We start from the raw sequence: 56,118 nt of genomic DNA on the forward strand, positions 1-56,118 counted from the left end.
TACCTGACCGGCAGCGAGGATGTCTACGGGCCCAACGAGGGCGCGGCCACGGTGTCCACGGTCACCGCGCCGGACTTTGCCGAGCGCTGCCCCAACGTCGATCGGCTGCTGCAGAACCTGACCTTCAGCGCCGCCCAGGAAAGCCAGCTGATGGTGCCGATCATGCAGCGCCAATCTCCCCGGGAAGTGGCGCGGCAATGGCTGCGTGAACACCCCGAGGACCTGCAGCGCTGGCTGGCCGGGGTCACCAGCTTCGACGGTGGTGACGGCGTGGCGGCAGTCAAGGCCGGGTTGTAGCAGCAGCCAGACAGCGCGCCCGGATGGGTGTGCATGCCCCCTGTGAACCGCTCTCGCGGATGCCGCCCGGGCCAGCGTCAGGCTGAGCACGCCCGGTCGGCATCTTCCCTTTCCAACCTGCGGAATCCTTGATGAACCACTACCCCCTGTCCCCGCAACTGGCCGCCTTCGTCGAACGGACCCTGAGCCATAACGGCCCCGACGGTAGCCTCAACGGCCTGCGCGACAGCTATCGGCGCATGTGCCGGGACTTCACTCCGGCGCGGCCCGCCGGCCTTGTCGTGCAGGACCTGCAACTGGCCGGGGTGGCGCTGCGGCTCTATCAACCCGAGCAACCCGCCCCGGAGTCCGGTTGGCCCTGGTTGCTGTACCTGCACGGGGGCGGCTGGGTGCTGGGCGGCCTGGATTCCCATGATTTCATCTGCACGCACCTGGCCGGGGAGCTCAATCTGCTGGTGATCGCCGTGGATTACCGGTTGGCACCGGAGCATCCATTCCCCGCGGCCTTCGACGACTGCCTGGCGGTGTGGCGGGCCCTGGAACAGGGCGCGCTGCCCCTGCCGCTGGATGCCCGACGCAGGGCGGTGATGGGCGACAGCGCCGGAGGCAACCTGGCCGCCGCCCTGTGCCTGGCCCTGCGCGATGCCGGCCAGGCGCTGCCGGCAGCACAGGTGCTGGTCTACCCGGGGCTGGGCGGCGCCGCCAACCTGCCCTCCCGCAGCCATTGCGCCGATGCCCCCTTGCTCAGCAGCAGCGACCTGGACTGTTTCCAGGCCCTGTACCTGCCCGGTCCCGATCAGCGCTCGGCCTACGCGCGGCCCTTGCTGGCAAAGGATTTCAGTGGCCTGCCGGCGGCCTTGATCGCCCTGGCGCAGTTCGACCCGCTGCGCGATGACGGTGAGTGCTATCACCAGCAGTTGCTGGCCGCTGCCGTGCCCAGCCAGCTCTACCCCGGCCTCGGCCTGGTGCACGGCTGCCTGCGGGCCAGGGGCCTGGCCGCGGAAGTCGATGACCTGTATGGGATCCTGCAGGACTACCTGCGCCAGGCCCTGGCGCTGCCTTGAGCCCTACCGTCGGTCAGGCAGCCGGGGATCTGAAGCGGATTTATCGACCTTGCACCCTTGACGGCAGAATGGCTTTTGCGGTTTCCTGAAACCGGTTTCAGCCCATCTCGACAGGACTGAAACAATAATTCCAAGAATAAGGTCGTCGCCCGTGAATCAATTTTCCGCCGCCCAGCGCAACCGCGTCACCATGCTCGACGTCGCTCGACACGCCGGAGTCTCCAAGGCCAGTGTGTCGCGCTTTATCGGCGAAGACCGGGCCCTGCTCTCCGATGCCATCGCCCTGCGCATCGAGCAGGCAATCGCCACACTGGACTACCGTCCGAACCAGATGGCCCGCGGCCTGAAACGCGGGCGCACGCGCCTGATCGGCATGCTGGTGGCCGATATCCGCAACCCCTATTCAATTGCCGTGATGCACGGCGTGGAAACCGCCTGTCGCCAGCACGGCTACAGCCTGGTGGTGTGCAACACCGACCGCGACGACCAGCAGGAAGCCCGGCACCTGGCCAACCTGCGGGCCTACAACATCGAAGGGTTGATCGTGAACACCCTGGGCCACCACCTGGAACAACTGCTGGAACTGCAGCAGGAAATGCCCATGGTGCTGGTGGACCGCAAGCTGGACGGCCTGCAGGCCGACCTGGTGGGCCTGGACAACCCGGCGGCGGTGCGCAGTGCCATCGAGCACCTGGAGCAACAGGGCTACCGCGACCTGCTGCTGGTCAGCGAACCCCATGACGGCACCAGTTCGCGGCTTGAACGCCACGCCAGCTTCCAGGCCGAGATCGCCCGGCGCCCGACCCTGCACGGCCAGTGGCTGGCAACCGGCGAGGCGCTGGTGGCCGGCCTGCAATCCTTTCTCGCCGCCCCGGGCCACGGCCCCAAGGCGCTGTTCTGCGCCAATGGCGTGGCTGCCCTGGCCGCGACTCGGGCCCTGCGTGAACTGGGCTGCCCCCTGTTCGACGACCTTGGCCTGATCGCCCTCGACGACCTCGACTGGTACCCCCTGGTAGGCAGCGGCATCAGCGCCTTGGCCCAACCCACCGAAGCCATCGGCGCCAGCGCCTTCGAGTGCCTGCTCAAGCGCCTGCGCGGCGACACCGGACCGGCACGAGGAGTGGATTTTGCGGCGCAATTGATCGTACGCGGCTCCACCCGTTCCCTGTCGCCGCCAGCGCCGGGCCTGCAACCTCGTTGATCGGCTGCGCGGCCTGGAGCAGCGCTTGTACCCAGTAGCAAGGCCCCTCGGAGACGTTGTTGCGAAACCGTTGCCGGGTAGCCCTGAATAAAAATGAAACCGGTTTCAGAGGTCTGAAGCATGCATCAATCACCCGTTTCCATCAGTCTGTCCAGCTACGGCGCCGACCTGGTGCGCCAATACGGCCAGGGGCACTTCATTGCCCTGGTGGCGGCCGCCGGCGCGTCCTGCATCGAATGGCGCGAAGAGTTGCTCGGCAACGAACTACCCGCCGAACTGGCCCGCGAGGCGCAGCAGCATGGCCTGGCAAGCGTGTTTTCCTCGCCCCTGGAACTGTGGCAGGCAGGCCGCTGCGAGCCCAACCCCGAGCTGTCCGCCACCCTGCAACGGGCCCGTGAGTTCGGCGCCAAACGCCTCAAGGTGTCCCTCGGCCACTTTACCGAACACCACGACCTGCGCAGCCTGGCCAGCTTGCTGTTCCGCCAGCCCCTGGGCCTGCTGGTGGAGAACGACCAGACCGCCCATGGCGGACGCATCGAGCCGTTCCAGCGTTTTTTCAGCGCCGTGGAGCCCCTCAACCTGCCCCTGGGCATGACTTTCGACATCGGCAACTGGCAATGGCAGGAGCAATCGGCGGTGAATGCCGCGCGCCTGCTGGGCCGCCACGTGACCTACGTGCACTGCAAGGCGGTGCGCCTGCGGGTCGACGGCAAGCTGGTGGCCATACCGCCCAGCGCTCCGGACCTGCACCAGTGGGAACAACTGCTGCGGCACATGACTCAAGGTATTACCCGGGCCGTGGAATACCCGCTGCAAGGCGACGACCTGGTACAGATCAGCGCCGAGCACGTCAGCCTGCTGGCCCGCCTCGGCCAGTCGCGCCTGGAGAATGCAGATGCCTGATATCGATATTCTGTCCTTCGGTGAAACCATGGCGATGTTCGTTGCCGAACACGGCGGCGACCTGGCCCGGGTCGAGCACTTTCACAAGCGCATCGCCGGGGCCGACAGCAACGTCGCCATCGGCCTGGCGCGGCTGGGCTTCAAGGTGGCCTGGCTGAGCCGGGTGGGCAATGACTCCCTGGGGCGCTTCGTGCTCGACACCCTGCAGGCCGAGGGCCTGGACTGCCGCTTTGTGCGCTGCGACCCGCTGCACCCCACCGGCTTCCAGCTCAAGTCCCGGGAAGACACCGGCGACGATCCCCGGGTCGAATACTTTCGCCGCGGCTCGGCGGCCAGCCACCTGGCCATCGGCGATGTCGCCCCGGCCCTGCTCCAGGCCCGCCACCTGCACGCCACGGGCATTCCCCCTGCACTCTCGGCGTCGACCCGGGAGCTCTCCGGCTACCTGATGCAGAGCCAGCGTGACGCCGGGCGCAGCGTGTCCTTCGACCCCAACCTGCGCCCTGGCCTGTGGACCAGCGAAGCGCTGATGATCCGCGAGATCAACCGCCTGGCGGCCCTGGCCCACTGGGTGCTGCCGGGCCTGGGCGAAGGCCGCCTGCTGACCGGCCGTGACGACCCGGCGGACATCGCCGCCTTCTACCTCGACCAGGGCGCCGAGGCCGTGGTGATCAAGCTCGGCGCCCACGGCGCCTACTACCGCACCCAGCTGGATGCCGGCTTCGTCGACGGCGTGAGCGTGGCCCAGGTGGTGGACACCGTGGGTGCCGGCGACGCCTTCGCCGTGGGCCTGATCAGTGCCCTGCTGGAGAGCCGCAGCGTGGTCGAGGCGGTGCAGCGCGCCAACTGGGTCGGCAGCCGCGCGGTACAGAGCCGCGGCGACATGGAAGGCCTGCCGTTGCGCCACGAACTACCGGAGCACAGCCCCCCCCTGAAAACCGCCAACGCCCTGTAGGAGCTGACTTGCCAGCGAAGGCGTCCACCAGGGCGATGCAAGGCTAAAGCCCTGTTCGCCGGCAAGCCGGCTCCTACACAACAGCAACGCGCACCACCGTAGGAGCTGGCTTGCCAGCGAAGGCGTCCACCAGGGCGATGCAAGGCTAAAGGCCCTGTTCGCCGGCAAGCCGGCTCCTACACAACAGCAATGCGCACAACCGTAGGAGCTGGCTTGCCAGCGAAGGCGTCCACCAGGGCGATGCGAGGCTCAAGGCACTGTTCGCCGGCAAGCCGGCTCCTACACAACAGCAACGCGCACCACCGTAGGAGCTGGCTTGCCAGCGAAGGCGCCCGCCAGAGCGGCACAAGGCTCAAGGCCCTGTTCGCCGGCAAGCCGGCTCCTACACAACAGCAACGCACACCACCGTAGGAGCTGGCTTGCCAGCGAAGGCGCCCGCCAGGGCGATGCAAGGCTAAAGCCCTGTTCGCCGGCAAGCCGGCTCCTACGGAAAACGAACACCAAGAACCACCTGTTGCGACAAAAACAACAAGCTCAGGAGAACTTTCATGGACACGCTCAAACTCGCCGCCCGCCGCTGGTGGTACATCATGCCCATCGTCTTCATCACCTACAGCCTGGCCTACCTGGACCGTGCCAATTACGGCTTTGCCGCCGCCTCGGGGATGGCCGACGACCTGCAGATCACCCCCGGCCTGTCGTCGTTGCTGGGGGCGCTGTTCTTTCTCGGGTATTTCTTCTTCCAGGTGCCAGGGGCGATCTACGCGCAAAAACGCAGCGTGAAGAAGCTGATCTTCGTCAGCCTGATCCTCTGGGGCGGCCTGGCCACCCTCACCGGCATCGTCGCCAATGCCTACATGCTGATCGCCATCCGCTTCATGCTCGGGGTGGTGGAAGCGGCGGTGATGCCGGCCATGCTGGTGTACCTGTGCCACTGGTTCACCCGCGCCGAACGCTCCCGGGCCAACACCTTCCTGATCCTCGGCAACCCGGTGACCATGCTCTGGATGTCGGTGGTCTCCGGCTACCTGGTGGAACACTTCAGCTGGCGCTGGATGTTCATCATCGAAGGCCTGCCGGCGGTGATCTGGGCCTTTATCTGGTGGCGCCTGGCCGATGACCGGCCAAGCCAGGCCCAATGGCTCAGCGCCCAGGAGAAACAGGACCTGGAAAGCGCCCTGGCCGCCGAGCAGCAAGGCATCAAGGCGGTGAAGAACTACGCCGAGGCCTTTCGCTCGCCCAAGGTGATCCTCCTGGCGCTGCAGTTCTTCTGCTGGAGCATCGGGGTCTACGGCTTCGTGCTGTGGCTGCCGTCGATCCTCAAGCACGGCGCGCAGATGGACATGGTCGAGGCTGGCTGGCTGTCGGCCCTGCCCTACCTGGCGGCAGTGATCGCCATGCTCGCAGTGTCATGGGGCTCGGACCGCACCCAGCAACGCAAGCGCTTCGTCTGGCCGCCGCTGTTGGTCGCCGCCATCGCCTTCTACGGCTCCTACCTGCTGGGGGCCGAGCATTTCTGGTGGTCCTACGGCCTGCTGGTGCTGGCCGGAGCCTGCATGTACGCGCCCTACGGGCCGTTCTTCGCCATCGTCCCGGAGATTCTCCCGGCCAACGTCGCCGGCGGCGCCATGGCGCTGATCAACAGCATGGGCGCCCTGGGCTCCTTCGGCGGCTCCTACCTGGTGGGCTACCTGAACAGCGCCACCGGGTCCCCCGGGGCCTCCTACCTGCTGATGAGCGCGGCCCTGCTGCTCTCGGTACTGCTCACCCTGCTGCTCAAGCCCGGCGCCAACGCGCCCCGGGCCAAGGCCTTGGCGGCGCGTCGCCGCCTGCTGCACTCATGAATTGCCACGGAGCATAACCCGATGAAAAAACACCTGGTGCTGTACAAAAAACTCTCCCCCGAACTGATGACCCGGCTGCACGAGCACACCGACCTCACCCTGATCGAAGACCTCGGCCCGGCCGGCCTCAAGACCCTGCGCCAGGCCCTGCCCAAGGCCCAGGGCCTGCTGGGAGCAAGCCTGCGCCTGGACGCCGAACTGCTGGACCTGGCGCCCCGGCTGGAGGCCGTGGCCAGTGTCTCGGTGGGGGTCGACAACTACGACATCGACTACCTGACCCGGCGCGGCATCCTTCTCAGCAATACCCCGGACGTGCTCACCGAAACCACCGCCGACACCGGTTTCGCGCTGATCCTGGCCACCGCCCGGCGGGTGGTGGAACTGGCCAACATGGTTCGCGCCGGGCAGTGGCACCGCAACATCGGCCCGTTGCACTTCGGCAGCGACGTACACGGCAAGACCCTGGGCATCATCGGCATGGGGCGCATCGGCGAAGCCCTGGCCCAGCGTGGCCACGCCGGCTTCGGCATGCCGGTGATCTACCACAGCAACAGCCCGAAACCTGCGGTGGAACAGCGCTTCAATGCCCGCTACCGCAGCCTCGAACAGTTGCTGCAAGAGGCCGACTTCATCTGCCTGACCCTGCCCCTGACCGCACAAACCCAGGGCCTGATCGGCCCTCGGGAATTTGCCCTGATGCGCCCGCAGAGCATCTTCATCAACATCTCCCGGGGCAAGGTAGTGGACGAAGCGGCGCTGATCCAGGCCCTGCAGCAGCAGCGGATTCGCGCTGCCGGGCTGGACGTGTTTGAACGTGAGCCCCTGGACCATCATTCACCGCTGCTGCAGTTGCCCAATGTGGTGGCCACCCCGCATATCGGCTCAGCCACCCATGAAACCCGCAAGGCCATGGCTCGCTGCGCAGTGGACAACCTGCTGGCGGCCCTGGCCGGCGAGCGGCCGGCCAACCTGGTCAATGAGGAGGCCTGGCAATCGCGCCGGGCCAGGGCTTGAACGACCCCTCCGGGTGAAGGCCCGGGCGGCCGCAACCCGTCGTGTTCGCAGCCGCCAGTGAATGCCCTCCAGGGGCGCGGGTAGCCGACAGCCCCCTCCTGCCAGGGCGAAACCTGGCTGAAGCCGCGGCTGCCCGGCCCTTTCAGGAGCCTTCGAGCAGTTGCCCAGTGCAACGGACAATGCGCCGGCAGGCGTCGGCCAGGTGCTCGCAGTCCAGCACCAGGGCGATGCGGATATGCCCCGCAACGCTGGGGCCGAAGGCTTCTCCGGCGAGCACCGAGACGCCATGTTCCTCCAGCAACCGCTCGGCGAAGGCCTGGGCCGCCAGGCCGGTCTGGCGCACATCGACCATGACGAACATGCCGCCATCGGGCAGCACCGGCCGCAGCCCCGGGCATTCATCGAGCATCGCGCACACCAGGTCGCGGCGCCGACGGTACTCCTCACGCATCAGCACCAGTTCCGGCAAGTCGCTGGACAAGGCCACCACCGCGGCGTTCTGCACGAAGTCCGGCAACCCATAGAGCATGCACAGGGCCAGGTTGCTCAGGTGCCCGGCGAGCACGGTCGGGGCAATCACCCAGCCGACCCGCCAGCCACTCATGGCATGGGACTTGGACAGGCTGTTGATGGTCGCCGTGCGCCCGCCCATCCGCGGCAGGCTGGCGGGGCTCAGGTGCTGGCCCTCGTACAGCAGGTCGCAATAGACCTCGTCGGAGATCAGCCACAGGTCATGCTCCAGGCACAGCCGTGCCAGGGCCTGCCAGTCATCGAGCGACAGGCTGGCGCCCGAAGGGTTGTTGGGGCTGTTGATCAGCATGGCCCGGGTGCGGCCAGTGATCCGCGCGGCCACTTCCTTGGGATCAACGCGAAAGCCCTGATCGGCACGCACCGGGACCGGCACCACCTTGGCCCCGCAGGCCCCGAACACACCTTCATACGTGACGTACATCGGCTCGGCCACCAGCACCTCGTCCCCGGGATCGAGCAGGCACTGGGCCACCGAAAACACCGCGCATTGCGCCCCGGGCAGGACCACCACGTGCTCGGCATCCACCACCTGGCCACAGCGCTGGTGATGGCAACGGGCAATGCAACTGCGCAAGGCCAGGTTGCCGCGCACTTCGGAATAGTGGGTATCACCGGCCAGCAGGCTGTCGATGGCCGCCTGGACCACAGGTGTCGGGGTGTCGAAGTCCGGGTCGCCGATGGTCAGCAGCAGCACGTCCCGGCCCTGCTCGCGCAAGGCCAGGGCCCGGTAGTGGATGTTCCAGGCGGCGGAGCCTTCGCCGGCAATCCTTTGGGTCAGGGCTGAATAGCGCATCGCTTTCTCCTTGCAGAAGACGCCACTTTCCCAACCCTAGGTGCTGAACCAGCGCTCGTCGAGCGCCGCTCGGCGCGGCTGTCCCCCCTCGCGGCGGGTGGGGCCGAGGCACTCGGTCAAACGCCCGTGCCTGGCTCCACCCGACGGGCTCAGATCACGAAACGCGCAACCATGGCGTTCAGGTCCACTGCCAGGCGCGACAGTTCATGGCTGGCGGCGCTGGTCTGGTTGGCCCCGGCCGCCGACTGGGTGGCCAGGTCGCGGATGTTCACCAGGTTGCGGTCCACCTCGCGCGATACCTGGGCCTGCTCTTCCGAGGCGCTGGCGATCACCAGGTTGCGCTCGTTGATCTGGTTGATCGACTCGGCGATCTGCTCCAGGGCCACACCGGCGGCGCGGGCCAGTTCCAGGGTGTTCTGAGTGCGCTGATTGCTCTGCTGCATCGAATCCACCGCTTCACCGGTACCGTTCTGGATACCGGCCACCATCTTCTCGATTTCCTGGGTCGACTGGGCGGTGCGATGGGCCAGGGCCCGCACCTCGTCCGCCACCACCGCGAAGCCGCGCCCGGCCTCGCCGGCCCGGGCCGCCTCGATGGCCGCGTTCAGAGCCAGCAGGTTGGTCTGCTCGGCAATCGCGCGGATCACGTCCAGCACCTTGCCGATGTCCCGGCCCTGGGTCGCCAGGCCTTCGATCATCACCGAGGTAGCCTGCACGTCGTGGGTCATGGTCTGGATCGCCTCGACGGTCTCCACCACCCGGTCGCGGCCGGCGCGGGCCGCCTGGGTCGACTGATGAGAGGCTTCGGAAGTGGACACCGCGTTGCGGGCCACCTCCTCCACCGCTGCGGTCATTTCATTGACCGCGGTGGCCGCCTGTTCGATTTCGTTGTTCTGCTGCTGCAGGCCCCGAGAGGCTTCCTCGGTCACCGCGCTGAGTTCCTCCGAGGCCGAGGCCAGCTGAGTCGCCGAACCGGCGATCTGCTCGATGGTCCGGCGCAGGCTGGCCTGCATGTCGGCCAGGGCTCGCAACAGGCGCGCCGGTTCATCCTGGCCCTCGACCTCGATCGCCTGGCGCAGGTCGCCGCCGGCAATCACCTCGGCGGCGTTCAGCGCCCGGTTCAGCGGGGTGACGATGCTGCGGGTCAGCAGCAGCGCGAGGACGACGGTCAGCAGCGCGGCAATCAGCGCCACGATGACGATTCCGCCAATCGCACTGCTGTAGTGCTCGCCGGCGGCCTTGGAAGCGCTCCTGGCGTCGGCGGCGTTGATCGCGATCAAGCGGTTCAACTGCTCACCCATCTGGTCGGTGCCGTCCTTGATCCGGGTGTTGATCAACTGGCGCAGCTCATCCAGCTTGTCCTGGCGCGACAGTTCGAGCATCTCCTTCTGGGCTTGCAGGTAGTTGTCCAGGGTTGCGGCAAAGCTGCGGTACAGCGCCGCCTCTTCCGGCCCCGCCGGCAGCGCCGCGTAACTGGCCTGGGCCTGTCGGGCCTGGTCCACCAGCACGCCGATGCGTGTCTGGGCTTCCTGGAGGCCCGCCGGTTCACGGTTCACCAGCACGCGAAAGGACAGGATCCGCAGGCGCAGGACGCTCTCGGTGAGGTTGCCGAGAAAACCGACACTGGGCAGCTGGTTGCTTTCCATGTCGATGGAGGCCTCGCGGATGATCGACATGCGGTTGACCGCAAACACACCCAGCACGACCACCAGCAACGCGATGAAGGCAAAACCGAGGAAGGCTCGAGGAGCAATATTCAGGTTACGCAAAGACATAGGGCGACTCTCGGAAGAGAACAGGCGACGAGCATCCATGCCAGTGATCCGTCAGGCGTGCCAGAGGCCACGCCAGCGGTGGGCACCGGGGCGATCCAAGTCTCCGGGCCTGTCAGGAATATCGGCCGAAGCGGCGCTTTCATAGGGCTGGACGGTGAAAATATTTCTAAATATGACCCGGGTTTCGCGGTGGCTGCACAGGAACGCGAAGTGAATCGATTAAGCCAGCAAACGCCAGCAGCCGCCGCCTGCTCACCGCGCCTCGAAGGCGCCAGCGCCCCCATGAAAAGTGCAAGTCATTCACCGAAAAAGCCATTTTGTCGCACCCCGCGCCTGCCCATCATGGCTCCAGTCGATAAAAACAACGCCGAGACTGGATATGAAACCTGAAGACTTTCGTGCCGCAACCAACCGCCCCCTGACTGGCGCCGAATACCTGGCCAGCCTGCGCGACGACCGTGAAATCTACATCTATGGCGACCGGGTCAAGGACGTCACCACCCACCCGGCCTTCCGCAACTCCGCAGCCTCCATGGCCCGCCTGTACGACGCCCTGCACGACCCGGCCACCAAGGAGCAATTGTGCTGGGACACCGACACCGGCAACGGCGGCTACACCCACAAGTTCTTCCGTTCGGCCAGAAGCCCCGATGAGCTGCGCCAGCAGCGCGACGCCATCGCCGACTGGTCGCGCCTGACCTACGGCTGGATGGGCCGCAGCCCCGACTACAAGGCCGCTTTCGGCAGCGTGCTGGGGGCCAACCCGGAGTTCTACGGCCAGTTCGCCGATAACGCCCGCACCTGGTACAAGCGCATCCAGGAAGCCTGCCTGTACCTCAACCACGCCATCGTCAACCCGCCGATCGACCGCGACAAACCGGTGGACCAGGTCAAGGACGTGTTCATCTCGGTGGACGAGGAAGTCGAAGGCGGGATCATCGTCAGCGGCGCCAAGGTGGTGGCCACCAACTCGGCCCTGACCCACTACAACTTCGTCGGCCAGGGCTCGGCGCAGCTGCTGGGGGACAACACCGACTTCGCCCTGATGTTCATCGCGCCGATGAATACCCGGGGCATGAAGCTGATCTGCCGCCCCTCCTACGAACTGCAGGCCGGCATGACCGGTTCGCCCTTCGACTACCCGCTGTCCAGCCGCTTCGACGAGAACGACGCGATCCTGATCATGGACAAGGTGTTCATCCCCTGGGAGAACGTGCTGATCTACCGCGACTTCGAGCGCTGCCGCCAGTGGTTCCCCCAGGGCGGGTTCGGCCGGCTGTTCCCGATGCAGGGCTGCACCCGCCTGGCGGTGAAGCTCGACTTCATCACCGGGCTGCTGGTCAAGGCCCTGCAGTGCACCGGCTCCCTGGAGTTTCGCGGGGTCCAGGCCCAGGTCGGCGAAGTGGTGGCCTGGCGCAACCTGTTCTGGTCCCTGACCGACGCCATGCACGGCAATGCCAGTGAGTGGATGAACGGCGTGTACCTGCCCAGTACCCAGGCGCTGCAGGCCTATCGGGTGCTGGCGCCCCAGGCCTACACCGACATCAAGAAGATCATCGAGCAGGTGGTGGCCAGCGGCCTGATCTACCTGCCCTCCGGTTCACGGGACCTCAAGGACCCGGTGCTCAACCAGTACCTGAGTACCTACTGCCGCGGTTCGGGGGGCATGGGCCATGAAGAGCGGATCAAGATCCTCAAGCTGCTGTGGGATGCCATCGGCACCGAGTTCGGCGGCCGCCACGAGCTGTACGAGATCAACTACGCCGGCAGCCAGGACGAAATCCGCATGCAGTGCCTGCGCCACGCCCAGGGCAGCGGCTCGATGAAGGCCATGACCGACCTGGTGGACAAATGCCTTGGCGACTACGACCTCGACGGCTGGACCGTGCCGCACCTGAGCAACCCGGACGACATCAACATGCTGGACCGTATCCGCCAGTAGCCACTGGCGCCCTGTAGGAGCTGGCTTGCCAGCGAAGGCGCCCGCCAGAGCAACACAAGGCTCAAGGCCCTCTTCGCCGGCAAGCCGGCTCCTACAGAAAAGGCCAAGGCCCACACATCGTCGTAGGAGCTGGCTTGCCAGCGAAGGCGCCCGCCAGAGCAACACAAGGCTCAAGGCCCTCTTCGCCGGCAAGCCGGCTCCTACAGAAAAGGCCAATGCCCACACGTCGTCGTAGGAGCTGGCTTGCCAGCGAAGGCGCCCACCAGAGCAACACAAGGCTCAAGGCCCTCTTCGCCGGCAAGCCGGCTCCTACAGAAAAGGCCAAGGCCCACACGTCGTCGTAGGAGCTGGCTTGCCAGCGAAGGCGCCCGCCAGAGCAACACAAGGCTCAAGGCCCTCTGCGCCGGCAAGCCGGCTCCTGCAGCACAATGCCCTGCGTCCATGAGGAATTCGTCATGTCCGAACTCGACCCCAAGCAACAAGCTTTCCGCAACGCCATGGCCCACATGACCGCCGCGGTCAACGTCATCACCAGCAACGGCGCGGCCGGCCGCTGCGGCATCACCGCCACCGCCGTCTGTTCGATCACCGACAGCCCGCCGACCCTGATGGTCTGCGTCAACCGCAACAGCGCCCTGAACCCGGTGTTCAAGGGCAACGGCCGCTTGTGCGTCAACGTCCTCAGCGGCGCACACGAAGAAGTGGCCCGGCATTTTGCCGGCATGACCGGGGTCGCCATGGACCAGCGCTTCGGCCTGCATCCGTGGCGCGACGGATTGCAAGCCCTGCCGGTGCTGGAAGGAGCCCTGGCGAGCCTGCAGGGACGCATCACCGAGGTCCAGGAAATCGGCACCCACTCGGTGATGCTGGTGGAGCTGGACGAAATCAGCGTGCTGGAGCAAGGCGATTCGCTGGTCTACTTCAGCCGCTGTTTCCATCGTCTGCAGCACCCCAGCCCGGCGGCTTGAGGTTCGCCTCGGCCGGTGGTGAAACTGCTGCTGGCCACCACTGCCTTTCTGCCCTTGCGCCAGGCTGCCGTCGCGGCGCCTGGCCGGGCGCCCCGCCAGCCTCTGGCGACGGTACAAGCCCTCCGCCACCTCCTGCATCTGTAGGATGGTGCTCCCGGCGCCAGACGCCGATACTTCTGCCCAGGCCCTGCCCACGCCCTCCCGGGCGCAACGGTCCTTCACCCCTTCCGTGACGAAAACAATAACAACGTCGCCCAGAGGTACAGACCCATGAACCATCCCGATCATGCACCGGCCAGCCAGCTGCAAGCCTTCAGCGAGCTGACCCTGGAACTGCAGCAACTGGCGCAAAACAAGGACCTGGAGCATCTGCACCCGCATGCCCTGGCGCGCATCAGCAAACTGCTGCCCTTCGACAGCGCCTGGTGGGGCCGCGCCGCGCTGATCGACGGCCTGCCGGATGAACACAGCTGCTACCTGTACCGCCTGCCGCCGAGCTACCTGCCGGACTGGCAATCCATCCGCCACACCGATGTCACCGTGGGCCGGGTCCACGCCGTGCCCGGGCAGGCGGTGATCGTCGACATGACGGACCCGGCCAACGGTCCCGGCCTCAACTGGCTGGGGCGCCTGTACCACATTGGCGAGCTGCTGTGCGTGGTGCACATCGACCCCCACACCCACCTCAGCAACCACCTGGCCCTGTACCGCGCCCCAGGCGCCCCGGGCTTCACCCAGGACGACTGCCACCTGCTGAACAACTTGATGCTGCACCTGGTGGCTGCCGTCTCGGCCAATCAGATCCGCACCCTGGTGGCCACCCGCGAGAAGCTCAGCCGTCCACGCAACCTGGCCCTGGCGGTGTGCGACCCACGCGGCGTGCTGCAATGCGCCGAGCGTGGTTTTGTCGACCTGCTGCTCAGCGAATGGCCGCGCTGGAGCGGCCCGCGCCTGCCGAGCGGGTTCGACATCGGCGGCTTCGAAGGCCAGCGGCTGCAGGTCGAATCCTCGGCCGTGGGCGACCTCTACCTGCTGGCAGCCCGCAGCCGCAGCCTGCTGCCCAAGCTCAGCCCCCGGGAAAACGCCGTCGCCCACTGCTTCGGCGACGGCAAGACCTACAAGGAAGTGGCCCGGGACCTGGGCATGTCGCCCAATACCGTGCGCCATCACATCCGCGCCATCTACAGCAAGCTCGGGGTCAAGGACAAGGCCCGGATTGCCCAACTGCTGCACGCCCCGCCTGACTGATCCCCTCTGAATATCGCCTTGCATTTGGCGGTCGTTCTTGACCGCCACGGGCAGCCTTTGCCCATTTTTCAGCCCACTGCCGTGTGCCGGCGAGCCGTTCGCCGAACAACAACTCCAACAAGAGACGCACCGCCCATGACAAGGATCCTCAGCCGCACCACCGCCGCCGTGGCGGGCACCCTGGCCAGCCTGTCGCTACAGGCCGCCGACCTCAACGCCCGGGACTTCTTCGCCGCCCCCGTGGGCACCAGCCTCGGGATGCTGTACCTGCCGGCCACCCGCGCCGGGGATTTCCACGGCCCGGCCGACAGCACCGGCAAGGCCGAACTGCGGGTCAATGCCATGGCCTACCGCCAGGTGTTCTTCAGTGACCTGTGCGGCACCCTGTGCACCCCGCAGTTCATCGTGCCGTTTGCCGACATCGACGCACGCCTGCCCGGTGCCGAGCACCACACCGGCGAAAGCGGCTTCGGCGACCCCCAGGTGGGGGGCACCCTGTTCTTCATCAACCAGCCGCAAACCCGTACCTACAGTGGGCTCTTGACCCTGATCACGCTGCCCGTGGGCGAGTACCACAGCCGCAACCCGGACGTCTCCCCCGGGGCCAACCGCTGGGGCGCGACCTTTGTCTACAACTACACCCAGGGCCTGGGCGAGAAGTGGGTGCTGGAGGCCAACCTCGAAGCCCAGCTCTATGGCACCAACGATGACTATTTCGGCAGCGACCTGAAGCAGGACCCGCTCTACCGCCTGCAGGCCTTCGCCTCCTACGACTTCACCCCCAGCACCTACGGCGCCCTGCGCCTGATCCACGCCGACGGTGGCGAACTGCGGATCAACGACCGGCGCATCGACGACACCCACAAGCGCTACACCCAGGTCGGGTTCGAGGTCGGGCACTGGCTGGACAAGCACAACCAGCTGATGTTCGGCCTGTCGCGCAACGTCGCCACCGACAACGGATTCGCCGGCACCGACGCCCTGCTGCGTCTGGTCCACGTGTTCTGACCCCCTTTGCCTTCGGAGCCTGCCCATGAACACCCGGAACCCTGCCTTGAGCGACACCCCGCAGATCACCCGCCAACCCCTGGGCCTGCTGGCGGCCATCGTGCTGTTCGCCGCCATCACCCCCGCCGTGCTGCTGATGGCCCCGGCCATCGCCGCGCAACTGGCCAGCCAGTGGCAGTTGAGCCCCACGCAGATCGGTGACCTGTTTTCCGCCGAACTGGGGGCCATGAGCCTGGCCACCCTGCCCGCCATCTGGTGGCTGAAACACGTCGACTGGCGCCGCGCAGCCCTGTGCAGCGCCCTGCTGTTCATCGTCGCCAACCTGCTGTCGATGCTCGCCCATGACTACTCGCTGCTGTTGATCGCTCGTTTCTGCAGTGCCCTGGCCGGCGGCTCGCTGATGATCATCTGCCTGGCCAGCGCCGCCGCCAGCCCGCGTCCCAGTCGCACCTATGGTTTCTGGGTGATGGGCCAGCTGGTGCTGGGCGCCATCGGTCTGAGCCTGTTGCCGATGCTCTTCGAGCGTTACGGCCTGGGCGCCTGCTACCTGCTCATGGCGCTGCTGATGGGCCTGTGCCTGCCCCTGGCCCGCTGCTTTCCCGCTGGCGCCCCACACCGCGCCGACAACGCTGCGGCAGCGCCCGCGATTTCCCGGGGCAAGGCGGTGCTGGGCATTCTCGGCATCCTCACCTTCTATATCAGCCTCAGCGGGGTCTGGACCTTTATCGGCGCCATTGGCAGCCAGTCCGGCCTCTCGGCCCAGGCCAGCGGCGACATCCTCGCCATCGCCACCCTGATGGGCATTGTCGGCGCGCTGTGCGCCACCCTGTGCGGCGACCGCCTGCCACGCAGCATCCTGTTGCTGCTGGGCTACGGCCTGATGGCGGCCTCGGTGCTGCTGCTCCTGGGGCAACCACAACTGGCGCGCTTCGCCCTGGCGGCGCTGGCGTTCAAGTTCACCTGGACCTTCATCCTGCCGCTGATCCTCGCGCGCATGGCCCAGATGGACCGCAGCGGCCGGCTGATGAACGCCTCCAACCTGGTGATCAGTGCCGGCCTGGCCATCGGCCCGACCCTGGCCGGGCGCCTGATCGAAAGCAGCGGCGGCTTCCAGCAACTGCTGTGGGCAGGCGCCGCGATCACCCTGGTGTCCCTGGCCCTGGTCCTTGGCTGCCGGCCCACTCACTGAATGACCTGCCCCGTCGGGGCCCGCCGGGCGCTCCAGACGCCACTGTTTCCTTGAACGATGGATATCGCCATGACCTGCAAAACCGCTTTTTTCTTCGATGAACTCTGCCTGTGGCACAGCGCCGGCCTGCACAGCCTGACCCTGCCGGTGGGTGGCTGGGTGCAGCCGCCGGCCGCCGCCGGACATGCCGAGTCACCGGAGACCAAACGCCGGCTGAAAAGCCTGATGGATGTTTCCGGGCTGACCCGGCAATTGCACCTGCGCAGCGCCCCTGCGGCCACCGAGGAAGACCTGCTGCGCGTCCACGGCGCCGACTACCTGCAACGCTTCAAGGCCCTGAGCGATGCCGGTGGCGGCCACCTGGGGGACGAGGCACCGGTGGGCCCGGGCAGCTATGAAATCGCCAAGTTGTCGGCCGGGCTGGCCATGGCCGCCGTGGACGCGGTACTCAGCGGCGAGGTGGACAACGCCTACTCCCTCTCCCGTCCACCGGGCCATCACTGCACCGCCGACCAGGCCATGGGGTTCTGTTTCCTAGCCAATATCGCGATTGCCATCGAGGCCGCCAAGGCCCGCCGCGGGCTGGGCAAGGTGGCGGTCATCGACTGGGACGTGCATCACGGCAACGGTACCCAGTCGATCTTCGAGGAGCGCGCCGACGTGCTGACCCTGTCCCTGCACCAGGACGGCTGTTTTCCTCCGGGCTACGGCGGTGAGGAGGATCGCGGGCGCGGCGCCGGCCTGGGCTGCAACATCAATATCCCGCTGCTGCCCGGCAGTGGCCACGACGCCTACCTGCAGGCGATGCAGCGCATCGTGCTGCCGGCCCTGGAGCGCTTCGAGCCGGAACTGATCATCGTCGCCTGCGGCTACGACGCCAATGCCGTCGACCCGTTGGCGCGGATGCTGCTGCACAGCGACTCCTTCCGTGAAATGACCCAGTGCCTGCGGGACGCCGCCGAGCGCCTGTGCGCCGGGCGCCTGGTGCTGGTGCATGAAGGCGGCTACTCCGAGGCCTATGTGCCCTTTTGCGGGCTGGCCACCCTGGAGGCGCTGTCGGGCATTCGCACCGCGGTCGACGACCCGATGCTGGCGTTCGTGCGTCAGCAGCAACCCAAGGCCGACCAGGAGAACTTCCAGCGCCAGTTGCTGGAGCGCCAGGCCCAAGCCATAGAGGCTGCCGCTGGCTAACCCCCGTCGAACGGGTGGCTGCCGATCATCGGCCGCCACCTGGCCGTCTGCATCCTTCCTCCTGCCTCTGGCCGCAACGGCCTCTTCAACCACCTGCCGGCTCGCCCAATCGTGCTGCAGGAGCCGGCTTGGCGGCGCAGGCATCCTCCCTGTTTCGGACATTGGTCTCGGCAAAGCTGAAAGGTTTCCTATCCTCTCCTCAGCTACATGATCGTCAGGCCCAGCACCTCAATACCTAATAACCCTGCGTGCCGCTGCGCCCCTTGCCTCGAAGGCCGGGTGAACTGCGCGCAGGGGCCTGTCTGTCTGCTTGTCCGACCCCCTCGATGCCGGCGCCGTCCGGCAACGGGTCATTGGTGTTCCCGCTAAGACAAAGGAGATGTCCATGCACCGCAAGACCAAGGATTACCTCGACGAGATCAGCTTCTGGCACTGCGCCCGGAGCCGATTGCTGCATCGCGCGGCCCAGCTCCGGCATAACCCCGAAGCGCCAGTGCAACAAACCCCACCGCAACGCCCCAGGGAACCCCTGGATGACTTGTTGCAAAAGTGCGGCCTGGGAGAACTCTGCCGCTGTCCCGGACATGCCGAAGACAACTTGCCGGGCTACCCCCTCGACCCTTCGGACTGAGCACGATCCGGTGCGGGCAGCGCTCACTCCGGCAAGGGAGCCTGGGCCCGCGCCTCACTGGGTGTCTGCTGATAACGGGCCTTGAATGCCCGGGCGAAATGCGCCTGGCTGGCAAAGCCGTGGCGGTAGGCAATCTCACTGATGTCCAGGCTCGCTCCCGGGCTGCTGCACAGCAGCTGGCGGGCCTGCTGCAGGCGTTTCTCCAGGATGAACCGGCTGGGCACGGTGTCTTCCAGGGCAAACAGCCGGGCCAGGTGCCGGGGCGATACCCCGGTCTGGGCCGCCACCCGTTCGCAGCTCAGGGTCGGGTCCGCCAGTTGCTCATGGATGCACTGCTTGGCAGCCAGCAGGTAGGAGGCACTCAAGGCATTGATCGGACGCTCCCCCGCCTGCCCGGCGATGATGCTGGCCAGGAGTTCGAAGGCCTGCTCCTGGTAGGCATCGGCCTCGCCGCACAGCGGCTGCTGGAAGAACTCCCGGGTGCGCTCCCCGAGGGTGCGCAGCAACAGGCGCTGGACGCCGCTCTGCACGCTGATCTTCAACGGCCGCTCGAAACGCTTCAGGCAGCGCTCGGCAAACTGCTCCTGGGGAATGTCGAAGATGAACTGGCGCATCGCCCCGGAAAAGCCGAACAGGTAGGGCTTGTCGGTGCGGTACACCACCAGCTCGCCCGGCTCCAGGACCTGGCAGGCGCCGTCCTGGTAGAAGAACGAACCGCTGCCGGTGACCAGCGAGACGAAGATCGACTCCTTGGGCACGCCGCGAATCATCGAAGTGTCGCGCTCCACCACGTGTTCGTTGCCGACAATCCGCGCCAGGCGCATGGCCCCCAGTTGCAGGTTGTCCTGGCAGGCGGTAAAGCCGCCCTCGGCGTAGGAATTGCACTTGAGCCCCACCAGGGTGCTGGCGTTGTAGTCCTCCCAGAAGGTCAGGCGTTGATCGGGATCGACCGCCTGGGTACTGGCGTGCCGGGTTTCGAGCAAGGCGCATGGAGACATTGTTGTTCTTCTCATGGGCGGCGGGATATTCCCCGGACGGCAAGGCAGTGTCCGGGCACCTGGGGACCGCATGATCTGCGGGCTGCGGCCATTCATTAACATCTGAACCTTATACCCTGTCAACTGCAAACGCAGTGGGATCCGGTCGCGCCGACGGCTTCGCCGAGACGCTATCGCAAGTACGAAATATCCCGTCCGAAACAGACAAACAACCCGTCCGATCCGATCAAACCCCGCCCCTCCCAGCCGCCTAAAGTCGCAGTTGTAGCCCCCATGGCTGCCCCCTCGGGCAGTCCCTGGCTCCCCCCCTTATAAAAACAACCGAGGCCGACCATGCCTGAAGCCGCCACCCGTGAATTCTGGAAAGACCTGCAACCCATCGCCAATTGCTTCAAGCCCGATGCCAAGCCCGAGGTCTACCTACCCGACGCCGCCAGCGACGACCTGAGCCTGTACGTGCCCTTCACCGAAACCGTGTCCTCGCGGCCACTGTGGATCTCCCCCAGCGAGAACCGCTGGTGCGACATCCTGATGGCCCGCAGCGCCGGGCTGGTCAACCGCCATTACCACCCCCACGAAGTCTTCGCCTACACCCTGTCCGGCAAGTGGGGCTACCTGGAACACGACTGGACCGCCACCGCCGGCGACTTCGTCTACGAGACCCCGGGCGAAGGCCACACCCTGGTGGCCTACGAGCATGAACAGCCGATGCGAGTGTTCTTCATCGTCAAGGGGCCGCTGATCTGGCTCGACGAACAGGGCGAGCCCGACGGCTATTTCGATGTGCACTCCTACATCGCCCTGTGCCGCGAGCACTACGAAAAGATCGGCCTGGGCGCGGCCCACATCGACACCCTGTTCCGCTGATCGCCGGCACTGCCTCCTCGGAGAACCACCATGGCTTATAAAAACAACAAGGCCGGTTACGAGAACACCTTGCTGGGGGTGCTGTTCCTGACCTTCGGCTTCGTCTTTTTCGATCGTCTGGCGCTGTCCTTCCTGTTTCCCTTCATGGCCGACGAGCTGCAACTGAGCAACAGCCACCTGGGCATGCTGTCCTCGGTGCTGGCCCTGGCCTGGGCCGTCTCGGGGGCCCTGGTGGGCGCCTGGTCGGACCGCCGCGGCGTGCGCAAGCCGCTGCTGATCGTCGCGGTGATCCTGTTTTCCCTGTGCTCGGCGCTGTCCGGGCTGGTCACCGGTTTCCTCAGCCTGCTGCTGTTTCGCGCCATCATGGGGCTGGCGGAAGGGCCGATCCTGCCGCTCTCGCAATCGCTGATGGTCGAAGCCTCGTCGCCCCATCGCCGGGGCTTGAACATGGGGTTGCTGCAAGGTTCGGCCGCTGGCCTGCTGGGCGCGGTGATCGGCCCACCGGTGCTGATCGCCCTGGCCGAAGCCTATGGCTGGCGCCATGCGTTCATCATTTCGCTGGTGCCGGGCTTGCTGATTGCCCTGTTGATCTGGCGCTACGTACGGCCCGATCCTCCCCGTGCCGAACCCCAGGCCCAGAACGTCGCCAGCGGTGCCGGTGGCCAGCGGCTGGCACTGCTCAAGAGCCGCAACATCGTGCTCTGCACCCTGATCAGTTGCTTCTTCCTGACCTGGTTCATCGTGCTGATCTCCTTCACCCCGACCTTCCTGGTCAAGGTGCGCGACTACAGCCCGGCCAGCATGGGCACCATCATGAGTTGCCTGGGTGCAGCCTGGGTGCTCTGGGGCTTCGGCGTACCGGCGATTTCCGATCGCATCGGCCGCCGCCCGACCCTGGTGCTGTTCTCGCTGATTGCCGCCTGCTGCCCCATGGCCCTGCTGTTCGCACCCTCGCCGCTGATTCTCGGGGTGCTGATGCTGCTGACCTACACCGGCCTGGGCTGCTTCACCCTGTTCATGGCCACCATTCCGGCGGAAACCGTGCCCCGGGAAGTCATGGCCACCGCCCTGGGCATGATCATGGGCATCGGCGAGCTGGTGGGCGGCTTCGTCGCGCCGACCATCGCCGGGTTCGCCGCCGACCGCTTCGGCCTGTCGATCGTCATGTGGATGTCCTGCGGCGGTGCCTTGCTGGCCGCCGTGCTGGCGCTGTTTCTCAAGGAAACCGCGCCGGCGGTGCTGGCCCGTCGACACCCCCGACACGACCCTCTCGCTCCTGCCACCTCCCTTCGAGGAAACCAGCCATGAACGCACTGCGTTGGCACGCCGCCCGCGACCTGCGCTTGAGCCAGGTGCAACCGCGCCAGCCCGGCGCCGGTGAAGTCCTGTTGCAAGTCGCCTACTGCGGCATCTGCGGCAGCGACCTGCATGAGTACGCCGATGGGCCTCACTCCATTCCCCAGGAGGTCGCCCATCCGTTGTCCGGCTGTCGGGCACCGCTGACCCTGGGCCACGAATTCTGCGGCCAGGTGATTGCCCTGGGGCCAGGGGTCGATCCGCACCTGCTGGGGCAGCGGGTGGCGGTGGAACCGGAATACCGTTGCGGCGAATGCAGCTACTGCCGCATGGGCCAGTACAACCTCTGCCAGTCCATGGGCTTTATCGGCCTGATGGGCGACGGCGGCTTCGCCGAACAGGCACTGGTGCCCAGCTACATGCTGCACCGCCTGCCGGACAACGTCAGTTTCAAGCAGGCCGCGGTGCTGGAGCCTGCGGCGGTGGCCTTGCATGCCTTGAACCAGAGCAGCCTGATGGCCGGCGACAGTTGCGCGGTGTTCGGCCTGGGGCCCATCGGCCTGTTGCTGATCCTCCTGGCACGCTTGCGCGGAGTGGAACGCATCTACGCCGTGGACCTGGACCCGCAGCGCAGGCGCCTGGCCCTGGAGTTCGGCGCCTCGGCGGCCCTGGATGGCCGCGCCCCGGACCTGCGGCAACGGCTGCGGCAACTCAGCGACGGCGGCCTCGACAGCGCCTTCGAAGCCGCCGGCAGCCAGCAGACCCTGAGCCACGCCCTGCACTGCCTGCGCAAAGGTGGCGAAGCGGTACTGGTGGGCTTGATGGGCGAAGTGAGCCTGGATGCCTTCCACCTGGTGAACAACGAACTGCGCCTGCTCAGCAGTGTCGGCTACCGGCATGTCTACCCCGACCTGATCGAGCTGCTGGCCCGGGGACGCCTGGACCTGTCCCGGGTGGTGACTCGCTGCCTGGCCCTGGAGCAGGCGGTCGAACAGGGCTTTGAAGCCCTGCTGCAAGACAAGAGCCAGATCAAAGTGCTGGTCAACCCGACACCGGCCCTGGCCGAGGCCTGATTCGCCGGTGTTCGACACTCAAGACAAAAACAACAAGAAACGAGTACCCGAGATGAACCTTTCCTATGCGCTGTGCCCGCTGCTGGCAGCCTTGCTGCTGCCCCTCGATTGCCTCGCCGAGGCCCCGACCGAGTCCCGCTCCGGCCCCCTGGCCGGCCTGGGCGACTACCTGGCCGACCAGGGCATCAGCCCCCATGTGCAGTTCCTCAGCCTGGCGATGAAGAACCTCGATACCGGCCCCCGGCCCCACAGTTTCGGCAACAGCGGCGACCTGTTCGTCGGTGCCGACTTCAACCTGCAGACCCTGGCCGGCCTCGACGGCGCAGCCCTGCACTTTGAACAGACCCTGTTCATTCTCGACCACCAGACCGGCGTGCCCACCTCGCGCAATTGGCAGGGCGCCGCCGGCAGCTACTTTGCCGGCGCGCCGATCCACAACGACCTCACCAGCAACCAGCTGAGCCTGCTGACCTACCAGCAGACCTGGCTCGACGGCCAACTGGACCTGAGCCTGGGGCGCACCAACGCGCGGCGCTACTTCTACATCTACAACTGCGAAAGCACGGTGACCTGCAACGACCCGATCATCGACGCCTCCACCGGCATCCTGCCGCCACCCTACGGCAGTTGGGGCGGCTACCTGAAGTACCAACTGACGCCCCAGTGGTACCTGCATGGCGGCGCCTTCGAGTCCAACCCGGTGGACTACCTGAAGAAGCGCAAGGGCCTGGATTTCAGTACCGACGACGCCAGCGGCACCAGCCTGCTGCTGGGCCTGGGCAGCCAGAACCGCGATGCCTACAGCTCCCACTACGAGCTCAACGGCTACTACAACACCGCCAAGCAAGTGGACCCGCTGACCGGGGCCATGGACTTCGGCACAGGCGGCGCCTTCTTCAAGTTCCAGCAGTCGCTGTGGCGCGCCGACGCCGGCCAGGGCAGCGCGCCCCAGGCCCTGCTGCTGTTCGGCTCGCTGTCCGCGGCGGCCGATGACAAGCAGCCCTTCAGCCAGTTCGCCGAGGCCGGCCTGACCTACCTCGCGCCCTTCGACCGGCCCCGGGACAAGCTCAACCTCAAGGCCAGCTACCTGCGCCTGAATGACCACCAGTTGCGCTTCCAGCAGCAGGCGCGGATCGCCAATGGCGGCGACCCGCGCCGGGGCGAGCCCAATGTCTACGCCCTGGAAGCCAACGCCCACATCGCCCTGACCCGGCAACTGGCCCTGGAGCCCAGCGTCCAGTACCTGATCAACCCGGACAACTTCTACAACCCCGAAGCCCGCGAGCTGAGCGGCAACGGCTTTGTCGTCGGCCTGCAAGCGACCCTCGACGTCGGCTCGCTGCTGGGGCTCTGAGATGGATTTCTTTGACTGCCTGCGAGGTACCCCCCATGAATGAAAGCGCTCCCCAGACCTTCGACTACATCGTGGTCGGTGCCGGCTCCGCCGGTTGCGTGCTGGCCAACCGCTTGTCCGCCGACCCCAGGCTCAAGGTCTGCCTGATCGAGGCCGGCCCCAGCGACCGCACGCTGCTGCCCGCCGCCTATGTACGCGTGCCGGCGGGGATCATCCGCCTGATCGCCAACCCGCGCTGGAACTGGATGCATCAATTCAGCGCCCAGGCCGACAGCGGCGAGCGGCCCATCCCCTGCCCGCGGGGCCGGGTCTGGGGCGGCTCCAGCGCAATCAACGGCATGATCTACATCCGCGGCCAGCGCCAGGACTACGACCGCTGGGCCGCCGCCGGCAACCAGGGCTGGGCCTATGACGAACTGCTGCCCTACTTCAAGCGCTCGGAACGCTTCGAACCGGGGGCTTCGCCCTGGCACGGCCAGCACGGCGAACTGAATGTCGCCAAGCAGCGCAGCCTGAGCCCGGTCAACCCGGTGTTCTTCGAGGCTGCCGCGGAGCTGGGCTGGAACTACAACGAGGACTTCAACGGGGCGGACCAGGAAGGCTACGGCCCCTTCCATGTCACCCAGATCAATGGCGAGCGCTGCAGTGCGGCCCGGGCCTTCCTGCACCCGATCCTGCAGCGCGAGAACTTGACGGTCCTGAGTTCCACCCTGACCCACCGAGTGCTGCTGCAAGGCCAGCGCGCCAGTGGCGTGGAAATCAGCCAGGATGGCCAGGTCCGGCAGTTGCAGGCGCGCCGCGAGGTGATCCTCTGCGCCGGGGCGATCAACTCGCCGCAACTGCTGCTGCTCTCCGGCATCGGCGCGGCCGAGGAACTGCAACCCCATGGCATCGCCCTGCGCCATCCGTTGCCGGGGGTCGGGCACAACCTGCAGGACCACCAGGACATCGTGCTGATGTACCGCAGCGATCCGGAGCTGGGCTACGGCCTTTCGACCAAGGGCCTGCTGCCCCTGGCCCGCTCGCCCTGGCAGTACCTGGCCCGGCGCCAGGGCCCGCTGAGCTCCAATACCGTGGAGTCAGGGGCCTTCCTGCGCCTGAACCCCGCGGATGAAGTGCCGGAGCTGGGGCTGATCGTCGCCCCGGCGTTGAAGAACCAGCCCCAGCGCCTGATTCCCGTGGGCCATGGCATCAGCCTGCACGTGGCGGTCATGCACCCGCAAAGCCGTGGCCGGGTGCGCCTCAACTCGGCGGACCCGCACGACAAGCCGCTGATCGAGGCCAACTTTCTCAGCCACCCGGAAGACCTGCGCAAGCTGGTGGCCGGTTTTCACCTGGTGCGCCAGCTGGCGGCGACCCGGGCCTTCTCCCAACGCCTGCAAGGCGAACTGGTGCCCGGCCCGCAGGTGCAGAGCCAGGAGCAGATCGAGCAATGGATCCGCCACAACCTGGGCACGGTGTTCCACCCGGTGGGCAGCTGCAAGATGGGCTCAGATGAATACGCCGTGGTGGACGATCAGTTGCGCGTCCACGGCCTCGACGGGCTGCGGGTGGCAGATGCCTCGATCATGCCGAGCCTGATCACCGGCAACACCAATGCGGCGGCGATCATGATCGGGGAAAAGGCTGCAGACCTGCTACTGGGCCGCGCCATGCCAGTTCTGGACACCCTCACCCAGCCTGCACAACCGGCACCGTCGCAGGCCATCGGCTGAAAAGCATCGAAGGGGCGCCCGGGACGGCTTCTGGACCTGCGTGGGTGAGTCCTGGCGCCCCACACCTGCCACCGGCGGTTGAGCCAGGCAAGCCGTCTGCGCAACAGCCAAGCTCATTGCGCAACCGGTGGCGCGCTGCTCCACAACCGCGGCCAGTCCGACGAGGGCAGGCCGTTGCAACTCGGCATCTGGCGGTAATCCGTGAGCTGGAAGCCTTGGCCGTCGAACAGCCAATGCCCGGTTTCGCCACAGTCACCGATCCCCCGCGCCAGATAATAGGTGCTCAGCACCCCGGTCCCGGAGTCGTAGTGAGCACCGCCCGAACCGTCGGCGTTGCCCATGGGCAAGGCCTGCCGCTGCAGCGCCTCAAGGTGCGGCGGGTTGCTGCGCGACCAACTGCTGATCAGGTAATCGCAGGTGTAGGCCGCGCATTCGCTCAGCACCACGCTCAATGCCCGGCGCGCGGTCAGCGGATAGACCTCGACCTGCGGCTCGAGCACATAATCCTCATCGTCATTCGGGGTCCCCGGAGAGGCGAGTTTCAGCGCCGCCGCCGAAATCTGCCTGCGCTCCTGCGCCGTCAACTCGGGGGCTCGTGGATATCCGCGCAGTTGTACCGGCTGCGCTCGCGCCGGCACCTCGCTGGCCAGGCGCGGGCCTGGACGCCACAGCGCGGTCACGCCCCCCACCCGGCCCTGTACCGCGTCCATCAACAGCAGCGCGGCCGACAGCCCGTCCAAAGGCACCCGCGCCTCATCGCTGCCTGGCAGTTTCAGCTCCTGGCCATTGCGCAACTGCTCCAGCCATTGGCGAACCCTGATCGGGTCGTTGACCTCATAGCGGGTGACTTCGTTCTGCTCGGCGGTCTTGCCTGGCAGAGGCACCAGCGCGTCCAGCAACTGCGGCTCCAGCGGCACGCCGTCGACCAGCAGCGTCGACAGCGGCATAGGCTCGCCACGCTGGTCCAGGCGTATCTGCAAGGCGTCATCGGCACCGGCACGCCGCAGGATATGCAGGGTCAGGCTGCGGTACTCCACCCCGTACTGGCCGGAGGGGGCGCTGAGGGCGTGGCAATCGCGCAGGTTGTCGCAACCGGTGATCCATTCCTTGCTCTGGCGCAGCAATGGCACCTTTTCCCCAGCGCTCTGCGCCAGCGCCTGAACACTGCAGGCCGTCAGCAGAACAACCATCAGGGCACGCTGCACCATGGGACGTTTCCTTGTCGGCTAAAAGCGCCGATTGTCCCATGCGCGGTGTTGCGCGCCCCAGTACTTTCATCCTCAGGACGAGGTTTTTTCTGCGCCCTGGCGCAAGCGGTACTCGCCCGGCGCCAGCTTGGCGTAACGCTGGAAGAAGCGGCTGAAATAGGCCGGGTCCTTGAAACCCAGCTGGTAGCAGATGTCATTCACCGAACTGCTGGTGAACAGCAGCAGGCGCTTGGCCTCCTGCATCAGGCGCTCGTACACCAGGCGCTTGGAGGGCAGGTCGGCAATGCGCCGGCAGACATCGTTGAGCCGCGCCTCGGTGACCCCGAGGCGCTCGGCGTAGCGGCCCAGGGGCCAGTGCTCCAGGTAGCGGGCCTCGATCAGCTCGTTGAAGCGGTGGAAGATCTGCAAGTCTTCATGGCGCGCCGGACGGGCCTTGAGGGAGTTGGCCGAAAGCCTAAGCAGGCTGATCATCAGCAGCCGGGTCAGGGCTTCCAGGGCCGGCTCGCGCCCGGCCCCCTGCCCCGCGATCTCCTGCTGCAGTTCATCGAACAAGCACTCCAGGCGCCGCACCTCGCCGGCGAACTCCGGCCCCAGGCGCGCCAGGGCCACGCACACCGGCGGTACCAGGGGCCCGGAAGCCAGGGCCGGATCGGCGCCAATCAACTCCCACACCAGCTGCTGGCGCACGGTGAGCACATGGCCTTCGCTGTCGGCCTCGGTGACGAACGCATGGGGAATGGTCGGCGGGGTGAGAAAGAACATCGGCCCCGACTCCAGGTATTGCTGGTCATCGAGGTAGACCCGCACCGCACCACTCTGCACGTAGTGCACCTGGAAGAAACGGTCGTGACGGTGCACCGGCATGTTGCGGCCGAAGAACCCGGCCAGGTTGCTCAGCTTGTCGTAGTGCACCTGGGCATCGGCGTAGCGCTGGTCGTAGACCTGGCCGATGTTGATGTTGGGAATCGGTTGGCGTGGGTTCATGGCGCCCTTCTGTTTTTATTTTGCTGCACGCGGACCGTCGCCATCCTGCGGGATTCGCGGCCTGCCTGCCAGTGCCCGAGCCCCGGTGCAGGACAGCCGCTTGACGATCGTTAACATATTAAATATAACGTTAACACATTAACGAATTCACCCCGCCACCGACAAGGGCAACGCGGGCCACAGACACCAGGAACCAGGAGACGCGCGATGAGCCGTGCACTGATCGACCACGCCGGCGGCACCCTGTTCGGCGTTGCGCTGAACTACCAGGGCTTGCTGCAAAGCCATCTGCAGAGCTTCAGCCAGCCGCCCTACCAGCAGCCGCCGGTCAAGCCGGTGCTGTTCATCAAGACCCCCAACACCCGCAACAGCCATGAAGCGCCGGTGGTGTTTCCCAAGGGCGTCGAACGCCTGCAACCGGGCCCGGCCCTGGGGGTGGTGATCGGCAAGCGCGCCAGCCGCGTGAGCGTGGAGCAGGCCCTGGAACATGTGGCCGGCTACACCATCGTCAACGAGTTCAGCCTGCCGGAAGACAGCTACTACCGCCCCGCCGTGAAAGCCAAGTGCCGGGACGGTTTCTGCCCCATCGGCCCGCAACTGGTGCCGGCCACCGAGGTGGCCGATCCCCATGCACTGGACATCGAGCTGTGGGTCAACGGCGAACGGGTGCAGCACAACAGCACCGCCAACCTGGTGCGCAGCATCCCCCAGCTGATCGCCGAGATCAGTGAGTTCATGACCCTGCACCAGGGCGACGTGCTGATCACCGGCACCCCGGAAGGCCGGGTCGATGTACGCCCCGGCGATCGGGTCGAAGTGCAGATCAGCGGCCTGGGCCGACTCGCCAACCCCATCGTTGCCGAATGAGGAACTGACATGAAACACGCTCGCATCCGTTATCAGGGCCAGGTCCACGAGGCTCGGGTCACCGGCCCCAATAGCCTGGAGCTGGCCGATGGCCGGATCCTCGCCGAAGACCAGGTGCAGTGGCTGCCACCGGCCACCGGAACCTTGTTCGCCCTGGGCCTGAACTACGCCGACCACGCCGCCGAACTGGCCTTCAAGCCGCCCACCGAGCCCCTGGTGTTCATCAAGTCGCCGGGCACCTACACCGGCCACAACCAGGTCACCTGGCGCCCGGACAACGTCGCCTACATGCATTACGAGTGCGAGCTGGTGGCGGTGATCGGCAAGACCGCGCGCAACGTCAAGCGCGAGGACGCCCTGGACTACCTGGCCGGCTACACCCTGTGCAACGACTACGCGATCCGCGACTACCTGGAGAACTACTACCGGCCCAACCTGCGGGTGAAAAACCGCGACGCCACCACCCCGGTGGGCCCGTGGATCATCGACGCCGCCGAGGTGCCAGAGCCCAACAACCTGACCCTGCGCACCTGGGTCAACGGCGAGCTGCGCCAGCAAGGCACCACCGCCGACATGATCTTCGACATCCCCTACCTGATCGAATACCTGTCCGGTTTCATGACCCTGCAGCCGGGCGACATGATCGCCACCGGCACCCCCGAAGGCCTGTCCGACGTGGTGCCCGGCGACGAGGTGGTAGTGGAGATCGAGGGCATCGGCCGGCTGGTCAACCGCATCGTCAGTGAAACCGAATTCTTCACCCATCACGCCCACCCCGAGCCCACCGCCGTGGCCAAGGAGCACGCATAAATGATCAAGCACTGGATCAATGGCCGCGAGGTCGAAAGCCGTGAAGTCTTCACCAACTACAACCCCGCCACCGGCGAAGCCATAGGTGAAGTGGCCAGCGGCGGCGCCGAGGAAATCGCCCAGGCAGTGGCCGCGGCCAAGGACGCGTTTCCCAAGTGGAGCAACACCCCGGCCAAGGAACGGGCGCGGCTGATGCGCCGCCTGGGGACGCTGATCGAAGAGAACGTGCCGCACCTGGCGGAACTGGAGACCCTGGACACCGGCCTGCCGATCCACCAGACCCGCAATGTGCTGATTCCCCGGGCCTCGCACAACTTCGATTTCTTCGCCGAGGTCTGCACCCGCATGGATGGCCACAGCTATCCGGTGGACGACCAGATGCTCAACTACACCCTCTACCAGCCGGTCGGCGTGTGCGCCCTGGTGTCGCCGTGGAACGTGCCGTTCATGACCGCCACCTGGAAGACCGCGCCATGCCTGGCCCTGGGCAACACCGCGGTGCTGAAGATGAGCGAACTGTCGCCGCTGACCGCCAACGAACTGGGGCGCCTGGCGGTGGAAGCCGGGATTCCCCCAGGCGTGCTGAACATTGTCCAGGGTTACGGCGCCACCGCCGGCGACGCCCTGGTGCGCCACCCGGACGTGCGGGCGATCTCCTTCACCGGCGGCACCGCCACCGGCAAGAAGATCATGCAGACCGCCGGCCTGAAGAAGTACTCCATGGAACTGGGGGGCAAGTCGCCGGTGCTGATCTTCGAGGATGCCGACCTGGAACGGGCCCTGGACGCCGCGCTGTTCACCATCTTCTCGCTGAACGGTGAACGCTGCACCGCCGGCAGCCGGATCTTCATCCAGGAAAGCGTCTACCCGCAGTTCGTCAAGGAATTCGCTGCCCGGGCCAAGCGCCTGATCGTTGGCGACCCGCAAGACCCCAAGACCCAGGTCGGCTCGATGATCACCCAGGCCCACTACGACAAGGTCACCGGCTACATCCGCATCGGCATCGAGGAAGGCGCGACCCTGCTGGCCGGCGGCCTGGAACGCCCGGCCAACCTGCCGGCGCACCTGGCCCGCGGGCAGTTCATCCAGCCCACGGTGTTCGCCGACGTGGACAACCAGATGCGCATCGCCCAGGAAGAGATCTTCGGCCCGGTGGTGTGCCTGATCCCGTTCAAGGATGAGGCCCAGGCCCTGCAACTGGCCAACGACACCGAATACGGCCTGGCCTCCTACATCTGGACCCAGGACATCGGCAAGGCCCATCGCCTGGCCCGGGGCATCGAGGCCGGCATGGTGTTCATCAACAGCCAGAACGTGCGCGACCTGCGCCAGCCCTTCGGCGGCGTCAAGGGCTCGGGCACCGGCCGTGAAGGTGGCGAGTACAGTTTCGAGGTGTTTGCCGAGATCAAGAACGTCTGCCTCTCCATGGGCAGCCACCACATCCCGCGCTGGGGCGTGTAGGAAGCGCTTGACGATCTCGCGGGCGACGGCACTTTTGACGCATCATCAGCCACGCGCCGCAGATCGTTGACAGGTTCGAGGATCGACAACCGTCCCGGACCACACCCACAACAAGATGTTTCAGGAGAAGCACCATGGGCGAAGTCGTCATGGCCGCCAAGGTCTGCCACGTACCATCGATGTACCTGTCCGAACTGCCGGGCAAGCACCACGGCTGCCGCGCGGCGGCCATTGCCGGGCACAAGGAGATCGCCCGCCGTGCCCGTGAGCTGGGCGCCGACACGGCGGTGGTGTTCGATGTGCACTGGCTGGTCAACAGCGGTTACCACATCAACTGCGGCGAGGTGTTCAACGGCACCTACACCAGCAACGAGCTGCCGCACTTCATCAAGAACATGACCTACGACTACCAGGGCTGCCCGGAACTGGGCGAGCTGATCGCCGCCGAGGCCAACGCCGCCGACGTGCGCACCCTGGCCCACAACATCCCCAGCCTGGAGCTGGAGTACGGCACCCTGGTGCCCATGCGCTACATGCACATGGACGTGCCCGCCGCCGAGCACTTCAAGGTGGTGTCGATCGCCGCCTGGTGCGCCTGGCACAGCCTGCAGGACAGCTTCACCTTTGGCGCCGCGGTGCGCCGGGCGATCGAGAAGAGCGACCGCAAGGTCCTGGTGCTGGCCTCCGGCTCCCTGTCCCACCGCTTTTCCAACGACCGCGACGCCGAAGCCAACATCCACCAGTGGACCCGGGAGTTCGACAAGCAGGTGGACCAGCGGGTGGTGGAACTCTGGCAACAGGGTCGCTTCCGCGAGTTCTGCGCCATGCTCCCGGACTACGCCGAACACTGCTACGGCGAGGGCAAGATGCACGACACGGCGATGCTCCTGGGCCTCTTGGGCGGTCCCGAGTACAACCGCCCGGCCGAGATCGTCACCCCGCTGTTCGGCAGCTCCGGCACCGGCCAGATCAACGCCATTTTTGAAGTTTAAGAGCAGCTGCGAGCGTTCAGCTACAAGCTGCAAGACCACACAGAGGCTGCGTTGAACTGCAAGCCACAAGCCGCAGGAGACCCCTCTTGCCGCGTGTGGCTTGCCCCTTGCCGCTGCCTGCGAAGGAGGCTCCCGTGCCGCATTTCATCGCTGAGTACACCGACAACATCGAACAGGCCGCCGATCTGCCCGGGCTGTTCATCAAGGTTCATGACTACCTGGGGGCCAGTGGCGTGTTCCCCCTGGGTGGAATCCGCAGCCGCGGGGTGCGCCTGGACACCTGGCGCATGGCCGACGGCAAGCACGACTACGCCTTTGTCCATATGCGCCTGCAGGTCGGCGCCGGGCGCGACCTGGCGACCCGCCGACAGGTGGCCGAGGGGCTGTTCGAGATCATCAAGGCGCATTTTGCCGAGCTGCAGGCGCAGCGGTTGCTGGCCCTGTCGTTCGAGATGAGCGAGCTGGATGCCGAGCTGAACTTCAAGCACAACAACGTGCACGAGTTCCTGCGCGGACAGGCCTGAGCATTGTGCCGGCCCTTGCGCCGGCCAGCCGGCTTCCGGCACCTCCGTAGGAGCTGGCTTGCCAGCGAAGAGGCCCGCAAGCCCTGTACCCGCCCTGGCCCCGCCTTCGCCGGCAAGCCGGCGCCTACAAGAACAATAACGAGACCCTTGTCATGCCCTATGCCACCACCGCCGAGACCTCGCGCGCCGAGGTCAACGACTGCTATCGCAAGATCACCTGGCGGCTGATGCCGTTGTTGTTCGTCTGCTACATCTTCGCCCACCTGGACCGGATCAACATCGGCTTCGCCAAATTGCAGATGACCCAGGACCTGGGCTTCAGCGACAGCGTCTACGGCCTCGGCGCCGGCCTGTTCTTCGTTGCCTATGCGCTGTTCGGGGTGCCCAGCAACCTGGCCCTGGACCGGGTCGGGCCGCGGCGCTGGATCGCCTTCCTGATGCTGGTCTGGGGCTTGCTGTCCAGCGCGCTGATGCTGGTGGACAGCGCCTGGGGCTTCTATGTCCTGCGCTTTCTCCTCGGGGTCGCCGAGGCCGGTTTCTTCCCCGGCATCCTGGTGCTGCTCAACCGCTGGTTCCCGGCCAGCCGGCGTGGCCAGGTCACGGCCCTGTTCGCCATCGCCGTGCCCATGGCCGGAGTCATCGGCGGGCCCCTGTCGGGGTGGATCCTGGAAAGCTTCCACGACTTCGGCGGCCTGCGCGGCTGGCAATGGATGTTCCTCATCGAAGGCTTGCCCGTGGTGGTGCTGGGGCTGGTGGTGCTCAAGGCCCTGCCGGAAAGCATCGAGCAGGTGGACTGGCTGAGCGCCGCGCAGAAAACCCGGCTGTTGCAGGCGCTGCAACAGGAAGAACAGCGCAAGTCGATCACCCGTTTCAGCGACATCCTCAAGGACCGCCACGTCTGGCTGCTGGTGTGCATCTACTTCGCGGTGATGCTGGCGGTCAACACCATCGCTTTCTGGATGCCTACCCTGATCCACCACGCCGGCATCGCCCGGGACAGCAACGTCGGCATGCTCAGCGCCCTGCCCTACCTGGCCGGCTGCCTGTTCATGCTCGGCGTCGGCCGCTCCTCGGACCGCCTGCGCGAGCGCCGCTGGCACCTGGGGGTGCCGCTGCTGATGTCCAGCCTGGGCCTGATCCTCACCGGGCTGGCCCCGGAGAACCCCTGGCTGGTGATGTTCGGCCTGCTGGTCGCGGGCATGGGCGCCAGCGCCGCACTGCCGATGTTCTGGCAGCTGCCACCGGCGTTCCTGGCCAGCAACACCCAGGCCGCGGGCATTGCCCTGATCAGTTCCTTCGGCAGCGTCGCCGCCTTCCTTGCGCCGTACCTGATCGGCGTGGTGCGCGACGCCACCCAGAGCGCCAGCCTCGCCCTCTATGCCCTGGCCCTGCTGATCGCCCTCGGCGCCTGGCTGGTGCTGCGGGTACCGGCCCATATCGTCAACCCACGAGAGAAATAACCATGCTCAGCCCCTCGGATATCCAACAGGCTGCGGCGCGTCTCGACGCCGCCGAACGCAGCCGCGAACAGATCGGCCAACTGTCCCTGGAACACCCCGGCATCACCGTCGAAGATGCCTATGCCATCCAGCGCTGCTGGGTGGAACAGAAGATCCGCGACGGGCGCAAGCTGGTGGGCCACAAGATCGGCCTGACCTCCCGGGCGATGCAGGTGTCGTCGAACATCACCGAACCGGATTTCGGCGCCCTGCTGGACGACATGCTGTTCGATGAAGGCAGTGATATTCCGTTCCAGCGCTTCATCGTGCCCAGGGTCGAGGTGGAACTGGCGTTCATCCTCGGCAAACCCTTGAAAGGCCCGAACTGCACCTTGTTCGATGTGCTGGACGCCACCGATTGGGTGATCCCGGCGCTGGAGATCATCGACGCACGAATCCAGCAGCTGGACCCGCAGACCCAGGTCACCCGCAAGGTCTTCGACACCATTTCCGACAACGCCGCCAACGCCGGCGTGGTCATGGGCGGCCGCGCGGTGCGCCCGGGGGACCTGGACCTGCGCAAGGTGCCGGCGGTGCTCTACCGCAATGGGGTGATCGAAGAGTCCGGGGTCTCCGCCGCCGTGCTCAACCACCCGGCCAAGGGCGTGGCCTGGCTGGCCAACAAGCTGGCGGCCTACGACGTCGGCCTGGAAGCCGGGCAGATCATTCTTGGCGGCTCCTTTACCCGCCCGGTGGCGGCCCGTCCGGGCGACGTCTTCCACGTGGACTACGACCAGTTGGGCAGCATCGCCTGCCGTTTTGTCTGAGGAGAGCAGCATGGAGATGCCACTGAACCTGTTCAAGCAACGCCTGCAACAGGCCGAACCGCAGATCGGCCTGTGGCTCGGCCTGGCGGATGCCTACTGCGCCGAGCTGGCAGCCAACGCCGGTTTCGACTGGCTGCTGCTGGACGGCGAGCACGCCCCCAACGACCTGCGCAGCCTGCTGGCCCAGCTCCAGGCCATCGCGCCCTACGCTGCCCAAGGGATCATTCGCCCGCCCATTGGCGACACCGCACTGATCAAGCAACTGCTGGATATCGGCGCCCAGACCCTGCTGGTGCCCATGGTGGAAAGCGCCGAGCAGGCACGCCAACTGGTCCGCGCCATGCACTATCCGCCGCTGGGCGTGCGCGGAGTGGGCAGCGCCCTGGCCCGGGCCTCGCGCTGGAACAGCATTGGCGACTACCTGGATCAGGCCGATGCGCAGATGTGCCTACTGGTGCAGATCGAGAACCTCGAAGGGCTGTGCAACCTCGACGAGATTCTCACGGTGGACGGTGTCGACGGTGTGTTCATCGGCCCCGCGGACCTGTCGGCGGCCATGGGCCACCGCGGCAACCCCGGGCATCCGCAGGTGATCGCCGCCATCGAGGACGCCATCGTACGGATTCGCCAGGCCGGCAAGGCGGCGGGCATTCTCAGCGCCGATCAGCGCCTGGCGCGGCGCTGCATCGAACTGGGGGCGAATTTCGTCGCAGTGGGTGTGGACACCACGGTGCTGATGAAGGGCCTGCAAAGCCTGGCCGGACAGTACAAGGGCCTGGATACCCCCACCAGCGAGGGCGGGGTTTACTGACCGGCGGCTTGCCGGCGAAGGCGGCCTTATGGACGTTGCAAGGCTTGGGGGCCTCTTCGCTGGCAAGCCAGCTCCTACACCAAGGGGTAATGCGCGAGGATTTTCGTAGGAGCCGGCTTGCCGGCGAAGGCGGTCTTATGGGCGCCGCAAGGCTTGAGGGCCCCTTCGCTGGCAAGCCAGCTCCTACACCAAGGGGCATTACGCGGTTTTTTCGTAGGAGCCGGCTTGCCGGCGAAGGCGGTCTTATGGGCGTTGCAAGGCTTGAGGGCCTCTTCGCTGGCAAGCCAGCTCCTACACAAAGGGGTAGTGCGCGGGGTTTTTCGTAGGAGCCGGCTTGCCGGCGAAGGCGGTCTTATGGGCGTCGCAAGGCTTGGGGGCCTCTTCGCTGGCAAGCCAGCTCCTACAGGGCGATTATGCGGGGCGGCTGGCCAGGCGCCAGACCCGGGCAATGTCCGCCGCCCGCTCGCGCAACAGGCTCGGGGCTTCGCGGCAGGCCTGTTCCAGGCTCATGGGCCCGGACGTCAAAGCAAAGGCCGCGTCCACGCCGTGGGCATACATCTGCTGGTAACCCTCGCCCAGGGTGCCGGCGATGACGATTACCGGCACGCCATGCTCGCGAGCAATGCGCGCCACGCCAAAGGGCGTCTTGCCCCGCAGGGTCTGGGCGTCGAAGCGCCCTTCGCCGGTGATCACCAGGTCGGCATCGCGTACCGCCTGCTCCAGCCCCACCAGCTCAGCCACGACTTCCACCCCGGGGCGAAACTGCGCGCCGAGGAAGGCCTTGGCGGCAAACCCCAGGCCGCCGGCGGCGCCACTGCCCGGCTCGTCACGCACATCCCTGGGCAGCACCTGGGCACAGAGGTCGGCAAAATGCCCCAGGGCCTGGTCCAGTTGCTGCACCTGGTGTGGCGAGGCGCCCTTCTGCGGGCCGAAGATCGCCGAGGCGCCGTGTTCGCCACACAGGGGGTTGTTGACGTCGGCGGCGATTTCAAAGCGCACCTGGGCCAGGCGCGGGTCCAGGGCATTCAGTTCGATGCTGGCCAGATCGGACAGGGCCAGCCCGCCCCGGGGCAGCATCCGACCTTGCTGGTCGAGCAGTTTCAGCCCCAGCGCCTGCAGGGCGCCGGCGCCACCGTCATTGGTGGCGCTGCCGCCAATGGCCAGGATGATCCGCTGGGCACCTTCCTCCAGTGCAGCCTGGATCAGCTCGCCAGTGCCGAAGGTGCTGCTGGTACAGGCATCGCGCTGGCCTGGTGCGAGCAATTGCAGGCCACTGGCTTCGGCCATCTCGATGATTGCCGTGTGACTGTGGGGTAACCAGCCCCAGCGGGCCTCCACCGCTGCCCCCAAAGGCCCCTGGACCCGGGTGCTGCGCAGTTGCCCTGCACAGGCGGCGAGAATCGACTCCACCGTCCCTTCCCCGCCATCGGCCATCGGGCATAGCTGCACCTGGGCATCGGGCCAGGCATCGGCCAGCCCCAGGGCAATGGCCCGGGCCACGCCTTCGGCACTCAGGCTGTCCTTGAACGAGTCGGGGGCGATGATGATCTTCATGGGGCTATCTCCGGTTCTTGTGCCGCCATGCTGCCACTTGACGGCCCCGCTGACGCCGGTCCGCTGCACAAGAGTGCAGGCACTTTATTGTTCATTGCTACAACTGCGTCCCGCTGATGGCTAGGCAGGACCTGCGGCGTTGTGGGGCAGCAGTTGCACCCCCAGGTAGAGCGCCAGCATGCCGTCCAGACGCAAGGGGTCGACACCGCTGAGCTCGGCGATGCGCTCCATGCGATAGCGCAGGCTATTGCGGTGGATGCCCAGGGCGTCGGCGCAGGCCTGGCTCTGGCCGTCGTGGTCGCACCAGCAGCGCAGGGTCGCCAGCAACTGGCCGTTGTTGTCCTTGGCCAGGACCTTGCGCAAGGGCGTCAGCAACTCGTCCAGGGCATCGTCGTTGCGGTGGCGCCAGAGCATCACCGGCAGGCGGTAGCGATTGAGGGTCAGCAGCCGCGAATCCGGCAGGATGTCACGCCCGTAGGCCAGCAGGTCGCTGACCCGCCGGTAGCAGCGGCGCAGCCCCGACAGTCCGTCGGCCTGTCCGCCCACGGCCACCCGCAGGATGGTCCAGCCCTGGCCATCGAGCTTTTCCAGCAGGCGTGGATTGTCCAGGTTGAGGTTCGCCGGGCGGCACCAGAGCAACGAGGTCTTCGATGAGCTGACGCACCAGCTGTCGGGGTAGCGCGACAGCAGCCAGGCACTCAAGCCATCGACGCTCTGCCCCGGGGCCTGCTCCGCAGCCAGTTCGAACAGGTAGGGGGTTCGCGCCAGCTGCGGCTTGAGGCCCATCTGCCGGGCTTCGTCCACCAGTCGCGGGGAGTCGCCGCTGTCGCTCAGGAGCAGCGCCAGCAGGTCATCGCAGCGCTGCCTGCGCCACTGCTGCTCGGCCTGCTGGTGGCGCTGGCCCACCAGCATTTCGGCGGTCATGCGCACCAGCTCGGCGTAGGTGCGCAGCAGGGCCGGGTCGCCGGTGATACCGAGCACGCCAATCAGCCGCTGGTCATGCAGCAACGGCAAGTTGATGCCCGGTTGCACGCCCTTGAGCTGGCGTGCGGTGGGTTCGTCGATCTCCACCACCCGGCCGTTGGCCAGCACCAGCTGCGCGCCTTCGTGCCGGGTGTTGATCCGCTCCGGCTCGCCGCTGCCCAGGATCAGGCCCTGGTTGTCCATGACGTTGACGTTATAGGGCAGGATGGCCATCGTGCGGTCGACGATGTCCTGAGCCAGGTCATGATCCAGTTCGAACATGGGGAAGATCCTTCACAGCTGGGACGGCCCGCAGGTTATGCGGCGTTGTTCAGTGGCACAGGGTCGGTGGCCAATCGCTGTGCGCCGGCACAAAGACAGCGGCGCCCCGGTGACCGAGACTCTCAGGGCGGTCAAGTTACCCTTGCACCGCGAAAAATCATAATAAAGAGAGACACACCATGTCACAGAGCGCCGCTGCCCCACTGGCCCAGGCTGACGACAAGAACGCCGTCTACAAGCGCATCACCCTGCGCCTGATCCCCTTCATCTTCGTCTGCTACCTGTTCAACTACCTTGACCGGGTCAACGTCGGCTTCGCCAAGCTGCAGATGCTCGACGCCTTGAAATTCAGCGAAACGGTCTACGGCCTGGGTGCCGGTATCTTCTTCATCGGCTACGTGCTGTGCGGCGTGCCGAGCAACCTGGCACTGAGCAAGTTCGGCCCCCGGCGCTGGATCGCGCTGATGATGATCACCTGGGGCACCCTGTCCACCTGCCTGCTGTTCGTCACCACGCCCACCGGGTTCTATACCTTGCGCCTGTTTACCGGGGCCGCCGAAGCCGGCTTCTTCCCCGGCGTGGTGCTCTACCTCTCGCAGTGGTTCCCGACCTTCCGCCGCGGGCGGATCATGGCCCTGTTCATGTCGGCGATCCCGGTTTCCGGTCTGCTGGGCAGCCCGTTCTCGGGCTGGATCCTCAACCACTTCGCCGCCGGGCAAGGCGGCCTCGCCGGTTGGCAGTGGATGTTCCTGCTGCAGGGCATTCCCACGGTGATCCTCGGTGCCCTGGCGTTCTTCCTGCTCAGCGACAGCTTCGCCCACGCCAAGTGGCTGACGCCCGCTGAACGTGCGGTGCTGGAAGCCGACCAGGCGGCGGACCTGGCCAACCAGCCCAGGACCGCCAGTGATTCCCTGGTCGCGGTGTTCAAGAACCCGGCGATCTGGGCCTTCGGCCTGATCTACTTCTGCATCCAGAGCGGGGTCTACGCGATCAACTTCTGGTTGCCGTCGATCATCAAGAACCTGGGCTTCAGCGACAACCTGGTGATCGGTTGGCTCAGTGCCATCCCTTACCTGCTGGCCGCGGTGTTCATGCTGCTGGTGGGCCGCTCCGCGGACCTGCGCAAGGAGCGCCGCTGGCACCTGGTGGTGCCGATGCTGATGGGCGCCGTGGGCCTGCTGATTGCGGTGAACTTCGCCGCCAACCCGACCCTCGCCATCCTTGGCTTGACCCTCGCCACCATGGGCGCTCTCACCGGCCTGCCGATGTTCTGGCCGGTGCCCACCGCCCTGCTCAGTGCCGGCGCGGCCGCCGGTGGCCTGGCGCTGATCAACTCCATGGGGCAGATGGCCGGGTTCCTCAGCCCCTACCTCGTCGGCTGGGTCAAGGACAGCACCGGCTCCACCGATGCTGCGCTGTACCTGCTGGCCGGGGTGATTGTCGCCGGCAGCCTGCTGGCCCTGCGCATGACTCGCACCTTGCAGCGCTGAGCCCGTCCCCCCTGCAAAGCCCGTTCGAGTCCTGGCTCGACCGGGCTTTTTGATTGGCCGCTCAGGACGGTGCGCCGCCCTTTTCAAGGTAGTCGTGACTGGTGCTCAACTCCCCCGTGGCCGGAGTGTCCAGCTCCAATACCAGGCCACCGGGCAACTGCACGAACAGCTGCCAGATCCCCTCCTCCGGCACCCGCGCCACCTGATAGGGCAAGCCGCTGGTGCGCACCCGCTGCAACACGGTCTCGGCCGGTTCATCGGTGCTGAAGGCAATGTGGCTCAACTGCGGCGCGGGGCTATTGGCCTGCTCGATGACGTGCACCAGCGCCTGCTGGTCCTGGTAGAGCCAGCGCCCGGGAAAGGGAAAGGGCGGGCGCCTTCCCGACTGCAGGCCGAGCAGATCGGCGAAGGCTTGCTGCAGCCCCGCGCCCTGGGGGCTGTTGAATGCCAGGTGATCGAAGCGCCAGCTCATAACAGACCTCCGCCATCGACATCGATCAGACTGCCGCTGATGAAGCCGTTCTCCATGGCCAGGAGAAAGGCCGCCGCGACCTCATCGGCGTGTCCGACGCGGCCCACGGGCAGGCTCGCCGCGGTGCGAGCGAACATCGCTGCACGCTGTTCCTCGGACAGGCCGGCATAAGCCTCGGTATCGGTGACCCCGGGGCTGATGACATTCACCCGGCGCGGTGCCAGCTCCTTGGCCAGGTGCTTGCCCAGGGCCTCCAGCGCGGCATTGAGGGTGGTCTTGAGCACTTGCCCGGGGACCCTCTTGCGCGACAGCAACCCCGAGGTCAGGGTGATGCTGCCTTGGGCGGCCAGGTACGGCAGCGCCGCCTGGACCGCGCGCCATGCCCCCCAGAACTTCACCTCGAAGGCCTGCTGGGCCTCCAGCAGCCCCGTCTGCGCCAGGGGTTTGGCGTCGATGGCCGGACCGGCGCTGATCACCAGGTGGTCGAAAGGACCCACCGCGCGAAACAGCGCCTGGAGGCTATCGGCATCGGTGATATCCACCGCCAGGCTGCGGGCCGAGTCCGGCAGTTGCGCCTGCTGCTGTTGCAAGGCCTCAAGACGGCGCCCAGCCAGCACCACCCGCGCCCCGCGAGCCGCAGCCTGACGCGCCACGGCGGCGCCAATACCGCTCCCGGCACCGATCACCACCAGGGTCTGCTGGTGCAAGTTTGAGGGGGAAGAATTCATGCTGATCACCTGCTGCAAGTAAGAAGGATTGCATCTTCACTGCTTGCCAATCGAGGAAAAACCCCGTTAAAACGCAATGATCTTTAAAGGATTTTTATCAATGAGCTCGATCCTCGACCTGGAAATCTTCGTGCGCACCGCCGACGCCGGCAGCATTTCCGCCGCTGCCCGCTCTCTCGGCATGACCGCCGCAGCGGCCAGCATCGCCCTCAAGCGCCTGGAAACCCGGCTCGGAAGCCGCCTGCTGGCACGCTCCACCCGCAGCATGCGCTTGACCGAGGAAGGCCGCCGCTACCTGGAAAGCGTGCGCCTGGCCCTGGCCACCCTGGCCGATGGCGAACAGGCCCTTCGGCAACAGAGCCAGGGCCTGGCCGGGCTGCTGCAGCTGTCGGCGCCCTCGGATTTCGGCCGCAATGTCCTACTGTCCTGGCTCGATGAGTTCAAGGGCGAGCACCCGCAACTGCGCCTGCAATTGCGACTCAACGATCGCCATGCCGATCTGTTTCGCGACACCGTGGACGTCGCCCTGCGCTTTGGCGTGCCCGAGGATTCGAGCCTGGTGGCCCTGCCGATCCTTCCCGAGCACCGTCGTGTCGCCTGTGCCAGCCCGCAGTACCTGGCTCGCTGCGGCATGCCCAAGGCCCCCGAGGACCTGTCCCGGCACAGCGCCCTGCTCTACCTGCGCAACGGCCGCCCCTATGACAGCTGGCGGTTCAGCCGTGGCGAGGAAACCCGTGAAATCACCGTGCGCGGCGATTACCTGTGCGATGACGGCGAGGTGGCCCGGCGCTGGGCCCTGGCCGGCCATGGCATCGTCTACAAGGCCCGGCTGGATGTGGCCGAGGACCTGCGCGCCGGGCGCCTGGTGGCGGTACTGGGGCACTGGCAAGGGGAGCTGGCGCCGTTCAACCTGCTGTGCCCGCACCGCCTGCAGGTTTCCGAACGAGTGCGCCTGCTGCATGGCTTCGTGGCGCAGCGCTGCCAGGCACTGTGTCCATGACAGGCATTGCCGAACCGGGGCGTTGTGGTATCTGATGGTCGGTCCCGATGGCCGGAAATCCCCTGGCCACCCCTCTAGCACAAGGATTTCGCCCATGAGCTATCGCCTCCTCGGCCGTTCCGGCCTCAAGGTCTCCAGCCTGACCCTGGGTACCATGATGTTCGGTGAGCAGACCAGTACCGAAGACTCGCTGCGCATCATCGACAAGGCCTGGGACCAGGGGATCAATTTCATCGACACCGCCGACGTCTACACCCAGGGCCGCTCCGAGGAGATCGTCGGCGAGGCGATCGCCCGTCACCGGCATGAATGGGTGCTGGCGTCCAAGGTCGGTTTCGGCCCGGCGGACGGCGTGCCCAATCGCAGCGGCCTGAGTCGCAAGCACATTTTCAACGGCATCAACGCCAGCCTGACCCGCCTGGGCACCGACTACCTGGACATCTACTACCTGCACCGCGAAGACCACGACACCCCACTGGAGGTGAGCATCTCGGCCATCGGCGACCTGCTGCGCCAGGGCAAGATCCGCTACTGGGGGCTGTCCAACTACCGCGGCTGGCGGATTGCCGAAGCGATTCGCCTCGCCGACCAATTGGGGGTGGACCGCCCGGTAATCAGCCAGCCGCTGTACAACATCGTCAATCGCCAGGCCGAGAGCGAACAGATCACCGCGGCCAGGGCCTTTGGCCTGGGCGTGGTGCCCTACAGCCCCCTGGCCCGGGGCGTGCTCAGCGGCAAGTACGCGCCGGACGTGGCCCCGGACAGCGCCAGCCGCGCCGGGCGCCAGGACAAGCGCATCCTGGAGACCGAATGGCGGGTCGAATCCCTGCGCATCGCCCAGCAGATCCAGCAATACACCCAGGAACGCGGGGTCGGCATCGTCGAGTTCGCCATTGCCTGGGTGCTGAACAACCAGGCGGTGAGCTCGGCCATCGTCGGCCCGCGCACCGAAGCCCAGTGGGACGCCTACACCCGGGCCCTGGAGGTGCAGATCAGCGCCGCGGACGAGGCCTTCATCGACGCCCTGGTGACCCCGGGCCATGCCTCGACCCCGGGCTTCAACGACGTCAGCCATTTTGTCAGCGGACGTTTTCCTCGCCTGGACTGAAGACTGGCGGTGGGGGTGCAAAGGCGCCTGCCACCGCTCTCCGGGCCCGCGGGATTGAACGCGCTTTGGCCACAAACGAGAAAATATCCCGCGGGGATGTCGTAAACAGAGCAAAAATCTCGGGCCAAACCCTCTATATTCCCCCCCTCGCTTCACTCCCCCCATTTTTTGCGTGCATCCCGAGCGTTCGGGTCATATGAGGACAGTGTGTCTAAAGGTATTGGGTTATCGGTTCTGGCGTCGGTGCTGTTCGCCGTCATGTATTTCTACACCTCGCTGCTGACGCCCCTGACCGGGGTGGAGATCTTCGGCTGGCGGATGCTGCTCACCCTGCCCTGCATGACCCTGTTCATGCTGTTCAGCGGCGAGTGGTACCGGGTCGGCGAGGTGTTGCGCCGGGTGCTGGGCAAACCGTTGCTGTGCCTGGCGTTGCTGCTGTCCTCGGCGCTGGTGGGGGTACAGCTCTGGCTGTTCATGTGGGCCCCGCTCAACGGCCACAGCCTGGATGTGTCCCAGGGCTATTTCCTGCTGCCCCTGACCATGGTCCTGACCGGACGCATCGTTTATGGCGAACGCCTTTCGCGCTTGCAGAAGGTTGCCGCGGTGCTGGCCTGCATCGGCGTGCTCAACGAGCTGTACCAGGTCGGCAGTTTTTCCTGGGCGACCCTGGTGGTGGCCGTGGGCTACCCGCTGTATTTCATTCTGCGCCGGCGCCTGGGCACCGATCACCTCGGCGGCCTGTGGCTGGACATGGCGCTGCTGATCCCGGTGGCGCTGTGGTTCGTACAAAGTGGCGAACAAGGGTTTGCCGTGCTCGACAGCCATCCCGGGCTGTACCTGCTGATTCCCTTGCTCGGGGTGATCAGCGCCTCGGCGCTGGTGTGCTACATCATCGCCAGCCGTCAGTTGGCGTTCAGCCTGTTCGGCCTGCTCAGCTATGTGGAGCCGGTGTTGCTGCTGCTGGTGGCGCTGTTGCTGGGAGAAAGCATCAAGGCCGGGGAATGGCTGACCTATGTGCCGATCTGGCTGGCGGTGGTGGTGCTGGTGCTTGAGGGCGTGCGCCACCTGCTGCGACAGCGCCGGCACTGAGCCCCGCCACGTCGATCGGGCAAGCCCTGCGGCCGAGGTCGCCGGGACGTCAGGTCCAGCACCGCTAGACCCCCTTCGGTGTACGCCGCCACAGGCGGCAGTCGCCGATGAGGCCGAGGCAAGCGGTGCATTGCCCATCGATGCCGCGGCCAATGCTCTCAACACACCCTGGCTCAGGGTTTGATCTGTTTCAGCTCGTTGAGCAGGGCCAGCAGCGCTTGCATCTTGTCTTCGCCAAACTGCTGCTGGATCTTCTGGTAATTGATCTCCATGTCGCCGCTCATGGACTCGAAGCACGCCTGGCCCTTGTCGGTCAGGGTGATGAACAGCCGGCGCTGGTCTTCCGGCGACTTGCGCCGGCTGACGTACTCGTCCCGCTCCAGGCGGGTCAGCACGCCGGTCATGCTCGGCGGCAGGATGCAGGCCATCTTCGCCAGTTGATGGCTCTCCAGTTCGCCGTTCTGGCGCAGGATGCGGATCACCCGCCATTGCTGCTCGGTCAGGTCGTGCTGGTTCAGGGACGGGCGAAAAAACGCCATGGCGGCCTCACGGGCCTGTAGCAGGGTCAGGGTCAGGGAAGGTCTGGGTGTTTTCATCGAGGCGTCGGTCAAAGGCTGGGAAACAAAGGCGCAAACATTAACACATTCACAATCGCCAACCGACAGGCAAAACAAAGCCCGATCAGGCGAGGCCTGATCGGGCCGAGTGTTCAAGCGCGCCGGGGGTTACTCGGTGGCCAGTACACCGCGACGTACCTGGTCGCGTTCGATCGATTCGAACAGTGCCTTGAAGTTGCCCTCGCCGAAACCATCGTCGCCTTTACGCTGGATGAATTCGAAGAACACCGGGCCCATCAGGGTTTCCGAGAAGATCTGCAGCAGCAGGCGCTTGTCGCCGGCTTCCGAGGAACCGTCCAGCAGGATGCCCCGCGATTGCAGTTCGTTGACCGGCTCGCCATGGTTCGGCAAACGGCCTTCGAGCATTTCGTAGTAGGTCTCGGGCGGCGCAGTCATGAAGCGCATGCCGATCTTCTTCAACTGATCCCAGGTCTTGACCAGATCATCAGTGAGGAAGGCCACGTGCTGGATGCCTTCGCCGTTGAACTGCATCAGGAACTCTTCGATCTGCCCGGCGCCCTTGGACGACTCCTCGTTCAGCGGGATGCGGATCATGCCGTCAGGAGCGGTCATGGCCTTGGAGGTCAGGCCGGTGTATTCGCCCTTGATGTCGAAGTAGCGGATCTCGCGGAAGTTGAACAGTTTCTCGTAGAAGCCGGCCCAGTAGGCCATGCGCCCGCGGTACACGTTGTGGGTCAGGTGGTCGATGATCTTCAGGCCCGCGCCCTTGGGATTGCGGTCCACGCCTTCGATGAACACGAAGTCGATGTCGTAGATCGAGCTGCCTTCGCCGAAACGGTCGATCAGGTACAGCGGCGCGCCGCCAATGCCCTTGATCGCCGGCAGGTTCAGTTCCATCGGGCCGGTTTCAATGTGAATCGGCTGGGCGCCGAGTTCCAGGGCCCGGTTGTAGGCCTTTTGCGAATCCTTGACCCGGAACGCCATGCCGCACACCGACGGACCATGTTCCGCGGCGAAGTAGGAGGCAACGCTGTGGGGCTCGTTGTTGAGGATCAGGTTGATCGCGCCCTGGCGATACAGATGCACGTCTTTTGAACGATGGGTCGCGACTTTGGTGAAACCCATGATCTCGAAGATCGGTTCGAGGGTGTTGGGGGTAGGCGATGCGAATTCGATGAATTCAAAGCCCATCAGGCCCATTGGGTTTTCGAAGATATCTGCCATGGTTGGCGCCTCATCATATTTTTAGAATTAACGGATCGTTAGTTGCTATCAATGCTGAGGAAAGTGGGTGGCGCACAGGAAATGCCCCGCACGCTGCGGGCGAGAAAGTCACCGTAGATCAGTTGGAACCCGAGAATCTTCATTTCGACCCTGTCTTGCTTACAGGCTGGGGGACGAGGCTTCTGCTGCCAGAAGACTTTATTATTGTATGCGTAACCGGATTCTACACAGCGTAAAAGCCTTTGTCCGCATTCTCTATAAAATCGCCTTTGCCGCTCCCGCTGCAAGGGGTTTGTTGCACAGGTAGATGCCCCCCAGGATCAGCGCGCCGCCCAGGCCCATCACCAGGCTCAACTGCTCCCCCAGCAACAGCGCACCGAGGATCACCGCGGTCAGGGGGTTGAGGGCAATGAACACCCCTGAGCGGGTGGCCCCGATCCGCCGCAGGCTGTCGTAGTACCAGATGTAGGCCAGGGCCGAACCCAGCACGCCCAGGTACAGCAGGCTCAGGCCCTGGGCCAGACCCAGGCGAGCCAGGGCCGACAGGTCGAATTCGCCCCGGGCCAGGGTCGCTGCGCACAGCATCAGGGTGCCGAGGAGGATCGAGTAGGTAACGGCCTGCAGCGGGCCGAGGCTCTGATTGAGGCGCCTGGAGAACAGCGAGTACACCCCCCAACCCAGGACACAGCCGAGAATCAGCAGGTCGCCGCGCCAGCCGCCTGCCTGTCCGAGCAGCGCCCCGGGATCGCGGCTGTAGATCACCAGGGCTGCGCCCCCCAGGCACAGGCCGATGCCCAGCAGCTTGCGCCGGCCGAGGCTTTCCTTGAACAGGGCCCAGGACGCCAGGGCGATCACCGCGGGGTTCAGTGCCACGATCAGCGACGCCCGGGAAGCGTTGATCTGCTGCAAGCCGAGGAAAAAGCACAGGTTGTAGAAGAAGATGCCAAAGAACCCCAGCAGCGCCAGTTGGCCGAACTGCCGGAGGCTGGGCCGAGCCAGGGGGATGCGCGCCACGGCCATGAAGCCGAGCAAGGCCAGGCTGGCCAGGAGAAAGCGCAGGCTGGCGGCCAGCAAGGGCGAAAGGCTGCCGGCCAGGTAGCGTCCGGCGACGAAGGTGCCGCCCCAGATCAGGCTCACGGTCACCAGCTTGCAATAGACCCCAAGGTCGCCGTGGTGTGTGGCCAAGGGCCTGCGGAGGTGGATTTCACTCATGATCGTCGGCTCTGAAACGTGGGATTTGTGCTGCGCGGCTATTCTTTGTCTAATGCTCGATCATCGTAAAATGAGCGTTTACTCATGACCCTGACTCAACTGGAGATCTTCTCCCGGGTGGCGGAGCTCCAGGGCTTCACCAGCGCCGCCACACGCCTGGGGATCAGCCAGTCGGCGGTGTCCCACGCTATCAAGTCCCTGGAGCAGGAGCTGGGAGTCGAGTTGTTTCGCCGGCATCAGGCCCAGGTCGAACTCACCGACATCGGTCGGCAGTTGCTGTTGCGGGCCCGGGCCATGCTCGGCCTGGCAGCCACCCTGGAACAGGAGGCCGCGGACGCCCGGGGCATGAAGCGCGGCACCTTGCGCATCGGCTCGTTCGGGCCCACCTCCTCCATGCACCTGCTGCCGCGGATTCTCCAGGAGTACCGTCGCGAACACCCTGGAATCGAGGTCCACATTGATGAAGGACCGGACCGCCAGGTGCTGCAATGGCTCGAGGAACGGCGCATCGACCTGGGCTTCGTGGTACTGCCCCAGGAACGCTTCGACACCTTTGCCCTGGTGGCGGATCAACTCGTGGCACTGGTTCCTGCGGGACACGCTCTGGCCGGGGAACAACAGCTGCGGCTGGAACAACTGTGCCATGACCCCTTTGTGCTCACCGAGGCGGGCTCGGCGGAACTGGTTACTCGGCTGTTCACGGGCGCCGGCCTGAGCCCCAACATCCGCTATCGTTGCTCGCAGCTGCTCAGCACCCTGGAAACCGTGGCCCGTGGCGATGCCTTGAGCATCGTCGCCGAACTGTCGCTGCCACCCGCTGCGGATCGCCGCTACCTGAGCAAGGCCCTGCTGCCAGCCGTGCAGCGCCAGGTGGGAGTCGCCGTGCTGGACCGGCGCCAGTCATCGCCGGCGGCCCTGAGCTTCATCCAGCTCGCACAACGCCTGTATCGTCACGCAAAGCCGACTATCCTGCGATGATCGGGACCGCACCAGGGCGTCGCCGTGCCCGCCACGACGATCTGCAGCGCTCCCTCCCTCCTCCGCCACAGGTCCGATCATGCCCCTGACCGCCAAAGGTCCGCTGAAGCGCTCCACCCGCACACTCTGGACATTATTGGCGGTACTGCTCCCCATCGGGCTGGGCGCCGTCATCCTCTATGCCCAGGCTGAACGGGCGCTGACGCGCAGCAGCCTGGAAACCGCCGAGGAAGCCATTCGCCAGTTCGACCTGATGCTGGACAACAGCGATATCGCCGCCCGGGCCCTCCTGCCCCAGGTCGGCCAGGACTGTGATGAGGTGCGGCAACTGGCCCTGCGTGAGCAGGTCACCCGCCGGCCCTTCGTGCGTTCGACCAACCTGGTGTGGCGCAACAACAACTATTGCAGTTCCTTGCTGGGCAACTACCCGGTGCCCCTCGTCCCCGAGGACTACGTCGATGGGCGCCTGAAGCTGATGGATGGCAACCCGATCACTCCCAATACCGCGCTGCTGGTCTATCGCTGGAGTGAGGGCGAACGCGCCGTCCTGGCAACCATCGACGGCTACCACCTGACCAATGCCCTGCGCCTGATCAGCCGCTTCGCCCATTTGCGGCTGCAGGTAGGCGATCATTGGCTGTCCAGGAACGGCCGGGTCTACGATGGCAGCCCACCACCGGCTGCGGTGGCCAGCGAGCACTTGAGCTCATCACACTACCCCTACAGCGTCAGTTCCGGATTCCCTGAGGGCAGTACCTGGGCGTACATGAAGAGCCAGTACCCGGCGTTGTTCAGCCTGCTGGTGTTTCTCGGGGCTGGCGCCGGAGTCCTCGCCCACTGGCTGCAAAAGCGCTCTGCTTCTCCCAGCCATGAATTGCGCCGGGCACTGGATGCCCAGGAGTTCATTCCCTACTTCCAGCCAGTGGTACGCGGCGACACCCTGCAGTGGGCCGGCATTGAAGTACTGATGCGCTGGCAACACCCCAAAGAAGGGCTGGTGCGCCCTGACCTGTTTATCCCCTTTGCCGAGCACTCGGGGCTGATCGTGCCCATGACCCGCTCGCTGATGCAGCAAACCCTGCAGGCCCTGGCTCCCCACGCCCAGGATTTCATCGATGGCTTCCACATCGGCATCAACATCACCGCCCGCCACTGCCAGGACCTGCAGTTGCTGGAGGACTGCAGGGAGTTCCTCGCCGCCTTCCCGCCCGGCAAGGTGCTGCTGGTGCTGGAATTGACCGAACGCGAACTGATCGAGCCCACTCCCACCACTCTTCAATTGTTTGCTGCACTGCGGGAGTTGGGGGTGATGATTGCCATCGACGACTTCGGCACCGGGCATTCCAGCCTGGGCTACCTGCGCAAGTTCAATGTCGACTACTTGAAGATCGATCAGAGTTTTGTCGCCATGATCGGTGCCGATGCGCTGTCGCTGCATATACTCGAGAGCATTATCGAACTCTCGGGCAAACTCGATCTGGGCATAGTCGCCGAAGGTATCGAAACTGCCGAACAGCGGGACTACCTGGCGGCCCAAGGGGTGGACTTCCTGCAAGGTTATTTATTTGGCAGGCCCATGCCCAGTACGGAGTTTGTTGCAGCCCTGGCGCGCCATTAAATAGCCATGTCACAACGAAAAGTGTTCCCCGGGGCAACTCGGGGCAGGCGCCAATTTGAATCAATTGGTAAATACAGGGTTAAATAACAATAAGCCGATTTACTCTGGAGCGATTAACTACTACAATTTTTCCCGCCTGTACAAAATTCACAGGTAGGCCACTTAATCGAGCCTTAATCGGCTCATGGCTTATAGCTTTGTTGGTGGTTTGTATCAGCCAAAATAGACTATTGGAGTGAAGATATTGTCCAGACTTGCCGAATTTCGTGCTGCAGAAAAAGCACTTCAAGAACAGCTCGCGCAGCTTGAATCCCTGAAGAATGACGCCGGGCTCAAGAAGGAAATCGAGTTCGAAGAAAAGCTCCAGGCCCTGATGAAGTCCTATGACAAGAGCCTGCGCGACATCATCGCCATTCTTGACCCGAACCTGGGCAAGGCCGGCCTGCCACAGGCCAATGCCCCTAAACAGCGCCGCGCACGCGTGGTCAAGGTCTATCAGAACCCGCACACCGGTGAACTGATTGAAACCAAAGGCGGCAACCACCGTGGCCTGAAGGCCTGGAAAGAACAGTACGGTGCTGCCACTGTGGATTCCTGGCTGCGCGCTTGAACAAAGCCGCAACCTGAAAAAGGCCCTGCATATGCAGGGCCTTTTACATTCATAAGACTATTCTTATTACGACCTGAATCTAAGGCAAGATCCAACCTGCCGCCACGTCCGCCCTCTGCCAGCGCATCAGCGTGCGCCGCACCTTGCAATAACCCTGGCACCCGCGGCAACTTCGCACTTAATGCCTTTTCGATATCCAGCCGCTAACAGGCGAAATGCGAACCGACCACTTCAGATTTTTCCTTAAAGTTTAAGGCTATTTCGTACAGCGAGTATTTCATTCTGGCTGTCGGCATAAGCCGCTGCCTGGCCGGCGTATGAAAGTACATAAGCCTTATCCCCATCCAGCGCCGCCACCAATGTTTGCGACAGCACATGCCGGCCGTTCTGGGTAATGGTGCAAGTGGTTTCCAGGGCTGCGAGAGCACTCAACTGCGCCCCATGAATCTTGTTACAGACACTCTGATAACCGCCTTGGGCAAAGTCCTTCTGCACCGACTTGCGCATCTCCAGTAATACCCCCTGAAGATTGACTACATGCCCGCTATCGACCTGAGTCATGGTCAATTCCATAACCAACTGTGGATTGCCCGCGCCATCGTTCTTCACCGCCCGCTGGCGGGACACCTTGGCAGCCTGGTCCGTCTCCTGGGCGGGCACCGGCTCAACGGTCCAGCCCGGGGGCCAGGTCACCTCAGGCTCGGCCTGGGCGATGCTGGCACAAGCCACCAGCAACAGGGCCGCAATCCGCGATTTAAACAGCTCGATCATAGGGGGCGCACACTTAGGGAACAGGCCTTGAAGTCTGAGCCCGACGCCAGGAATGGGCAATAGATCCAGAGTTTTGGGTTTGGCGGCGCCCACCCCACTTGCGTATCATTGCGCAATCCCAAGGATGTCCGAACCATTGCCGGCAAGGACCAGCTTGCCCTCGCGAGCAGCCCTTGACGCACTTTCTTCTGGAGGGCCCATGAGCCTCGACGCACTCAATACTTTCCCTGGCGTGACCGCCCAACCGGACGCTGCCACCGCCCGCTTCGTGTTCAACCACACCATGCTGCGGGTCAAGGACATCACCCGGTCCCTGGATTTCTACACCCGGGTCCTGGGCTTCTCCCTGGTGGAGAAACGCGACTTCCCCGAGGCCGAATTCAGCCTGTACTTCCTCGCCCTGGTGGACAAGACGCAGATTCCGGCAGACGCTGCCGCGCGCACCGAATGGATGAAGTCGATCCCCGGCATTCTCGAACTGACCCACAACCACGGCACCGAAAATGACCCGGACTTCGCCTACCACAACGGCAACAGCGATCCCCGCGGTTTCGGGCACATTTGCATCTCGGTGCCAGACATCGTGGCCGCTTGCGAGCGTTTCGAAGCCCTGGGCTGCGACTTCCAGAAACGCCTGAACGATGGCCGCATGAAAAGCCTGGCCTTCATCAAGGACCCGGACGGCTACTGGGTCGAAATCATCCAGCCCGCGCCCCTGTAAGCGCTGCGATGGGGCACTGACAAGCACCGAGCGGCCAACGCCTGGCAATTCGGTCGGAGCCCCCTCTCAGGCCACAATGAAAAAACCCCATGAGCCAGGCTCATGGGGTTTTTTATTACGGCTCGGCGCGTTACGCCGGTGCAGAGGTACGGATCAAATGGTCAAAGGCGCTGAGGGAGGCCTTGGCGCCCTCGCCCACTGCGATCACGATCTGCTTGTACGGCACTGTGGTGACATCGCCAGCGGCAAACACGCCAGGCAGCGAGGTCTCGCCACGGGCATCGACAATGATCTCGCCACGAGGCGAAAGCTCGATGGTGCCCTTGAGCCAGTCGGTGTTGGGCAGCAAGCCGATCTGCACGAAGATGCCTTCCAGTTCGACGGTGTGGAACTCGCCCGAATCGCGGTCCTTGTAGACCAGGCCAGTGACCTTCTGCCCATCACCCTTCACTTCACTGGTCAACGCACTGGTGATGACCTTGACGTTGGGCAGGCTGTGCAATTTGCGTTGCAGCACCGCATCGGCCCGCAGCTTGCCATCGAACTCCAGCAAGGTCACATGGCTGACGATACCAGCCAGGTCGATGGCCGCTTCAACGCCGGAGTTACCGCCGCCAATCACCGCAACGCGCTTGCCCTTGAACAGCGGACCATCGCAGTGCGGGCAGAAGCACACGCCCTTGGCCTTGTACTCCTGCTCGCCGGGCACACCCATTTCACGCCAGCGAGCGCCGGTTGCCAGAATCACCGACTTGGCCTTGAGGCTGGCACCGCTGTCGAACTGGATCTCGTGCAGCCCGCCGACTTCCTTCGCCGGCACCAGCGCACTGGCACGCTGCAGGTTCATGATGTCGACGTCGTACTGCTTGACGTGCTCTTCCAGTGCCGCCGCCAGTTTCGGCCCTTCAGTGGCCTGTACCGAGATAAAGTTCTCAATGGCCATGGTGTCCAGTACCTGGCCGCCAAAGCGCTCGGCAGCGACACCGGTACGGATGCCTTTACGGGCCGCGTAGATGGCCGCCGAAGCACCGGCTGGGCCTCCACCCACCACCAGAACGTCAAACGCCTCTTTGGCATTGAGCTTCTGCGCCTGCTTCTCCACCGCACCGGTATCGAGCTTGGCCAGGATTTCTTCCAGGCCCATGCGCCCCTGACCGAAGTTCACCCCGTTGAGGTAGACGCTGGGCACGGCCATGACTTTGCGCTCATCGACCTCGGCCTGGAATAGCGCGCCGTCGATGGCCACATGACGGATGTTCGGATTGAGCACCGCCATCAGGTTCAGCGCCTGGACCACGTCCGGGCAGTTCTGGCAGGACAGCGAGAAGTAGGTTTCAAAATTGAACTCGCCCTTGAGCGAGCGAATCTGCTCGATCACTTCGGCACTGGCTTTGGAGGGGTGACCACCCACTTGCAGCAGGGCCAGCACCAGGGAAGTGAACTCGTGCCCCATGGGGATACCAGCGAAACGCAGGCTGATATCGCTTCCCGGGCGGTTCAACGAGAACGAAGGCTTGCGCGCATCGGTGCCGTTGTCGAGCAAAGTAATCTGATTGGAAAGACTGACAATGTCTTTGAGTAACGCGAGCATTTCCTGGGATTTCGCGCCGTCGTCGAGGGAAGCGACGATCTCGATCGGCTGGGTGACCCGTTCCAGGTATGACTTCAACTGAGCTTTAAGATTGGCATCCAACATACGGGCGATCTCCTGTTTTGATTCGGTAGAAAAAACAACGCCCGAGCGAATCTCGCCCGGGCGTTGTTTGAGGGCGGTGCAGCTGACTTAAGTGCGGATCACCGCCCTTGGGTATTGCATGGACTTAGATCTTGCCGACCAGGTCCAGGGACGGAGCCAGGGTGGCCTCGCCTTCTTTCCACTTGGCTGGGCAGACTTCGCCTGGGTGGGCAGCAACGTATTGAGCGGCCTTGATCTTGCGCAGCAGCTCGGAAGCGTCACGGCCTACGCCGCCATCGTTGATTTCAACGATCTTGATCTGGCCTTCCGGGTTGATCACGAAGGTGCCGCGGTCAGCCAGACCGGCTTCTTCGATCAGCACGTCGAAGTTGCGGGAGATAGCCAGGGTCGGGTCGCCGATCATGGTGTACTGGATCTTGCCAATGGCTGGCGAAGTGTTGTGCCAGGCAGCGTGGGCGAAGTGGGTGTCGGTGGAAACGCTGTAGATCTCAACGCCCAGCTTCTGGAACTCGGCGTAGTTGTCGGCCAGGTCTTCCAGTTCGGTTGGGCAAACGAAGGTGAAGTCAGCCGGGTAGAAGAACACGACAGACCATTTGCCTTTCAAGTCAGCGTCCGACACTTCGACGAATGCGCCGTTTTTGAATGCGGTAGCTTTGAACGGTTTAACTTGGCTGTTGATGATAGGCATCGTTGACTCTCCATCAGTGGTTGAAAACGTTGGGTGAAAACTTGATGGGGAGAATCCTAGCCAATCAATCGCCGTTTGGCTCATTGGCAAACCTGATGCTGCCGATTAGTTTTGGCTATCAACCAACAGTATTAATAGAAGAAATTCTATTCACTGCGGGATCGGCTTCTCGTCGATACGCGCCATGCCCATGAACGGACTGGCCTCGACGTAGCGCATGGCCGACTTCAGATCCTTCCAGCCGACATAGCTCATCAACGACTTCAAGTCCCAGCCACTGCGGTGGGCCCAGGTAGCAAAACCACGGCGCAGGGAATGGCTGGTGTAGTGTTCGGCAGTGATGCCCGCGCGCTCCAGGGCCTGGCGCAACAGCGGGATGACACTGTTGGCGTGCATCCCCTGCTCGCTCAGGTTCCCCCAGCGATCGATCTTGCGAAACACCGGCCCCCGCACCAGGGCCGCGCCGTTGATCCATTCGATATAGGCCTGTACCGGGCACAACCGCTGCAAGGCTGGTGTGCGGAAGGTCCGGCCAAGGTTGTTGCGATCTGCCTTGCTGCGCGGCAGATAGAGGCTGATGCCGGACCCTGCGACCGCCTGCACATGCTCGATCTGCAGCCGGCACAACTCGTCACTGCGAAAGCCTCGCCAGAACCCCAGCAAGATCAGCGCCCGATCACGCCTAGCGCGTAACAGGTCAGCCGGACGCGCCTCGGCCGCCGCCGCGAGAGCTTCGTTGTCGAGCCAGCTCGCCACCCGCTCCAGGTGCTGTAGCTGCAAGGGCTCGGCCTGCTTCTCCTGGGTCGGATGCACGGCACGAATGCCCTTGAAGACCTGGCGCACCACCGGAGCCTTGGTCGGATCGGCAAAACCCTGGCTGGCGTGCCACTGCGCCAGGGCCGACAGGCGCAACCTCAAGGTGTTGATCGACAGTTGCCCGGCATACGCCGCGAGATAGCGGGCGATGCTGTCCGCCGTCGCCGGCAGGAATCCGCCCCACTGCACCTCGAAGTGCTCGATGGCCGCCCGATAACTGCGGCGGGTGTTGTCGCGGGTGGCGGCTTGCAGGTAACGATCCAGCTCACTCATGGCGGCTCAGCTCAGGCAGATGTACGGCGATAGCAGGCAAAAGGTCGCTAACGGGCCTATAACAAGGGGTAATACCATAATATCCCATGTCAGATAATAGCTACCGAAACCGATTTCGCACCTGTACAATAATCGCTAATTACATACCACGTAACACAGTATTAAATCGTTGGAGGATGCATGGCTCGTGGAGGCATAAACAAGGCGGTAGTGAAAAAGGCGCGCCAGGCGATTCTCGCCCGTGGCGAACACCCCAGCATCGATGCAGTACGCATAGAAATGGGCAATACCGGCTCGAAAACCACCATCCATCGCTACCTGAAGGAACTGGACGATGGCACCAGCCGCCGTGACGCAGGCCCAGTGCCGCTGAATGAAGAATTGGCTGAACTGGTGGGACGCCTGGCACAACGTCTTCAGGAGCAGGCCCAGGAACCCCTTGATGAAGCCCTCGCCCGCTTCGAGGA

The 56,118-nt window shown here is 65.1% G+C and carries 52 protein-coding genes and 1 pseudogene (2 of these 53 only partly in view); 36 read left to right on the forward strand and 17 right to left on the reverse strand.

Annotated features, from left to right (window positions below):
* The 7 genes from ACZ5BO_RS19705 to ACZ5BO_RS19735 form a co-directional block, all read left to right on the forward strand.
* Nucleotides 1-297: the 3' portion of a choline ABC transporter substrate-binding protein gene (locus tag ACZ5BO_RS19705; protein WP_025130037.1), read on the forward strand. 645 nt of this gene lie to the left of the window's left edge; 297 of the gene's 942 nt are visible here — the last part of the coding sequence; its start codon lies beyond the left edge, outside the window; the stop codon is at nt 295-297.
* Between the two features lie 131 nt (nt 298-428).
* Nucleotides 429-1,361, forward strand: coding sequence for an alpha/beta hydrolase (locus ACZ5BO_RS19710; protein ID WP_025130036.1), 933 nt, complete (start codon nt 429-431; stop codon nt 1,359-1,361).
* Between the two features lie 151 nt (nt 1,362-1,512).
* On the forward strand, nt 1,513-2,562 hold the full coding sequence (locus ACZ5BO_RS19715; protein ID WP_464696196.1) for a LacI family DNA-binding transcriptional regulator: 1,050 nt from the start codon (nt 1,513-1,515) through the stop codon (nt 2,560-2,562).
* A 120-nt stretch (nt 2,563-2,682) separates the two neighbouring features.
* The gene (locus ACZ5BO_RS19720) at nt 2,683-3,465 is read left to right on the forward strand and encodes a sugar phosphate isomerase/epimerase family protein (protein WP_025130034.1); all 783 of its coding nucleotides are present in this window, start codon (nt 2,683-2,685) and stop codon (nt 3,463-3,465) included.
* The gene (locus tag ACZ5BO_RS19725) at nt 3,458-4,420 is read left to right on the forward strand and encodes a sugar kinase (RefSeq protein WP_464696197.1); all 963 of its coding nucleotides are present in this window, start codon (nt 3,458-3,460) and stop codon (nt 4,418-4,420) included. Before ACZ5BO_RS19720 ends, ACZ5BO_RS19725 begins: the two co-directional genes overlap by 8 nt.
* Before the next feature lie 548 nt (nt 4,421-4,968).
* Nucleotides 4,969-6,264, forward strand: coding sequence for an MFS transporter (locus ACZ5BO_RS19730; RefSeq protein WP_464696199.1), 1,296 nt, complete (start codon nt 4,969-4,971; stop codon nt 6,262-6,264).
* Nucleotides 6,265-6,285: 21 nt separating this feature from the next.
* Nucleotides 6,286-7,278 carry a 2-hydroxyacid dehydrogenase gene (locus ACZ5BO_RS19735; RefSeq protein ID WP_464696200.1) on the forward strand — a complete coding sequence of 331 codons (993 nt, stop codon included), beginning with the start codon at nt 6,286-6,288 and terminating at the stop codon, nt 7,276-7,278.
* 142 nt (nt 7,279-7,420) lie between these two features.
* On the opposite strand, the gene ACZ5BO_RS19740 is transcribed toward ACZ5BO_RS19735, so the two are convergent.
* From ACZ5BO_RS19740 to ACZ5BO_RS19750, 3 genes and pseudogenes are all read right to left on the reverse strand, one after another.
* Nucleotides 7,421-8,602: a pyridoxal phosphate-dependent aminotransferase gene (locus ACZ5BO_RS19740; protein ID WP_464696201.1), complete on the reverse strand. Its 1,182-nt coding sequence runs from the start codon at nt 8,600-8,602 to the stop codon at nt 7,421-7,423.
* A 149-nt stretch (nt 8,603-8,751) separates the two neighbouring features.
* The gene (locus tag ACZ5BO_RS19745; RefSeq protein ID WP_371261325.1) at nt 8,752-9,615 is read right to left on the reverse strand and encodes a methyl-accepting chemotaxis protein; all 864 of its coding nucleotides are present in this window, start codon (nt 9,613-9,615) and stop codon (nt 8,752-8,754) included.
* Nucleotides 9,610-10,416 (reverse strand): annotated as a pseudogene (locus tag ACZ5BO_RS19750) (MCP four helix bundle domain-containing protein); the annotation flags it as partial. The pseudogene ACZ5BO_RS19750 and the gene ACZ5BO_RS19745, both read right to left, overlap by 6 nt.
* A gap of 340 nt (nt 10,417-10,756) precedes the next feature.
* Between ACZ5BO_RS19750 and hpaB the strand changes: the two are divergent.
* The 7 genes from hpaB to ACZ5BO_RS19785 all read left to right on the forward strand — a co-directional run bounded on the left by hpaB (nt 10,757) and on the right by ACZ5BO_RS19785 (nt 18,554).
* A complete protein-coding gene (gene hpaB, locus ACZ5BO_RS19755) occupies nt 10,757-12,319 on the forward strand; it encodes a 4-hydroxyphenylacetate 3-monooxygenase, oxygenase component (RefSeq protein ID WP_025130028.1) in 1,563 nt (520 codons plus the stop codon).
* 455 nt (nt 12,320-12,774) lie between these two features.
* Entirely contained in the window at nt 12,775-13,287 is a 513-nt protein-coding gene (hpaC, locus tag ACZ5BO_RS19760; protein WP_025130027.1) for a 4-hydroxyphenylacetate 3-monooxygenase, reductase component, read from the forward strand.
* A gap of 270 nt (nt 13,288-13,557) precedes the next feature.
* A complete protein-coding gene (locus ACZ5BO_RS19765; protein ID WP_025130026.1) occupies nt 13,558-14,535 on the forward strand; it encodes a helix-turn-helix transcriptional regulator in 978 nt (325 codons plus the stop codon).
* A gap of 135 nt (nt 14,536-14,670) precedes the next feature.
* Nucleotides 14,671-15,543 carry a transporter gene (locus ACZ5BO_RS19770; protein WP_464696202.1) on the forward strand — a complete coding sequence of 291 codons (873 nt, stop codon included), beginning with the start codon at nt 14,671-14,673 and terminating at the stop codon, nt 15,541-15,543.
* A gap of 25 nt (nt 15,544-15,568) precedes the next feature.
* Nucleotides 15,569-16,732: an MFS transporter gene (locus ACZ5BO_RS19775; RefSeq protein ID WP_025130024.1), complete on the forward strand. Its 1,164-nt coding sequence runs from the start codon at nt 15,569-15,571 to the stop codon at nt 16,730-16,732.
* A gap of 69 nt (nt 16,733-16,801) precedes the next feature.
* Nucleotides 16,802-17,923 carry a class II histone deacetylase gene (locus ACZ5BO_RS19780; RefSeq protein ID WP_464696203.1) on the forward strand — a complete coding sequence of 374 codons (1,122 nt, stop codon included), beginning with the start codon at nt 16,802-16,804 and terminating at the stop codon, nt 17,921-17,923.
* Nucleotides 17,924-18,308: 385 nt separating this feature from the next.
* A complete protein-coding gene (locus tag ACZ5BO_RS19785; protein WP_464696204.1) occupies nt 18,309-18,554 on the forward strand; it encodes a hypothetical protein in 246 nt (81 codons plus the stop codon).
* A gap of 23 nt (nt 18,555-18,577) precedes the next feature.
* Here the strand turns inward: ACZ5BO_RS19785 and ACZ5BO_RS19790 are convergent, their stop codons facing one another.
* Complete coding sequence (locus ACZ5BO_RS19790; protein ID WP_025130021.1) at nt 18,578-19,552, reverse strand: helix-turn-helix domain-containing protein; 975 nt, start codon at nt 19,550-19,552, stop codon at nt 18,578-18,580.
* A 333-nt stretch (nt 19,553-19,885) separates the two neighbouring features.
* Between ACZ5BO_RS19790 and ACZ5BO_RS19795 the strand changes: the two genes are divergently transcribed.
* The 5 genes from ACZ5BO_RS19795 to ACZ5BO_RS19815 are packed head-to-tail and all read left to right on the forward strand — an operon-like array spanning nt 19,886 to nt 25,857.
* The gene (locus tag ACZ5BO_RS19795) at nt 19,886-20,419 is read left to right on the forward strand and encodes a 2,4'-dihydroxyacetophenone dioxygenase family protein (protein WP_025130020.1); all 534 of its coding nucleotides are present in this window, start codon (nt 19,886-19,888) and stop codon (nt 20,417-20,419) included.
* Nucleotides 20,420-20,449: 30 nt separating this feature from the next.
* Nucleotides 20,450-21,727: an MFS transporter gene (locus ACZ5BO_RS19800; RefSeq protein ID WP_025130019.1), complete on the forward strand. Its 1,278-nt coding sequence runs from the start codon at nt 20,450-20,452 to the stop codon at nt 21,725-21,727.
* A complete protein-coding gene (locus ACZ5BO_RS19805) occupies nt 21,724-22,788 on the forward strand; it encodes a 2,3-butanediol dehydrogenase (protein WP_025130018.1) in 1,065 nt (354 codons plus the stop codon). The genes ACZ5BO_RS19800 and ACZ5BO_RS19805 overlap by 4 nt, the downstream gene beginning before the upstream one ends.
* Nucleotides 22,789-22,840: 52 nt before the next feature.
* Nucleotides 22,841-24,142 (forward strand): carbohydrate porin, encoded by a 1,302-nt coding sequence (locus ACZ5BO_RS19810; protein ID WP_464696205.1) that lies wholly within the window; start codon nt 22,841-22,843, stop codon nt 24,140-24,142.
* A 35-nt stretch (nt 24,143-24,177) separates the two neighbouring features.
* Nucleotides 24,178-25,857, forward strand: a complete 1,680-nt coding sequence (locus ACZ5BO_RS19815; RefSeq protein WP_464696206.1) for a GMC family oxidoreductase — start codon at nt 24,178-24,180, stop codon at nt 25,855-25,857.
* Nucleotides 25,858-25,970: 113 nt separating this feature from the next.
* On the opposite strand, the gene ACZ5BO_RS19820 is transcribed toward ACZ5BO_RS19815, so the two are convergent.
* Together ACZ5BO_RS19820 and hpaA are read right to left on the reverse strand one after the other, a co-directional pair.
* Nucleotides 25,971-27,065, reverse strand: a complete 1,095-nt coding sequence (locus ACZ5BO_RS19820) for a DUF1176 domain-containing protein (RefSeq protein ID WP_464696207.1) — start codon at nt 27,063-27,065, stop codon at nt 25,971-25,973.
* A 72-nt stretch (nt 27,066-27,137) separates the two neighbouring features.
* Entirely contained in the window at nt 27,138-28,049 is a 912-nt protein-coding gene (gene hpaA, locus ACZ5BO_RS19825) for a 4-hydroxyphenylacetate catabolism regulatory protein HpaA (protein WP_464696208.1), read from the reverse strand.
* Nucleotides 28,050-28,256: 207 nt separating this feature from the next.
* On the opposite strand from hpaA, the gene ACZ5BO_RS19830 reads away from it, so the two are divergent.
* The 8 genes from ACZ5BO_RS19830 to hpaI all read left to right on the forward strand — a co-directional run bounded on the left by ACZ5BO_RS19830 (nt 28,257) and on the right by hpaI (nt 35,780).
* A complete protein-coding gene (locus ACZ5BO_RS19830) occupies nt 28,257-28,916 on the forward strand; it encodes a fumarylacetoacetate hydrolase family protein (RefSeq protein ID WP_025130013.1) in 660 nt (219 codons plus the stop codon).
* 9 nt (nt 28,917-28,925) lie between these two features.
* Nucleotides 28,926-29,726 (forward strand): fumarylacetoacetate hydrolase family protein, encoded by an 801-nt coding sequence (locus tag ACZ5BO_RS19835; RefSeq protein ID WP_464696209.1) that lies wholly within the window; start codon nt 28,926-28,928, stop codon nt 29,724-29,726.
* Complete coding sequence (hpaE, locus tag ACZ5BO_RS19840; RefSeq protein WP_025130011.1) at nt 29,727-31,187, forward strand: 5-carboxymethyl-2-hydroxymuconate semialdehyde dehydrogenase; 1,461 nt, start codon at nt 29,727-29,729, stop codon at nt 31,185-31,187. It begins immediately after the preceding gene.
* A 134-nt stretch (nt 31,188-31,321) separates the two neighbouring features.
* Complete coding sequence (hpaD, locus tag ACZ5BO_RS19845) at nt 31,322-32,179, forward strand: 3,4-dihydroxyphenylacetate 2,3-dioxygenase (RefSeq protein WP_025130010.1); 858 nt, start codon at nt 31,322-31,324, stop codon at nt 32,177-32,179.
* Between the two features lie 134 nt (nt 32,180-32,313).
* The gene (locus ACZ5BO_RS19850; protein WP_025130009.1) at nt 32,314-32,703 is read left to right on the forward strand and encodes a tautomerase family protein; all 390 of its coding nucleotides are present in this window, start codon (nt 32,314-32,316) and stop codon (nt 32,701-32,703) included.
* Between the two features lie 152 nt (nt 32,704-32,855).
* Nucleotides 32,856-34,163 carry an MFS transporter gene (locus ACZ5BO_RS19855; RefSeq protein ID WP_464696211.1) on the forward strand — a complete coding sequence of 436 codons (1,308 nt, stop codon included), beginning with the start codon at nt 32,856-32,858 and terminating at the stop codon, nt 34,161-34,163.
* 2 nt (nt 34,164-34,165) lie between these two features.
* The gene (gene hpaH / locus ACZ5BO_RS19860) at nt 34,166-34,969 is read left to right on the forward strand and encodes a 2-oxo-hept-4-ene-1,7-dioate hydratase (protein WP_464696212.1); all 804 of its coding nucleotides are present in this window, start codon (nt 34,166-34,168) and stop codon (nt 34,967-34,969) included.
* Between the two features lie 10 nt (nt 34,970-34,979).
* A complete protein-coding gene (hpaI, locus tag ACZ5BO_RS19865; protein ID WP_025130006.1) occupies nt 34,980-35,780 on the forward strand; it encodes a 4-hydroxy-2-oxoheptanedioate aldolase in 801 nt (266 codons plus the stop codon).
* Between the two features lie 411 nt (nt 35,781-36,191).
* On the opposite strand, the gene ACZ5BO_RS19870 is transcribed toward hpaI, so the two are convergent.
* Both ACZ5BO_RS19870 and ACZ5BO_RS19875 read right to left on the reverse strand, forming a co-directional pair.
* Entirely contained in the window at nt 36,192-37,334 is a 1,143-nt protein-coding gene (locus ACZ5BO_RS19870; protein ID WP_464696213.1) for a glycerate kinase, read from the reverse strand.
* Between the two features lie 120 nt (nt 37,335-37,454).
* Complete coding sequence (locus tag ACZ5BO_RS19875) at nt 37,455-38,579, reverse strand: sugar diacid recognition domain-containing protein (protein WP_464696214.1); 1,125 nt, start codon at nt 38,577-38,579, stop codon at nt 37,455-37,457.
* 179 nt (nt 38,580-38,758) lie between these two features.
* Here ACZ5BO_RS19875 and ACZ5BO_RS19880 point away from each other — a divergent pair, with 179 nt between their 5' ends.
* On the forward strand, nt 38,759-40,069 hold the full coding sequence (locus tag ACZ5BO_RS19880) for an MFS transporter (protein WP_025130003.1): 1,311 nt from the start codon (nt 38,759-38,761) through the stop codon (nt 40,067-40,069).
* Nucleotides 40,070-40,130: 61 nt separating this feature from the next.
* Here the strand turns inward: ACZ5BO_RS19880 and ACZ5BO_RS19885 are convergent, their stop codons facing one another.
* Both ACZ5BO_RS19885 and ACZ5BO_RS19890 read right to left on the reverse strand, forming a co-directional pair.
* Nucleotides 40,131-40,541, reverse strand: coding sequence for a VOC family protein (locus ACZ5BO_RS19885; RefSeq protein WP_464696216.1), 411 nt, complete (start codon nt 40,539-40,541; stop codon nt 40,131-40,133).
* The gene (locus tag ACZ5BO_RS19890) at nt 40,538-41,269 is read right to left on the reverse strand and encodes an SDR family oxidoreductase (protein ID WP_464696217.1); all 732 of its coding nucleotides are present in this window, start codon (nt 41,267-41,269) and stop codon (nt 40,538-40,540) included. The genes ACZ5BO_RS19885 and ACZ5BO_RS19890 overlap by 4 nt, the downstream gene beginning before the upstream one ends.
* Nucleotides 41,270-41,369: 100 nt before the next feature.
* Here ACZ5BO_RS19890 and ACZ5BO_RS19895 point away from each other — a divergent pair, with 100 nt between their 5' ends.
* The 3 genes from ACZ5BO_RS19895 (at nt 41,370) to rarD (ending at nt 44,466) form a co-directional block, all read left to right on the forward strand.
* Nucleotides 41,370-42,269, forward strand: a complete 900-nt coding sequence (locus ACZ5BO_RS19895; RefSeq protein WP_464696218.1) for a LysR family transcriptional regulator — start codon at nt 41,370-41,372, stop codon at nt 42,267-42,269.
* 94 nt (nt 42,270-42,363) lie between these two features.
* The gene (locus tag ACZ5BO_RS19900) at nt 42,364-43,377 is read left to right on the forward strand and encodes an aldo/keto reductase (RefSeq protein WP_464696219.1); all 1,014 of its coding nucleotides are present in this window, start codon (nt 42,364-42,366) and stop codon (nt 43,375-43,377) included.
* Between the two features lie 207 nt (nt 43,378-43,584).
* Nucleotides 43,585-44,466, forward strand: coding sequence for an EamA family transporter RarD (rarD, locus tag ACZ5BO_RS19905; RefSeq protein WP_025129999.1), 882 nt, complete (start codon nt 43,585-43,587; stop codon nt 44,464-44,466).
* Between the two features lie 173 nt (nt 44,467-44,639).
* Here the strand turns inward: rarD and hpaR are convergent, their stop codons facing one another.
* From hpaR to ACZ5BO_RS19920, 3 genes are all read right to left on the reverse strand, one after another.
* Nucleotides 44,640-45,062: a homoprotocatechuate degradation operon regulator HpaR gene (gene hpaR / locus ACZ5BO_RS19910; RefSeq protein WP_025129998.1), complete on the reverse strand. Its 423-nt coding sequence runs from the start codon at nt 45,060-45,062 to the stop codon at nt 44,640-44,642.
* A gap of 129 nt (nt 45,063-45,191) precedes the next feature.
* A complete protein-coding gene (hppD, locus tag ACZ5BO_RS19915) occupies nt 45,192-46,268 on the reverse strand; it encodes a 4-hydroxyphenylpyruvate dioxygenase (protein WP_025129997.1) in 1,077 nt (358 codons plus the stop codon).
* 255 nt (nt 46,269-46,523) lie between these two features.
* Entirely contained in the window at nt 46,524-47,480 is a 957-nt protein-coding gene (locus ACZ5BO_RS19920) for a DMT family transporter (RefSeq protein WP_464696220.1), read from the reverse strand.
* Between the two features lie 84 nt (nt 47,481-47,564).
* Here ACZ5BO_RS19920 and ACZ5BO_RS19925 point away from each other — a divergent pair, with 84 nt between their 5' ends.
* The 3 genes from ACZ5BO_RS19925 to ACZ5BO_RS19935 all read left to right on the forward strand — a co-directional run bounded on the left by ACZ5BO_RS19925 (nt 47,565) and on the right by ACZ5BO_RS19935 (nt 50,686).
* Complete coding sequence (locus ACZ5BO_RS19925; RefSeq protein ID WP_464696221.1) at nt 47,565-48,458, forward strand: LysR family transcriptional regulator; 894 nt, start codon at nt 47,565-47,567, stop codon at nt 48,456-48,458.
* 79 nt (nt 48,459-48,537) lie between these two features.
* Nucleotides 48,538-50,076, forward strand: a complete 1,539-nt coding sequence (locus ACZ5BO_RS19930) for an EAL domain-containing protein (protein WP_464696222.1) — start codon at nt 48,538-48,540, stop codon at nt 50,074-50,076.
* A 244-nt stretch (nt 50,077-50,320) separates the two neighbouring features.
* Nucleotides 50,321-50,686, forward strand: coding sequence for a histone-like nucleoid-structuring protein, MvaT/MvaU family (locus tag ACZ5BO_RS19935; protein ID WP_025129993.1), 366 nt, complete (start codon nt 50,321-50,323; stop codon nt 50,684-50,686).
* A gap of 243 nt (nt 50,687-50,929) precedes the next feature.
* Here ACZ5BO_RS19935 and ACZ5BO_RS19940 read toward each other — a convergent pair whose 3' ends face one another.
* Nucleotides 50,930-51,457 carry a DUF4946 domain-containing protein gene (locus ACZ5BO_RS19940; protein ID WP_464696223.1) on the reverse strand — a complete coding sequence of 176 codons (528 nt, stop codon included), beginning with the start codon at nt 51,455-51,457 and terminating at the stop codon, nt 50,930-50,932.
* A 199-nt stretch (nt 51,458-51,656) separates the two neighbouring features.
* Here ACZ5BO_RS19940 and gloA point away from each other — a divergent pair, with 199 nt between their 5' ends.
* Entirely contained in the window at nt 51,657-52,178 is a 522-nt protein-coding gene (gloA, locus tag ACZ5BO_RS19945; protein WP_464696224.1) for a lactoylglutathione lyase, read from the forward strand.
* Between the two features lie 130 nt (nt 52,179-52,308).
* Here the strand turns inward: gloA and ahpF are convergent, their stop codons facing one another.
* The 3 genes from ahpF to ACZ5BO_RS19960 form a co-directional block, all read right to left on the reverse strand.
* Nucleotides 52,309-53,874: an alkyl hydroperoxide reductase subunit F gene (gene ahpF / locus ACZ5BO_RS19950; RefSeq protein WP_025129990.1), complete on the reverse strand. Its 1,566-nt coding sequence runs from the start codon at nt 53,872-53,874 to the stop codon at nt 52,309-52,311.
* 124 nt (nt 53,875-53,998) lie between these two features.
* Entirely contained in the window at nt 53,999-54,562 is a 564-nt protein-coding gene (ahpC, locus tag ACZ5BO_RS19955) for an alkyl hydroperoxide reductase subunit C (RefSeq protein ID WP_011061677.1), read from the reverse strand.
* 150 nt (nt 54,563-54,712) lie between these two features.
* Nucleotides 54,713-55,651 carry a site-specific integrase gene (locus ACZ5BO_RS19960; protein ID WP_464696225.1) on the reverse strand — a complete coding sequence of 313 codons (939 nt, stop codon included), beginning with the start codon at nt 55,649-55,651 and terminating at the stop codon, nt 54,713-54,715.
* Between the two features lie 180 nt (nt 55,652-55,831).
* Here ACZ5BO_RS19960 and ACZ5BO_RS19965 point away from each other — a divergent pair, with 180 nt between their 5' ends.
* Nucleotides 55,832-56,118 carry the beginning of a DNA-binding protein gene (locus ACZ5BO_RS19965; RefSeq protein WP_464696226.1) on the forward strand. The gene runs 718 nt beyond the window's last position, so only the first 287 of its 1,005 coding nucleotides appear in the window; its start codon is at nt 55,832-55,834; the stop codon falls past the right edge of the window.

Source organism: Pseudomonas sp. FFPRI_1, assembly GCF_055384485.1.

Coding starts and splice junctions, on each gene's coding strand:
- hpaE (WP_025130011.1), top strand. CDS start 29,727: ATGATCAAGCACTGGATCAATGGCCGCGAGGTCGAAAGCCGTGAAGTC.
- ACZ5BO_RS19885 (WP_464696216.1), bottom strand. CDS start 40,541: ATGAGCTGGCGCTTCGATCACCTGGCATTCAACAGCCCCCAGGGCGCG.
- ACZ5BO_RS19780 (WP_464696203.1), top strand. CDS start 16,802: ATGACCTGCAAAACCGCTTTTTTCTTCGATGAACTCTGCCTGTGGCAC.
- ACZ5BO_RS19815 (WP_464696206.1), top strand. CDS start 24,178: ATGAATGAAAGCGCTCCCCAGACCTTCGACTACATCGTGGTCGGTGCC.
- ACZ5BO_RS19920 (WP_464696220.1), bottom strand. CDS start 47,480: ATGAGTGAAATCCACCTCCGCAGGCCCTTGGCCACACACCACGGCGAC.
- ACZ5BO_RS19940 (WP_464696223.1), bottom strand. CDS start 51,457: ATGATCGAGCTGTTTAAATCGCGGATTGCGGCCCTGTTGCTGGTGGCT.
- ACZ5BO_RS19930 (WP_464696222.1), top strand. CDS start 48,538: ATGCCCCTGACCGCCAAAGGTCCGCTGAAGCGCTCCACCCGCACACTC.
- ACZ5BO_RS19875 (WP_464696214.1), bottom strand. CDS start 38,579: ATGTTCGAACTGGATCATGACCTGGCTCAGGACATCGTCGACCGCACG.
- ACZ5BO_RS19790 (WP_025130021.1), bottom strand. CDS start 19,552: ATGTCTCCATGCGCCTTGCTCGAAACCCGGCACGCCAGTACCCAGGCG.
- ACZ5BO_RS19720 (WP_025130034.1), top strand. CDS start 2,683: ATGCATCAATCACCCGTTTCCATCAGTCTGTCCAGCTACGGCGCCGAC.
- ACZ5BO_RS19855 (WP_464696211.1), top strand. CDS start 32,856: ATGCCCTATGCCACCACCGCCGAGACCTCGCGCGCCGAGGTCAACGAC.
- ahpF (WP_025129990.1), bottom strand. CDS start 53,874: ATGTTGGATGCCAATCTTAAAGCTCAGTTGAAGTCATACCTGGAACGG.
- hpaR (WP_025129998.1), bottom strand. CDS start 45,062: ATGAAAACACCCAGACCTTCCCTGACCCTGACCCTGCTACAGGCCCGT.
- ACZ5BO_RS19730 (WP_464696199.1), top strand. CDS start 4,969: ATGGACACGCTCAAACTCGCCGCCCGCCGCTGGTGGTACATCATGCCC.
- ACZ5BO_RS19795 (WP_025130020.1), top strand. CDS start 19,886: ATGCCTGAAGCCGCCACCCGTGAATTCTGGAAAGACCTGCAACCCATC.
- ACZ5BO_RS19785 (WP_464696204.1), top strand. CDS start 18,309: ATGCACCGCAAGACCAAGGATTACCTCGACGAGATCAGCTTCTGGCAC.
- hpaH (WP_464696212.1), top strand. CDS start 34,166: ATGCTCAGCCCCTCGGATATCCAACAGGCTGCGGCGCGTCTCGACGCC.
- ACZ5BO_RS19725 (WP_464696197.1), top strand. CDS start 3,458: ATGCCTGATATCGATATTCTGTCCTTCGGTGAAACCATGGCGATGTTC.
- ahpC (WP_011061677.1), bottom strand. CDS start 54,562: ATGCCTATCATCAACAGCCAAGTTAAACCGTTCAAAGCTACCGCATTC.
- ACZ5BO_RS19800 (WP_025130019.1), top strand. CDS start 20,450: ATGGCTTATAAAAACAACAAGGCCGGTTACGAGAACACCTTGCTGGGG.
- ACZ5BO_RS19805 (WP_025130018.1), top strand. CDS start 21,724: ATGAACGCACTGCGTTGGCACGCCGCCCGCGACCTGCGCTTGAGCCAG.
- ACZ5BO_RS19735 (WP_464696200.1), top strand. CDS start 6,286: ATGAAAAAACACCTGGTGCTGTACAAAAAACTCTCCCCCGAACTGATG.
- ACZ5BO_RS19710 (WP_025130036.1), top strand. CDS start 429: ATGAACCACTACCCCCTGTCCCCGCAACTGGCCGCCTTCGTCGAACGG.
- hpaI (WP_025130006.1), top strand. CDS start 34,980: ATGGAGATGCCACTGAACCTGTTCAAGCAACGCCTGCAACAGGCCGAA.
- ACZ5BO_RS19765 (WP_025130026.1), top strand. CDS start 13,558: ATGAACCATCCCGATCATGCACCGGCCAGCCAGCTGCAAGCCTTCAGC.
- hpaD (WP_025130010.1), top strand. CDS start 31,322: ATGGGCGAAGTCGTCATGGCCGCCAAGGTCTGCCACGTACCATCGATG.
- ACZ5BO_RS19925 (WP_464696221.1), top strand. CDS start 47,565: ATGACCCTGACTCAACTGGAGATCTTCTCCCGGGTGGCGGAGCTCCAG.
- ACZ5BO_RS19740 (WP_464696201.1), bottom strand. CDS start 8,602: ATGCGCTATTCAGCCCTGACCCAAAGGATTGCCGGCGAAGGCTCCGCC.
- ACZ5BO_RS19895 (WP_464696218.1), top strand. CDS start 41,370: ATGAGCTCGATCCTCGACCTGGAAATCTTCGTGCGCACCGCCGACGCC.
- ACZ5BO_RS19960 (WP_464696225.1), bottom strand. CDS start 55,651: ATGAGTGAGCTGGATCGTTACCTGCAAGCCGCCACCCGCGACAACACC.
- ACZ5BO_RS19775 (WP_025130024.1), top strand. CDS start 15,569: ATGAACACCCGGAACCCTGCCTTGAGCGACACCCCGCAGATCACCCGC.
- ACZ5BO_RS19880 (WP_025130003.1), top strand. CDS start 38,759: ATGTCACAGAGCGCCGCTGCCCCACTGGCCCAGGCTGACGACAAGAAC.
- ACZ5BO_RS19830 (WP_025130013.1), top strand. CDS start 28,257: ATGAGCCGTGCACTGATCGACCACGCCGGCGGCACCCTGTTCGGCGTT.
- ACZ5BO_RS19810 (WP_464696205.1), top strand. CDS start 22,841: ATGAACCTTTCCTATGCGCTGTGCCCGCTGCTGGCAGCCTTGCTGCTG.
- hpaB (WP_025130028.1), top strand. CDS start 10,757: ATGAAACCTGAAGACTTTCGTGCCGCAACCAACCGCCCCCTGACTGGC.
- hpaA (WP_464696208.1), bottom strand. CDS start 28,049: ATGAACCCACGCCAACCGATTCCCAACATCAACATCGGCCAGGTCTAC.
- ACZ5BO_RS19770 (WP_464696202.1), top strand. CDS start 14,671: ATGACAAGGATCCTCAGCCGCACCACCGCCGCCGTGGCGGGCACCCTG.
- ACZ5BO_RS19835 (WP_464696209.1), top strand. CDS start 28,926: ATGAAACACGCTCGCATCCGTTATCAGGGCCAGGTCCACGAGGCTCGG.
- ACZ5BO_RS19870 (WP_464696213.1), bottom strand. CDS start 37,334: ATGAAGATCATCATCGCCCCCGACTCGTTCAAGGACAGCCTGAGTGCC.
- ACZ5BO_RS19820 (WP_464696207.1), bottom strand. CDS start 27,065: ATGGTGCAGCGTGCCCTGATGGTTGTTCTGCTGACGGCCTGCAGTGTT.
- ACZ5BO_RS19890 (WP_464696217.1), bottom strand. CDS start 41,269: ATGAATTCTTCCCCCTCAAACTTGCACCAGCAGACCCTGGTGGTGATC.
- ACZ5BO_RS19900 (WP_464696219.1), top strand. CDS start 42,364: ATGAGCTATCGCCTCCTCGGCCGTTCCGGCCTCAAGGTCTCCAGCCTG.
- ACZ5BO_RS19745 (WP_371261325.1), bottom strand. CDS start 9,615: ATGCAGGCCAGCCTGCGCCGGACCATCGAGCAGATCGCCGGTTCGGCG.
- hppD (WP_025129997.1), bottom strand. CDS start 46,268: ATGGCAGATATCTTCGAAAACCCAATGGGCCTGATGGGCTTTGAATTC.
- hpaC (WP_025130027.1), top strand. CDS start 12,775: ATGTCCGAACTCGACCCCAAGCAACAAGCTTTCCGCAACGCCATGGCC.
- gloA (WP_464696224.1), top strand. CDS start 51,657: ATGAGCCTCGACGCACTCAATACTTTCCCTGGCGTGACCGCCCAACCG.